Genomic DNA, 57,487 nt, shown 5'->3' with positions numbered 1-57,487 from the left:
TCGGCGCCGTAATAGCTGAGCGTCAGGATCGATCCGCCGTTCGGCATCATCGGCCGCGCCCGCTTGGTGACGGCGACGAGGCTGAAGGCCGATATGTTCATCGTCAGCAGGAAATTATCGAGGCTGGTGTCGACATATTTGCCGCGCAGCTCGTTCTTGTCCGAAAAGCCGATGGCATGGACGACGAAATCGATCGTCGGCCAGCGCGCCGCCAGCGTTTCGAATGCGGTGTCGAGCGCGGCCATGTCGCCCACATCGCAATCGATCAGGAAATCCGATCCCAATTCTTCCGCCAGCGGGCGCACGCGGCGCTCCAGCGCCTCGCCCTGATAGCTGAAGGCCAGCTCGGCGCCCTGCGCGCGCAGCGCCTTGGCGATGCCCCAGGCGAGCGACCGATCGTTGGCGAGGCCCATGATGAGCCCCCTCTTTCCTTCCATCAGGCCTGTCATTCTAACTCCATCAGCCTTGTGACGCAGGCCCCTTTACCGCCGGTTCGGGCGTTTCCGCCAGTGCCGCGTTGATGTTCGCGCCGATTACCAGCCCGAATCCCACCAGCCAGAAGAACAAGAGGGTGATGATCGTGCCCGCCAGGCCGCCATAAGTCAGGTCATATCCGCCCAGCAGGCCCAGCACGCGGGGCAGCGCCATCGTCACCCCGATCCACCAGAGCGTGACGAACAGCGCGCCCGGCCATTTGGGGCAGGGCGCGAAGCGATACTTCGACGGGGTGAGCGAATAGATCAGCCAGTAGAGCGCCAGCGCCATCAGCACGAGCGGGGCGATGCGCGAGATGCCGATCCACAGCATCGCCTTGTCCGCGAAGGGCAGCAGCCGGCCGACGAACTCCTCGGCCGCCGTCAGCAGCACCTGCATGGAAAAGGCGACCAGCGTGGCGATCACCGAAACGATGATGATCCCGATCGATCCCAGCCGGTAATGCCAGAAGGCCTTGGAATAAGGCGTGCCATAGGCCCGGCGCAGGATATCGCGAATCGTCTCGATGAAGCTGCCCACCGTCCACAGGCCGACGATCGCGCCCAGCCAGAGGAGCGATCCGGTGCCGCGCGCCACCAGCACGTCGGTGATCGGCTTGCGCAGCAGATTTTCCACCGTGGGCGGCAGCGTGCTCAGGAAGGTGGCGACGGCCGCCTGCACGTCGGGCTCGCGCCCCAACATCTGGGCCAGCGCGGCGAGGATGATGAAGAAGGGGAACAGCGCCAGCAGCGACAGATAGGCCAGGTTGCCGGCGTGGATGAACCCGTCCGAATAGACGCCCACGATCACCCGGCGGGCGATCTCGAAAGGGCGGGTGCCGGGTCGGACGCGATCGAGCTGCCTTTCCCATGCCGGCCGCAGCGCGCGGGCTTCCGGCGATTCTGGAGAGGCATCCTGCAAGTTTCCGCCCTTTCGCTATTCGGCTTTATCGGGGGTCAAACCCCCAAGGCCAGTCGCGGGTTGCGTCCCTTCCCCTTCCAACCCTCGATAAAGGCTTCCAGATCCGGATCGCCCAGCGGCAGATCGACCAGCAGGGTGACGAGCTGGTTGCCGCGCGATCCATCCTTGCGGGTGAAGCCCTTGCCGCCCAGCCGCAGCACCTTGCCCGATGTCGATCCCTTGGGGATGTTCATCATCACCGGCCCGTCGACGGTGGGCACGCGCACCTTGCCACCCAGCACCGCCTCGTCGATGGTGATCGGCAGGTCCAGCCGCACGTCGTCGCCCTCGCGGGTGAAGAAGCGGTGGGGCTTGATCTCCACGGTCACGATCGCGTCGCCCGCGCCGCCGGGGCCGGCCTCGCCCTTGCCGGCCAGCCGCATCTGCGTGCCGTTCTCCACGCCCGCCGGCAGCTTGACGTCGATCGTCTTGCCGTCCGCCAGCGTCACCCGCTGGGGCTTCAGCGCGGCCGCGTCCTCGAACGGCACGGCCAGGCGATAGGCGATGTTGGCGCCCTTGGCCGGCTGGCGCCGCGCGCCGCCGAAACCGCCGAAGCCACCGCCGCCCCTGCCCCGCTGGCCGCCGAACAGGCCTTCGAAGATATCGCCGAAATCCGCGCCCTCGCCGGCAAAGCCGCCAAAGCCGCCGCCATGGCCGCCGCCCGTGCCGGCGCCGCCGAAACCGCCGCCGTAGAAGCCGCGCGGATTGCCCTGCTCGTCTATCTCGCCGCGATCATATTGGGCGCGCTTGTCCTTGTCGGAAAGCAGGTCGTAGGCGGCCGTCACCTCCGCGAACCTGTCGGCCGCGTCGGGCTTGTCCTTGTTGCGGTCGGGATGCAGTTCCTTGGCCAGCTTGCGATAGGCCTTCTTGATCTCGGCCTCGCTTGCACCACGGGCCACGCCCAGCTTCGAATATAGGTCCGCCATGTCCACTCGTTACGCCGGCCGCGCGCCGGCACCAACTGTTGCTGAAATGCAACATAGGAGATGTGCGCTGTGTCCGGTTCCCGCAAGGGAAAAATATTCGCCGCGAATTGCGCGGATAAGCCGCGGTCCCCGGCGCATCGGCATCCTCCCCTGATGCCCGCCGGCCGCGCTTGCGGATTGCCGCGCCATCCCGCCTTCATTCCTCCAGTGGCTCGACATCCACCGAAACATCGATCTGCTGCGCGCCCTGCCCCAGGAAGATGCCGTCGATCGGCGATACGTCCCCATAATCGCGGCCGATGGCGGTGACGATATGGTCGCTGCCCATGCCGCAGGCGTTGGTGGGATCGAAGCCCAGCCAGCCGCGCCCCGGCCCGCACCAGATCAGCACCCAGGCATGGGTGGCGTCCGCCCCCACCAGCCGGGGCTGCCCCGGCGGCGGGATGGTGCGGATATAGCCGCTGACATAGGCCGCCGGCAGGCCATGGCCGCGCAGCGCAGCGATCATGATCTGGGCGAAATCCTGGCACACGCCATGCCGCGCGCGGAAGGCGTCGATCGGCGGGGTATCGGCCAGGGTCGCGCTGCCGTCATATCGGAACTCGTCATGGATGCGCTGCGCGAGCGCATAGCCCGCCTCCACCACGCCCCGGCCCGGCGCCAGATCGGCGGCCGCCCAATCGGCGATCTCGCGTTCCAGCCCGATCATCGGCGAGGCGGAAAGATAATTGGCCGGCCCCACGGCCGAAAGATCGCCCGAATTGCGCGCCACCGCCGTCACCGTCACCAGATCGGGATCGTCGGCGCGCGGCTCCGGGGCGATCCGGTCCACCCGCATGCGGAACCGGCTTTCGATCACCAGCTCGTTCGCGGCATGATCCACCACCATCCGCATCGCATTGACCGGATAGCCCCCCGATCGCGCGGACGACAGACGGGGGCGCGGCGTGATCTCCAGCCTGTGCGTCTCGAGCTGCTGGCCGTCCCAGGCGATCGGCTCCAGCCGCAAATTGCAGCGCGCGAAGCGGACCGGGCTGTCATAGCCGAACCGCGTGCGGTGCGTGACGGCATAGCGCATCACGCCAGGATCATGCCCGATGCGCGCAGCGTCTCGCTGCCCTGCAGGAAATAACGCCGCCCGATCGCGTCCGACAAGGTCAGCAGCCGGTTTTCCAGCGCCATCACCGCATTGGGGCCGAGCGCCTCGGCCTTGGCCAGCGCCACCAGCCCGCCCAGCTCGATCGCCAGCAACTGCTGCTCCTCCGCCATGCCGTCGTCGCGCAGCGCCGGCAGCGCCTTCAGATGCTCGCCGATCACCTCCACCTGGAAGGCCAGCGATCGCGGATTGAACGGATCGAGCGCCACCAGGTCGCGCACCGGCGCCAGCGACATGCCGGTCATGTAGCGCGCGCGATAGCTGATCTGGCTGTCCGTGAGGTCCAATAAAGTGGTGAGATCGTCGGAGGAGGCTTGGTCCGAGGCGAAGGTCCTGAGCAGCCGGCACACCGCCAGCCCCCGCTCGATCCGCCGGCCGACATCGTGGAACCGCCAGGCCGCCGTCCGCCCCATATTCTCCGCCGCCAGCCCGGCCAGCGCCGAGAAGCGCTCCTGCAACGCGGTGGCGCGGATCAGGATATCGGCCGCTCCGGCATCGCCGCCCGCCGGCACCGGCGTATCGATCAGCCGCCAGACATCGGCGGAAAGCCGGTCGCGCGTGCCCTCGCCGATCGACCGCACCGTGGCGAGCAGGGCGCGGACCGAGGCGAGGCCGCCGCCGTCGAGCGCCTCCAGGGCCAGCGCCCGCACATCCGCGGCCCCGTCGCCGCCGGCGGATACCGCGCCGGACGCGACGAGCAGCCCTCGCAGCCGGTCCATCGTGCCCTGCAGCAGCGCCGCGCCGCCATCCACGTCGATGCTGCCGCCCAGCATGGCGCGCACGAGGCGCAAGGTCGCCTCGCCGCGTTCCAGATAGCGGCCCAGCCAGAACAGATTGTCCGCCGCGCGGCTGGGCAAGGTGCCCGGATTGCGCCGGATCGCCACCTTTTGCGGCATCAGCGTCACCGCATCCACCGGCCGGTCCGCCACCACGCATACATCGGCGGAAAGCGTCCCCTCCCCGATCCCGGCGGCGCGTATGTCATGCTCCTGGCCCAGCCGCGCGAAGCCGCCGGGCATCACCGTCCATTCGCCATGCCCGTCGCGGGCGGCGAACAGGCGCAGGATGAAGGGGCGGGGCACCAGCATCGCATCGGCCAGCGCCGGCATGGTCGAAAGGTGGACCAGTTCCTGCCCCACATAATCCTGCGGACGCCGGGCGATGCCTTCCATCAGCACCGCCCGCGCCGCACCGCCCAGCTCGCCGCCGATCACCGGCCGCCCATCCGGCAGGCCCTGCGGCGCGCCCCCGAAGGCGGGTGCGATCAGCAGGTCGTCGAAATGGGCGAGCACATAGGCCCGCTCGCGATCCTGCCCGCACCACCAGGTCGCGATATTGGGCAGGCGCAGCGGCTCGCCGGTCAGCCGCCGCGCCAATGCCGGCAGGAAGGCCGAAAGCGCGGGCGATTCGATCACGCCGGCGCCCGGCGCGTTTAGCACCACGGTGTTGCCCGCCGTCATTGCATCCATCAGGCCGGGAACGCCGATCGCCGATTGCGCGTCGAAGGCCAGCGGATCGATGAAGCGCGTGTCCATCCGCCGCCACAGCGCGTCGATCCGCTTCAGCCCCTCGATGGTGCGGACGTAGAGCTGGTTCTCCCGCACGGCGAGGTCCTCGCCCTCCACCAGCAGGAAGCCCAGATAGCGCGCGAGGTGGGCCTGCTCGGGATAGCTCTGGGTGAAGCGCCCCGGCGTCAGCAGGCCGATGCGCGGATCGGCGCGGCGGCAGGCGGCCGCCAGCCCTTCGCGAAAATCGGAGAAGAAGGGCGCGAGCCGGACGATGTTGAGCCGGGTGTAGAGCGTCCCCATCACCCGCGATGCCGCCATGCGGTTTTCCAGCGCATAGCCGGCGCCGGCCGGCACCCGCGCATAATCGGCCAGGACGCGCCACTCGCCGTCCGGCCCGCGGCCGAGATCGACCGCCAGGGTATGCAGCCGCCGTCCGCCCGGTGGATCGACGCCGATCATCGTCCGCCAGAAATGTGGGCTGCCGGCGGCGAGAAGCGCGGGCAGCGCCTCGTCCCGGAACAGGGCCTGCGCGCCGAACATGTCGTCCAGTATCGCTTCCAGCAGCTCCGCCCGCTGGGCGATGCCGCGCGCGAGGCCGCGCCATTCGTCCTCGCCCATCAGCAACGGCATGGCGGAAAGCGGCCAGGGCCGCTCATGCGCCTCGCCGGGCAGGCGGAACGCCATGCCGATCTCGGCCACCTGCCGGGCCACGCGATCCTGCACCTGGTTCAGATTGCCGTCGGCAAGCTGGGCCATGCCTTCCAGCAGGCGATGCCACCAGCGCGCACCCCGGCCGGCATCGCCGCGCAGCACGTCGCCGCCGGTCGCGCGCGGCAGATAGGATGCCATCCATCCCTCGCCCCATGTCGGCAAGCCCGGCAATTGCGCCATCGTCCCCACGTCTCCGCATCCAGCCGAACGGCCGCCAGGCCCGTTGCCGCTTCACCGTCGTCGCAGGATCGTCGGATAACCGCCCGGTTTCAAGGCCGGTTTGCGGCAGCGCGGCAAAAAGCGGAGCCGCCCGCGCGAGAGGATTGGCGCGGGGTAATAATTGTGGTTAATGGAAGCCGAATATCGGGGGAATCGACTGATGCGCAAAGCGTTGTTATTGGTCGCCTTATGCTGTGCGGCGGCACCCGCGAACGCGGCACGCTATCTTCATTACGACCTCACTTTCGCGATTTCCGGCGAAAACTTCGATTATGATCTCAATGCCTTCGTGCCTTTTCGCGGATTGGCGACGCTGACGGCGGACATCGACACCGATTGGGTGCTTGATGATGGCGTGGGCGAAAGCTTTTCATCGATCGACTTCGGCTCGATCGGAATGATCTTCCATTCGGCCTATGCGCAGGCCGATCGCCTCGATTTCTCCTTCCAGGCGGGCGAAGGCGAAACGTTCGAAATCTTCGGCGCGTCCGCCTTGTTCGCCCCCGGCAGCTTCGACGGCCATTTCCCGGCGGCGGTGGATGCCGCCGGCCTCAAGGGCGGATCGTTCGCCATGTCCTATGGCGCGCATCACCAGGCGGGGCGCGCCACCGGGACGATCCGGTCGATCGGGGTCACGTCCGGCGATGCCGCGCCCGATATGCTCGGCGTCCGCTACAGCTACACCATCAGCGCCGTTCCCGAACCGGCAAGCTGGGCGATGATGGTGGCGGGCTTCGGCCTCGCCGGGGGATGGATCAGGCGCGCGCGGCCCCGTCCGCAGGCCGCCTGAACGCCGATCCGCGCAAACGCCTCGCCCGGACGGGCAGGATCATTCCGTTACGGCCCGATTCCGATTAAGGCGGGCGCATGATGCAGCCATCCCGCGATCCCTTCGCCCTGTTCGATGTCTGGTTCGCCGAAGCGCGCGCCAGCGAGCCCAACGATGCCAACGCCATGGCGGTCGCCACCGTCGGGCCGGACGGGCAGCCGTCGCTCCGCATGGTGCTGCTCAAGGGGCATGACGATCGCGGCTTCGTTTTCTACACCAACCTCGAAAGCCGCAAGGCGGGCGAGCTGATCGCCACCCCCAGGGCCGCGCTGCTGTTCCACTGGAAATCGCTGCGCCGCCAGATCCGCATCGAGGGCCATGTCTCCCGCGTCAGCGATGTCGAGGGGGACGCCTATTTCGCTACCCGCAGCCGCGATTCGCAGCTCGGCGCCTGGGCGTCGGACCAGTCCCGCCCGCTCGCCGATCGCGAGACGTTCGAGGCGCGCTACGAAGCGATGGCCGCCCGCTTCGAAGGGCAGGACGTCCCCCGCCCGCCGCATTGGTCCGGCTTCCGCGTCGCGGCCGAACGGATCGAATTCTGGCAGGACAGGCCCCACCGCCTGCACGAGCGCCTGGTCTATACCCGCACCGGCGACGGCTGGACCACGGGCATGCTCTATCCGTGAAGGCGATCCCGCTCGCCCAGCGGGCGGCGATCGCCAGCGTCGCCACCGCCTGCTTCCTGCTCGCCCTCAAGGGCTATGCCGCCGCGCGCACCGATTCGGTGGCGATGCTGGGCTCGCTCGCGGATACCGGGCTCGATCTCTTCGCCTCGCTCGTCACCTTGTGGGGCGTGCGCGTCGCCGCCGTCCCGGCCGATGACGATCATCGCTTCGGCCACGGCAAGGCGGAAGCGCTGGCGGCCCTGTTCCAGGTCGCGCTCATCACCGTTTCCGCCACCGCGATCGGCTGGCAGGCCGTCACCCGGCTGATCGACGGGCGGCACGGCGCCCATGCCGAATATGGCATCGGCGTATCGCTGCTGGCGCTGGCCGTGACGGGCCTCCTCATCAGCTACCAGCGGCGCGTGCTGGCGCAGACCGGCAGCATCGCGATCCGGGCGGACAATGTTCACTACCAGTCCGATCTGCTGCTGAACGGATCGGTGATCGTCGCCCTCGTGCTGGATCAATATCTCGGCATCGCCGGCGCCGATCCCGCCTTCGGCGTGCTGATCGCCGCGTGGCTGGCATGGGGCGCCTGGGGATCGGCTGTCGCCGCGATCGACCAGCTCATGGACAAGGAATGGCCGGAGGAGCGGCGCGCGCAATTCCTGGCGATTGCCGCCCGCCACCCGGAGCTGCGCGGCATCCACGATCTGCGCACCCGCACCAGCGGCGCGCGCGATTTCGTGCAGTTCCACGCCGATGTCGCCCCGGACATGACGATCGCCGAGGCCCATCGCGTGATGGAGGAGGTGGAGGATCGCCTCCGCGCGGAATTTCCGGGCGTGGAAATCCTGATCCACCCGGACCCGGAAGGCTGGGTGCCGCACCGCCGGAGGAAACCGGACGACCGCCAGGCGGGCTGACCCGCGCCGGCGGCCGTCCGGTCAGCCGAGGCTCTTGGACGCCTGCTCGAACACGTCCTTCGACAGCCCCGGTGTCGCCACGATCCGTTCCAGTTCCTTGCGCATCAGCGCGGCGCGGCCCTCGTCGAACCGCCGCCAGCGGCCCAGCGGCGGCACCAGCTTCGCCGCCGTCTGCGGGTTCAGCTTGTCCACCGCCAGCACCATATCGGCCAGGAAGCGGTATCCACGCCCGGATGCGTCGTTGAACGCCTTCTGGTTCACCGAGAAGGCCCCCACCAGCGCGCGGATGCGATTGGGGTTGGCCAGGGTGAAATCGGGGTGCTTCGCCAGCTTCTCCACCGCGTCGACCGTATCGTCGCGGGTGGACAGTGCCTGCGTCGTGAACCATTTGTCGATGACGAGGCCGTTGTCGCGATAGCGATCGTAAAAGGCCGCCAGCGCCTCGTCCCGCTCGGGCCAGGGGCTGTTGGCCAGCGTCGCCAGCGCGCCCTGCCGGTCGGTCATGTTGTCGGCATCGCGGAACTGGCGATGGGCGATGATCGCCGCATCCTCCGCGCCGCTCGCCGCCAGATAGCCCAGCGCCACCGTCTTCAGCCGCCGCAGCCCCTTGGCCGCCGGCGTATATTCGTAACGGTTGGCGTGGGTCTTGGCGTAGGAGGCGCGCCATTCGTCCTCCAGTTCCTGCCCCAGGTCGCGGCGCAGCGCCTCGCGCGCGGCATGGATGGCGACGGGATCGACCTTCGCCATCTGGTCGCCGATGAAGGATTCGCTCGGCAGCAGCACCGCCTCGGCGATGAAGGCCGCGTCCAGCGCCGAATTGCGCAGCGTATCCTGCACGGCATCGATCACCGGCCGGTGATCCGCCGATCCCCTGGCGACGGCGCCCACCAGCGTATCCACCATCAGCTGCTGCATCGCCTCATATCGGGCGAAGGGATCGTCGTCGCGCGCGGAAAGGAAGGCGAGGTCGGCGGCCGATCGTTCGGAAACCACCGTCACCGGCGCGGAAAAGCCGCGATTGATCGACAGGATGGGCCGCTCGCCGATGCCCTCGAACAATATCTCCTGATGCTGGTCCTCCAGCATCACCAGCCGCTCGCCGCCGAAGACCTCGCCGGTCATCTCGCCGTAAAGCGCCACGCGCAGCGGGATCGGCATCGGCTGCTTGGCGGGCTGCCCCGGCGTCGGCGGCACTTCCTGCTCCAGGGTCAGCCGCGCCTGTCCGCCGGCCGGCTCGTGCGTCAGCGTCGCCCGCACGCGGGGCGTGCCGGCCTGCGAATACCACAGGCGGAACCGGGTGAGGTCGACGCCGGATGCGTCCTCCATCGCGGTCACGAAATCCTCGCAGGTCGCCGCCTGCCCGTCATGCCGCTCGAAATAGAGGTCCGAACCCGCGCGGAACTTCTCCGGCCCCAATATGGTGTGGAGCATGCGGATCACCTCGGCGCCCTTGTTGTAGACGGTCGCCGTGTAGAAGTTCGAAATCTCGATATAGCTTTCGGGCCGGATCGGATGGGCCAGCGGGCCGGCATCCTCGGGGAATTGCGCGGCACGGAGCGCGCGGACGTCCTCGATCCGCTTCACCGCGGCCGATCCCTGATCGGCGGAGAAGCTCTGGTCGCGGAAGACGGTGAAGCCTTCCTTCAGCGAAAGCTGGAACCAGTCCCGGCAGGTGACGCGGTTGCCGGACCAGTTGTGGAAATATTCGTGCGCCACCACGCCCGCGACATTGTCGTAATCCACGTCCGTCGCCGTATCGGGATCGGCCAGGATGTAGCGCGAATTGAAGATGTTGAGGCTTTTGTTCTCCATCGCACCGAAGTTGAAGTCGGCGACCGCGACGATGTTGAATTCGCCAAGGTCATATTCGCGGCCATAGACCTTCTCGTCCCAGGCCATCGATGCCTTCAGCGCGGCCATGGCATGTTCGGTGCGCGGCAGATCGTCCGGCTTCACCCAGATGGCAAGCTCCACCTGCTTGCCCGATCGGGTGGCGAAGCTGTCGCGGTTGGCGACGAGGTCGGCCGCCACCAGCGCGAAGAGATAGGTCGGCTTGAAGAAGGGATCGCGCCATTCCGCCCAGTGCCGCCCGCCGGGCAGATCGCCGCCGCCGGTGCGGTCGCCATTGGAAAGCAGCACCGGATAGCGCGCCTTGTCCGCCTCCATCCGCACGACATAGCGGCTCAGCACGTCCGGCCGGTCGGGGAAGAAGGTGATGCGGCGGAAGCCCTCCGGCTCGCACTGGGTGCACAGGTTCCCACCCGAGGCATAAAGCCCCATCAGCTGGGAATTGGCCTCGGGCGCGATCTCCACCTCGGTCTCGATCTCATGCGCGTCGCCGGGCAGGTCGATCAGCAGCGCCGGGCCGTCCATCCGCCAGGCATCGGCCTGCGGCTCGCCATCGATGCGCACCGCGACCGGCGTCAGCCCGTCGCCGTCCAGCCTGAGCGGCCGCTGATGCACGCCGTTGCGGGTCACGCTCAACCGCGCCTTCACCCGCGTGGCAGCGGGATCGAGCGTGAAATCCAGCGCGATATCGGGCACCAGCCAATCGGGCGGCCGGTAATCCTCGCGGTGGATGACGGGCGGCGGCGCCGCGGCGGCGTTCTGGGCATCGAGCATGTCCATAGGTTTACGCCGTGCCGCCCGCCGATGCCAGCCTTCACCGGCACCGAAACGCCCGCTTGCCTGCCGGCCGGGAAACGGGCCAAGGACCATCCATGTCCCGCCTGCTGATCTTCGGCCCCGGCTATACCGCCCGCCATGTCGCAGCCGCCCTCGCGCCGCGCGGCTGGTCCATCACGATGGTCGGCCGCGACGGGATCGGCGATGCCGGCGCCGCGATCGCGGCGGCCACCCACATCCTCTCCACCGTCCCGCCGGACGGGGATGCCGATCCGGTGCTCGCCCGCCACGGCGATGCGCTGGCCCAGGCCCCGGCGGGCTGGATCGGCTATCTTTCCTCCACCGGCGTCTATGGCGACAGCGGCGGCGCCTGGGTGGATGAAAGCGCGCCCACCGGCGGCGGACGGCGAACGGCGCGGTCGGCGGCGGATGCGGCATGGCGCGCGCTCCATGCCGAAACCCGCATCTTCCGCCTGCCCGGCATCTACGGCCCCGGCCGCTCCGCGCTCGATCGCGTGGCCGCCGGCCAGGCCCATCGCATCGCGCTTCCCGGCCAGATCTTCAGCCGCATCCATGTCGCCGATATCGCGTCGGCCCTCGTCGCCAGCATGGATCGCGGCCCGGCCGGCATCTACAATATCGCGGACGACCTGCCCGTCCCCCAGAACGCCGTCGTCGAATATGCGTGCGCTCTGCTGGGCCGCCCGCTGCCGCCGCTCCTGACTTTGGATCAGGCCGGCCTGTCGCCGGCCGCGCGCGCTTTCTATGCCGAAAGCCGCCGGGTGGCGAACGGCAAGGCGAAGCGGCTGCTCGGCTGGCGGCCGGCCTTCCCCGATTATCGGGCCGGGCTGCGCGCCTTGAGCGCGATCACCAGCCCCGCCAGCGTCAGCAGCCCGCCGGCCGCGGGCAGCGCGCTCCAGCGATAGCCTTCGAAGATGGTGGAAAGCCCCATGGCCAGCACCGGGATCACCACGCTGGAATAAGCCGCCCGCGCCGGCCCGATCGCGCGGACCACCCCGAAATAGAGCGGGAAGGTGAGCGCCGATCCGATCACCCCCAGATAGAGCGTGCCCAGCGCATAAGCCGGCCGGGGATCGAACGTGGGCGGGCCGACGGTGGCCAGCGCGATCAGCATGTTCAGGCCCGATCCGATCGCCATCGCCCAGGCCAGCACCGCCACCATCGGCTGCCGCTTGGCCGTCTCTGTGGCCTGCAGGACGTTGGCGGTGGACGCGCTCATGATCGCCATCAGGGTGAAGCCGATGCCTGCCGCCACCGCCGCCTGGCCGGCGCCGCCGGCCGCAAGCTCGTGGATGAACAGCATGGCGATGCCCAACCCCGCCACCACCGATCCGGCGACGAACCGCCCGCTCAACCCCTGCCCCAGGAATATCCGGCCCAATATGGCGTTGGGGACGACCAGCAGGGCGAACACCACCGCCACCAGCCCCGACGTCACATAATGTTCGGCGCGGTAGACGAAGTTGAAGTTGAGGACGAACTGGGTGATCCCCACCGCGATGGCCATCCGCCAGCCCTCGCGCGTCAGCCGCAATGTCTGCTTCGTGACGGCGGCATAGGCCATCATCGCCATGGCCCCCACCGCGAAGCGATAGGCGACGGACCATGTGGGCGGCACCAGCGCGATCTGGTCGCGGATCACCAGCCAGGTGGAGCTCCACACCAGCGTCACCACCGCCAGCGGCAGGAACACCCGGGCCTGGGTGGCGGGGCTGAGCGGCGCCTCGCTCACAGCGCGGCGAGCGCGGCGGCGAGCGCGTCCACCTCGCCTTCCGCCTGGTTCCAGCTCGTCACGAACCGCGCCTCGCCCGGCGCCCAGTCATGAAAGCCGAAGCCCTGCGCCCTCAAGGCCGCGGCCTCCGCCTCGCTCAGCCGCACGAATATCTCGTTGGCCTGCACCGGGTGAACCAGCCGCGCCGCGCCCGCGCCCCTGGCGATACGCGCGGCGGCATCATTGGCCGCCCGTCCGTGCGCCAGCCACAGATCGTCCGCCAGCAGGGCGTGGATCTGCGCCGCCAGATAGCGCCCCTTGGAAAGAAGATGCCCTGCCCGCTTGCGCCGTATCGCGACCTCGGCCGCCAGTTCCGGCCCGAAGAAGACGAGCGCCTCGGCGGACATGCCGCCATTCTTGACGAAGCCGAAGCTCAGCACGTCCACGCCCGCCCGCCACGTCACGTCGGCCGGCGCGCAGCCGACGGAGGCGACGGCATTGGCGAAGCGCGCGCCGTCCATGTGCAGGCCCAGCCCCCGCGCACGGGCGAGCGCGCCGATCGCGGCCACCTCGTCCGGCGTATAGACCAGCCCATATTCGGTGGCGTTGGTGATCGATATCGCCGCCGGCTGCACCCGGTGCACATCGTCGGCGATCAGATCGATCACCGCAGCTATCGCCTCCGGCGTCAGTTTCGCGCCGTCGCCCTCCGCCGGCATCAGCTTGGCGCCGTGGGTGAAGAATTCCGGCGCGCCCGCCTCGTCATTGTTGATATGCGCGTCGCGATGGCAGACGACGCCGCGCCACGGCGGGCAGAGCGCGCCCAGCGCCAGCGAATTCGCCGCCGTCCCCGTCGCCACCCAGAGCGCCGCGACCCGCGTTTCGAAAAGATCGCTGAACGCATCGTCCAGCCGGCGGCTCAGCGCATCGCCGTCATAGGCGGCGTCCGCCGCGTTGGCCGCCGCCATCGCGGCCAGCACGGCATCGGAAACAGGGGCGGCATTGTCGGAGAAGAAACGCATGCCGCGTCTTTCGGCCGGGCCGGGCCGCCGGTCAATCCGCTAAGTGGCGGTCCGGGAATGCGCTTTCGATGCGGCGTGGCGGCGGCGCCCGGATGCCGGTTCCATAATTTTCGGTCGGTTAGCGCCCTGTTGACGATTTTGCGTCTAGAAAGTCTCGTTCGGCATGTGCCCTGGCAGGGCGCGGGCTTGGTCACGGGCAGGAACTGATGCACGCATTATCGCAGGAAAGCCCGCCAGGAACGGGGCAGGCGGCGAATGACGGCTCCGATGAGGCGCCCGCCGGCGGCACCCTTTTCGCGCGGATCGGCGCGCTGCTGGAAGCCAATGGGCTGGACCCTTCGCCCGCCCATTATGAGCTGTTCCACCGCTATCTCACCTCCGGGGACAAGCGGCTCGTCACCGCCGTGGACGAGGCGATCGCACGCTATGGCCGGCTCAATCCCGCCATGGCCGCCAGCATCGCCGCGCAGCGGCAGACGGCGGTCTCCGCCGCCCAGCTCCGCCGGCTGGCGGACGAGGCCCAGCGCCGGCTGCAGGCAATCGCGGCGCTCGCCGATCGTTCGGGCCGCGACGCGCTCGATTATGGCGATGCCCTCGCCCGCAACGTCTCCATGCTCGAAGGCGGCCTGCGCGGCGACGTGCTGGTGGCGCTGCTGGACCTCACGCGCGGCATGATCGACAAGACGCGGAGCGTCGGCGTGGAATTGCGCCGCACCTCCGAACAGGTATCGATCCTGCGCCGCAGCCTGGACGAGGCGCGCCAGACGGCCGAGACCGACGCGCTCACCGGCCTGCCCAACCGGCGCGCGCTGGAAAACCGCATGCGGCAGGCGTTCGACACCGCCCGCAAGCGCGGCACGCCGCTCGCCCTCGCCATCTGCGATATCGATGCGTTCAAGGCGGTGAACGATCACCACGGCCACCAGCTTGGCGACAAGGTGATCAAATATATGGCCGGGGCGTTGGCGCGCGGCGCATCGGAACAGCTTTTCGTCGCACGCTATGGCGGCGAGGAATTCGTGATCCTGTTCGAGAACATGACCGCCGCCGAAGCCGCCCGCCATGTCGATGCCGTGCGGCGGGAAATCGCGGCGCGCGAATTCAAGGTCGCGGAAACGGGCCGCCCGATCGGCCGGCTCACCTTTTCGGCGGGCGTCGCCGCGATGGAAAGCCGGAAAGGCCCCTCCTCCACGCTCAAGAGCGCGGACGCCGCCCTCTATCGGGCGAAACGCGACGGCCGCAATTGCGTGCGCGTCGCGGATTGAGGACATGTTTCGAAATATGCCCTCCAAGAACCTGGCTGGAACACAGTGGCGAACGCACGGTTAATCCACCTTTAGCTTCCTTCCTCTATAATAAGGCGTAGAATAGAACCGCCATGGCCAGTCTTTGGGGGGACGGAGCAGCGATGGATACGGCAGCGGCCGCTATGGATAAGCAATCTTTCGCGAAATATGATCGCCGGCACGGCCGCTATCGCGTGCTGCTCTCGGCGCATCTCGATACGCCGTTCGGCGCGTCGAGCGGCGTGCTGCTGGACATTTCGGAAGGCGGCGCCCTCGTCTCCTGCCCCACTCCTATCGAAACCGGCACCTCCATCGTCATCACGCGCGGCAGCCTGCGCACGCGCGGCACCGTCGTTCGCGCCGAAGGCCGCCGGCTGGGCGTCGCCTTCGATGCGCCCATCCCCGCCGATCTCGTCGCCGCCGTGGTCACGCCGCTCGCCCGCTGGTCGGACTGACGGCGCACCGATCTTCGACATAGCCCCTTCCGTCACAGGCCGCCGCACCATGGTTGCGATGCGGCCGGCCGCGCATTAGGCGGACCGGATAGAGCTTCATTCGGAGATTGCGCGTGAAACATGCCATGCTGGGCGCGGCCGCTTTTCTGTTCGCGACGGGTGCTATGCCGGCCGGCGCGGCGGAGCCGATCTCTCCCGAAAGGCTCGCCGAAACCGTCAAGGTCCTCGCTTCCGATGCGTTCGAAGGCCGCGCGCCCGGCACCGCCGGGGAAACCAAGACGGTCGATTATCTCGTCGCCCGGCTGAAGGCCCTCGGCCTCGAGCCCGGCGGTCGCGACGGAAGCTGGATCCAGCCCGTGCCGCTCGTCCGCACCCAGATCGGCGCCGGCGGCACCATGCAGGCCACCGTCGCGGGCCAGGCCGTGCCGTTCGTGCAGGGCAGCAGCATCTATGTCAGCACGGTTCGCCCGGTCGATCGCGTCGCCATCGCCGATGCGCCGATGGTGTTCGTCGGCTACGGCGTCTCCGCGCCCGAACAGGGCTGGGACGATTTCAAGGGCGTGGACCTCAAGGGCAAGGTCGCCGTCTTCCTCATCAACGATCCCGATTTCGAGGCGAAGCCCGGCGAAGCCGTGGCCGGCAGGTTCGGCGGCACGCGGATGACCTATTATGGCCGCTGGACCTACAAGTTCGAGGAGGCGGCCCGACGGGGCGCGATCGCGGCCCTGATCGTCCACGACACCCCCGGCGCCGGCTATGGCTGGAACACGGTGGTGGCGCCGGGCGGGGAGAATTACGACATCCAGCGCGCGAACCCGGAGGAGCGTGTTCTCCTGCAGGGCTGGATCGAAGGCGATGCCGCCACCGATCTGTTCCGCCGCGCGGGCCTCGATCTCGCCGATCTCCGCCTCCGCGCCCGCCGCGCCGATTTCGCGCCCGTCGAGCTGAAGGGCGTCCGCTACAGCGCCAGCCTGCCGGTGACGTTCAGCAGGATGCAGAGCCGCAACGTCCTCGCCCGCCTGCCTGGCAAGACGCGGCCGGACGAGGTCGTCATGTTCGGCGCGCACTGGGATGCCTATGGCGTCGGCGCGCCCGATGCCGAAGGGCGCACCGTCCGCCCCGGCGCCAATGACGACGCGCTCGGCGTTGCCGGCCTCATCGAACTCGCGCGCGGATTCGCGCAGGGCCCCCGGCCCTATCGCAGCCTCGTCTTCGGCTTCTGGACGGCGGAGGAACGCGGGTTGCTGGGATCGGAAGCCTATGCCGTCGATCCGGTCTATCCGGCGGAAAAGACAGTGGCGAACTTCACCCTCGATATCCTCCAGACGGCCGGCCTCTCGCGCGATGTGCTGCTCGTCGGCCAGGGCCAGAACGATCTCGAGGCCGATCTGGCGCGGGCCGCCACCGCCCAGGGCCGCAGCGTGACGCCCGAGGCGCTGCCCGAACGCGGCCTCTTCTACCGCGCCGATCATTTCCCGCTCGCCCGGCGCGGCGTGCCGACCCTGTTGCTGATGGCGATCAGCGGCGCCCCCGATCTGGTGGAAGGCGGCCGCACCGCCGGCGAGGCATGGCTCAAGGCCTATATGGCCTGCTACCACCAGACCTGCGACCGCTGGACACCGGAATGGAACCTCAGCGGCGCCGCGCAGGATATCGCGCTGGTCCGCGACGTCGCCGGCAGCCTCGCCAATTCGACCCGCTGGCCGCATTGGTCCCCGACATCCGAATTCCGCGCCGTCCGCGAACGGACGAACGGAAGATGATCCGTCTGATCTTTCGCCGTTAGGGATAGTAAACCCACTTCAAAATATCTTCGCTCTCCCTTAGTCCTCCTTCCGTCAGGGGGGACATGATGGGGATATACGCGAAGCTGGGCCGGCTGTTGCTGGCGGTCGTGGCGATGGCGGGCGCCGATCGCGGATGGGCGGCGGGCGCCGCCCCGCCGCCGCTTTCGCTCTACGGCAAGCTGCCCGGTTTCGAGCGCGCGGCCATCTCCCCGTCCGGCGACCGGATCGCCATGGTCGCCCTTCATGACAATGAACGGCGGCTCATCGTCGTCGACAGGAACAACAAGCTCCTTTCGATCCAGAATGTCGGGAACATCAAGGTTCGGGGCCTTTATTGGGCGGGGGAGGATCGGGTGTTGCTGCGCCGATCGGAAACCCAGTCGCTCGGCATCGGCTTCACGGCGGACAAGGCCGAATTCTCCGCCATGATCGTGATTCCGCTGAACGGCGAAAAGCACAACCCGCCCGATCCCGCCCCCTGACGGCGGGGGAGGGAAAGCCCGCCGGCCGCCATGCGGACGGCCGGGGGCCGCACGTGCGGAGGGACGGAAAGCGGCGCCCGGCCCCAAGGCCATCGCTCCAAGGCAGGCGCCGGCCAACCGCCGGACGCCGGATAGTGAAGTTTTGCCCTTTTATTTCTGAATTGTAGCGAAAGCGTCATCAACGCATGAAATAGGCGCGCTCCAGAAACCAGCCAGCGCCGCGGCCACAAGTTGACGCGGCGCTTTTCGGTACAAAGGGGGCGCGAATGTTGCAAAAGTCCGTTGTCACGTTGGCGGTTGCCGCCAGTTTTTCGGTGCTCGCGCCGGCGGAGGCGCAGGCCGCCGCGCCCGGTGAGGCGGACAGCAGCGAAGCCGGGGATATCGTCGTCGTCGGCAGCGGGCAGACCCGTTCGGTTTCAACCCTGGTGCCGTCGAACCTCGAGGTGCTGCCGCCCGGCACCAGCGTGCAGAAGGCGCTGAACTTCCTGCCGGGCGTGATGGCGCAGTCGATCGACGCACTGGGCGTCAACGAACAGTCGCTGTCGCTCCAGGTGCGCGGTTTCAACACCACGCACCTCGGCTACACGCTCGACGGCATGCCGCTCGGCGACGGCGCCTATAACAACTATAACGGCCTCACCATCAGCCGCGCGCTGATCTCCGAAAATCTCGGCCGCGCCGATCTCGCGACCGGCATCGCCGGCCTCGGCATCGCTTCGACCAGCAACCTCGGCGGCGCGCTGACCTACATCAGCAGCGATCCGCATCAGGACATGGGGCTGGCGGTCAGCCAGACATTCGGCAGCGAGGATGCGTTGCGCACCTTCGTGCGCTTCGACACGGGCGAGCACGGCGGTTTCTCGGCCTATCTCTCCGGCCAATATAGCGAACAGGACCTGTTCGTGAACCAGCGCGCCTGGAACAAGTCCACGGGCAAGCAATTCAACGGCAAGCTGAAATACGAATTCACCGGCGGCACGATCACCGCCTTCGCGGACTTTTCGCGCACCAACCAGGCCGACGATGCCTATCTGTCGAAGGAGATGCTCGGCCGTCTCGGCTGGGATTGGGGCGGCTATGCGCCCGATTGGCAATCCTATCTCGGCGTGGCCTATTGCGGCGTGACCGGGCCGACCGCGCCGGACAAGTGCGTCCCCGCGCCGTCGCCGCAGAAGAATTCCGACGTCACCTTCACCAACGGCCAGATCCTGCGCAACGACGACCTGTTCTACGTCGCCGGGGATTTCGACATCACCAAATCCATCACCGCGCGGGTGCAGGTATATCATCATGAGGACAAGGGAGCCGGCAACAACTGGATCGTCGGCTGGTCCAAGCAGGGCACGCCGGCCACCGATGACGACGTGCCGGTCCAGATCCGCGACACGCGCTACACCATCGACCGCACCGGCGCGCTTGCAAGCCTGAATTGGGACGTCGGCTTCAATCATTTCCAGGCCGGCTTCTGGCTGGAGGACAATACCAGCAGCGCCGCGCGCTATATCTGGACCAACGTCACGGGCCCCTTCAGCCTGGCGCATTTCCTGAAAGGCCAGCCGGATACCGCCCAGTGGGTGCAGGAAACCAAGTGGAAGACGCGGCAGTTCTACGTCCAGGATACGGTGAAGCTGTTCGATGAGGCGCTGAGCATCGATTTCGGGTTCAAGGGCACCTACTCGAAATCGGATGCCGAGGCCCAGAACGGCATCGCCAAGACGCCGCCGCCGGCATCCAGCCAGTTCGCGACAGGATCTCTGACGGCCAAGGATTATTTCCTGCCGCAGGTAGGCGTGCACTGGCAGGTCGCGCCCCAGCACGAGCTGTTCGCAAGCTATGCCGAGAATATGGCGATGTATCAGGGCGGCTTCAAACTCGGTCCGCAGTCGGTTTCGCAAGCCGTCTGGGATGTGCAGGGCAAGACCCTGAAGCCCGAGACGTCGAGAAGCTTCGAGGGCGGCTATCGCTTTGTCACCGGCCCACTGCAGGTTGCGTTGAGCGGCTATTGGGTGGATTTCGACAACCGCCTGCTGCAATATAATCCCTGCCCGACGAACCAGCAGCAAAATCCGGGTTGCGGCAACTCCTTCCACAATGCCGGCAGCGTCACCAGCAAGGGCGTGGAACTCGGCGTGCTCTGGAAGCCGCTGCCCTGGCTGAACTGGTACAATTCGGCCTCCTACAACAAGTCCACCTACGATGACGACCTCAACTGGTGCACGGCCACCTGCGTGGTGAAGGCCACGGCGGGCAAGCAGCAGGTGGATACGCCGAAGGAGATGTTCGCCAGCGTGCTGACCGTAAAGCAGGGCGGCTTCTCCGCCTCGCTGCAGGGCAAATATACCGGCCGGCGCTACTACACCTACACCAACGACCAGAGCTTTGGCGGCTACACCACGTTCGACCTCGGCCTCGGTTACGACTTCGGCACGCTCGGCGCGCTGAAGGGCGCGAAGCTGTCGCTGAACATCACCAATCTGACCAACAAGCGCTATGCCTCGAACTTCGACAGCAGCGTGTTCGCGCCCGACGATGCGGCCGGCACCATCCTGGTGTTCCACTCGTCGGCGCCGCGGCAGGCCTTCGGGACGCTCAGCATTGGGTTCTAAACCGCTGCGCGTCGCGCTGGCCCTCTATTGGCTCGTCACGGCCTTCCCCGCCTTCGCCGGCGGGGAAGAGCCCGTTACCCGCCCCCATCTGGATCATGCCGCCGCCGCGCGGAGCGTTTCGCTGAACGGCCGGACCTTCATCAACCGGGGACTGGTTGGCGCCGGCCGGCTGCCGGCGGGAACGGTCGATTTTCTCGGCGACACGCTCGGCTCCTTCTCCTCGCTGCAGATCGCGCCCGGCAGCTGGAAGCGCGTCGGCGATCATTATGAAGGCATCCTCTGGACGCTGCCGGACCGGGGGCGCAACGATCCCGGCGCCAATCTCTTCTTCGACTATCCGGCCCGGCTCGAGCGTTTTCGCATCCGCTTCACGCCGGGCGATGGCCGGCTCGACATCGCGCCCGATGGCGGGCTCGAGCTGCGCGACTTTCGCGGGCGGCGCTTCACCGGAGCCGATCCGGGCACGGGCATGCTGACAGAGCGCGGCCTGCTCCTGCCGGCGCCGGCCAGCGGGATCGGCAGCGGCAAGGTGTCGCTGGACGCGGAGTCGCTGCAATTCACGCGCGACGGCGGCTTCTACATCGGCGACGAATATACCGCCAACATCTACTATTTCGACCGGCGCGGCCAATTGCGGGGCTTGATCCAGCCGCCCCCGGCGGTGGCGCCGAGCCGCGACGGACGCCCTTATTTCGGCTCGCTACAGGCCCCGGATACGGGGCGCCGCAACAACCAGGGCCCGGAAGGCATGTCCCTGTCGCCCGATGGCCGGACGCTGTTCGTGGCGCTGCAGAGCGCGCTGATGCAGGACAGCGCCACCGGCAATGCCGCCGGCCGCACCGGCATACGCGTGCTCGCCTACGACGTCACCGGCACGCCGACACCGGCGCAGCCCGTCGCCCACTATGTGATGCAGCTGCCGGCCTATAATGACGCCGGCGATGGCCGCGCCCCCAATCGCACCGCCGCGCAGAGCGAAATCCGCGCGATCGACGCCCACAGCTTCCTGATGCTCGCGCGCGATGGCGCCGGGCTGGGCGCGGCAGGCTCGGCGCCCATCGTCTACAAGAGCATCCTGCTGGTGGACGTGACGGGCGCGACCAATCTCGCCGGCACCGAATATGAAACCGGCACGGCATCGGTGCTGCAGGACCCGGCCGGCACCGCGCTGCGGCCCGACATCGTCCCGGCCGAGCGGATCGAGCTGGTGAACATGCTCAATCCCGCACAGCTCGCGCGCTTCGGGTTGAGCGTCGAGGCGCTGTCCGAGAAATGGGAGGCGATGGACCTTGTTCCGACATTGGAGCCCGATCGTCCGGACGACTATTTCCTGCTCGTCGGCAACGACAACGACTTCATCGCGCGGCGCTGCCGCATGTCCGGCCAGTCCTGCGACTCGAGCCTCGACAATGACAGCCGGATACTGGTCTATCGCCTGAGCCTGCCGGCCCCGCTCCCGCAGGCGCGATCCCGGTAGCCGGGGTAACGCTCTATCTCAGCGCCCTGAGGAGACTGATCGTCCGGCGCAACAAAAAGCCGCTCCTCACATCGTCTCCACCGAGGCAGCCAGCGGCAGCTCGCGGTTCAGGGTGGCGTGAATGCTGAGCTCATAGGCCGGGCTCCAGTCGCGGCCCTCGCCCGGCACGCGCTCCACCACCGGATCGCCGCAGCGGCCCCGCAGGAGCCCGGACCAGAAGCGCGGCCATTCTATCGCATTGACGTGGGAGAGGTCTCGCGACCGGAGCGCCTGCGCCGCCACGGCGGGCACCAGCAATATTCGTCCGTCGGACGTGTAGATCAGCACGAAGCTCTCCGGCGTATAGCGCAGCATGTTCCGAAGCTGGCGCTGGAGCCTCGCATGGTCGCCACCCGACATCGGCCGGCCCGCATCGTGCCGTTTGGCCTGGAGCAGCAGGAAGGTCTGGAGCTGCCATTCCTCCGCGTCGCAGGAAAAGCGGATGAGCGCATCCGTCCCGTTTTCATGTTCGTCGGTGCGCTTCGTGAGCTTGACGGTGAGGGACAGCCCGAAGCCCGGTTGCGTCGCGGCGAAATTCTCCGCCTCATATTCGACGAGGGCGAGCAGCGAACCGGTCACATGCTCTTCCTCGCGCCAGTCGGTGCCGAATTTTCGGGCGTAGACCGCCTGCGTCCGTTCGCCGAACGTGACGCCCAGCTGGTCCAGCATGATCTGGAATTCGGTCTCCATCCCCATCTCCTCAGGGCGTCATGGACGACGGCCGCCAGCCGGGCTTGTCGGAGGTCGGCGCGGGCTCAAAGAGCTTTTCGCCGATCAGTTCGCCAAGCCTGCGATAGGCCTCCCATTGCGCCTCGTCGAAAAACTGGTCGGCGGTCGTCTGCTGGGGGAAATCGCGATGCCCCGCCCCTGCCTGATAGGCCAGGATTTCAGGCGGCTCAGCCATGGTCAGCCGCGGCTTGACCAGGAGCAGCGTGCCGGTGCTGCCGTCGTCATAATCGATGTGCGCGATGGCGGCCACGGACTTGGCTTCAGCGGTCTTCGACAGGTCGGCAAACTCCCCGATCATGTCTGCAAGATCCGTATCCTGGCCAAGCTTCTCCTTGATCTGCGCCGAGGTGAGAAAGCGTATCCTGGCACCGAGGTCGGTCCGCGCGCGGCCCATCAGCCGGACCATGTCCGCCATTTCATACCGGGGGTCCGCGCCATTGTCGCAGATGATGATGAAGGCGACACGGCGCTGCAGAAGCGCATAGGCGCCCGTATTCTCGAAATGTCCGCCATCCGTCAGATACCAGCGCCTGCGTCTGGTCCCGGCGAAGGCGCCGCGCAGTTCGAGCAGCAGATAATTCTGGACGAAGTCGCGCAGACTATTGGGAAGGCTTTGGCCCCACGTCGCCAGAGACGCGCGCGCGGCGTCCCGGTTCGCCAGCAGGCTTCGCATCCCGACCGAAGCGTCGCGAAGGCGCTGCCAAGGGGACGGCCGCTTGCGCGCGCGCCTGGCCTTCCACCAATAGCCAAGCCGCACATTGCCGAGCGTCGCCAGAATCGAGGTCCCGAGCGAGGTTCCCGAACCGATCGCCGCGGATACCGCCGCACCGGAAATGGCCACCCAGTTGGCAAGCGGCAGCTCCTCGCCAAACTGCAAGGGGAAGGCGCCCGTGCGGCCGACCATGGCCGTGCCGGGGTGGGAGCCTTCATAGACGATGCCCTTGGGCGACAAGTGCATCGGCTTGCCCTTGCGGTCCCGCGCCACGAGATTGGAATCCCCGGTCATCGTCTCGGCGATGGTGACGTTGATCAGGTGGAGCGGCACCAGATTTGTAGCGCCCCCGGAATAATAGCGTTCGAGCCGGATGGTATCCTGGGGATTGTCGCTCCGCACCGATCCGGCTTCGCGCCCTGCGCTTGAGGCGCCCACATAGGCACGACGGAGGCGCGCGGCGTAGAATGTCGAAAGCGACGAGAGGTTGATGAAGGAAAACGACATCCCCAGCACGATGTTGGCGACGACGAGGAGCAGCGCCACGACGCAAGCGGGGCTCCATTCGCGCCCGAACAGCGTGACAGGCTCGACCCCGGAGGCTTTCAGGGCGCCAAAGCCCCACGCCGCGGCCGCGCTCCAGATCACCAGCCACAGCATGAGCAGGCTGAGGCCGGCGATCGCCACGATCGTCGGCAATCGCTGCTCGAGCCAATTGTTGCCGACCTGCCCGGACCCGGATTTGAGCCGCGTGCTCGCAAGATAGCTCATGATCGGCGGAACGATGGCGGTAAGGAGCGGCCATAGCTGCGCAAGGTCGGGAAGGCTGGGCCCACCACTTTCCCAATTCTCGAATGCCTTGAGCAGGCGGGCGATCACCAGATCGCCGAAGCGAACGATCAAAAGAAGCGCGGCGATCGCGACAAGGGCCATCAACGCCTTCGTCATGACATTGCTGAGCGCCGTGCGAACCCGATCTTCGGCTGCAATCAGATATTGCGGATTTCTGAGGTCGTTGGCGCGCTTCGCCTTTCGGGTCGCGGCATCGGCATCGCGCGCGATCGGCCTGTGCTCGACGCCGCCATGAAGGGCCTCCATCACCATGTAGAGGACGAGGGCCGCAACGAGCACGCAGGCGGCGAACCCCGGCAGGAACGTCGCGGGGAGCATCCAGCTGCCCAGGCCACGGAGGCTTGCGGCAAGCCATTCCCCGCCGGGCAGCCGCGGAAGGATGCCGATGACGCACGGCTGCCACCACGCCGCGCTGAAATAGGCCGCCGCGACCACCATCGCCCAGAAGAAGCCGTTGCTGGCCGCGCGCTTGAAGCGATTGCCGGGGATCCATTCGCGCCGGGTCAACCAGTAGGACGTGCCCGCCGCCAGGACGGTGCCGGCGGCGGCGATGGTGAGCCGGACGAGCGTCGGGCTCCACCCATGCGTGTCGGTTGCGATCCACTGATCGGCGAGGCGCACCAGCCAGAAGAGCAGTAAGGCGACCATACCGAACACGAAATGGACGGCCGCCCAGTTGCGGAGCACGAGCGCGGCACCGAAGAAGGCGTCGCTCGTGCCGCCCGGCGTCAGATAGCGGCCTGCTTCCCGCAGGCGCCGGACGGCTTCGCGGCCGGCGGGGCTCTGCAGGGGCCTTGCGGGATCGAAGGCCAGCGCCTTGCCGGATCGCTCCCCATTGCCGCGATGGGTCTCGGGCACGAACAGCGCCCCGAAGAAGCTGCCGATATAGCTGCCGCCCGAGACCGTCGAGATATAGTCGATCCGGGGAATGAGCCCGTAGGCGCTCAAGGCCTGGAGGAAGCCGAGGCTGAATGTCGCACTTCGGATTCCGCCGCCCGACAGGGCGAGGCCGGTGACGGGCGCATCCAGATCGATCGGCGTTTTGAAGCCCTTGCGCCGGTCGTCGATCCGCTTGCGCTCCGCCGCGCGCAAGATGTTGAAGGGCTGATCGTCGACCGGCCCCTGCACCGGTTCCGCCGGCTCAGCCGCGATGTTTCCCTGATCGGGGGCCGGATCGACGGCGCCCGATGCTCCGCGTGGGCGCCGCGTGCGTTTCGGTTCAGGCGAAGCCGGCGCGCCATTGGCCAATGCCTCGGCGGCTTGCGGGTCGTTCTCCAATGCGTCCTCCCCCACGGAATCCCGGGATCGGATCATGCCGCGCCGGCTTCCGGATTCCGGTGGACGATTGCATGATCGATCCGCATCGCACTCGCCTGGCCGGCACGTCGCCCAGAAAATGCGCCTGCCGCCCGGTCTCTTTTGTGACGCCGCTTGAGGCGCAATTGAGCCAGCGATCCGCAACCGGAGTCAAATATAATCAGCGACGGCGCCGGATTCGGGGCCGGGTTGGGGATCGTCATCCCCAGTCGGCCCCCTCCCCGGTTCCGGCCGCCAGACGGCGCATCAGCCCGGTGGGCATCGGCCATCCCCAGTCGCGATACAGTTCCGCCACCACGCGCATCATCGTCGCCAGATGCGGCGACGGATCGTCCCTGCGATGGCTGATGATGATCGGGGAAACCGCGCGCTGCACCAGTTCGCGGAATATCACGTCGCGCCGGCCCATCATGTGCACCGCCGCTGGCACGATGCACACGCCGTCCTCCGCCGCCACCAGCCCCAGCGCGGTCTGAAGCTCGCGCACCTCGTGCACCGCCTGCGGCACCACGCCATGATCGTTGAGCAGCGACAGCACCTGATCGGCATAACTCGGCCGCGGTTCGCGCGGATAGACGATCACCGCCTCGTCGGCGAGATCGGCGATATCGATCGGCCGCTCGCCCGCCAGCAGGCGGTGGCCGATCGGCAGGGCAACCACCATCGGCTCCTCGCGCAGCACCTCGCGCTCCAGCGCCGGATCGTCGAAGCGGACGCGGCCGAAGCCCACGTCGATGCGGCCTTCCTTCAGCGCGGCGATCTGCTCGATGCTCATCATCTCGATCAGCCGCAGGTCGACATCGGGCGCGGCCCGCCGAAAGCTGCGGATGATGTCCGGCAGGCGGGCGTAGAGCACCGACGGCACGAACCCCACCAGGAAGCGCGGCCGGTTGGAGGTGACGAAGGCGCGCATCGCCTCCTTCATCTCGTCCATGCGGCGCGTCACCTGGATCGCCTGCTCATAGAAGAGGCGACCGGCATCGGTGAGCGCCATCGGCCGGCTTTCCCGATCGAACAGTTGCGCGCCCACTTCCTGCTCGATCTGCTGGATCTGCCGGCTGAGCGGCGGCTGCGCCATGTTGAGCCGTTCGGCCGCGCGGCTGAAATTGCGTTCGGCCGCCACCGCCAGGAAATAACGAAGCTGCCGGATATCCACGGCTATACTCCCAGGGTATAGGGTCGGACCCACTTAATCTTTCCCAGCGCCAGCCACAAGGCATATCCCCGACGCAAGCGGATCGAGCCGCGCTGATCGGATGAGAGATGCCTGCAATCGAGTCCATAGATACCTTTCTGGTAGACTTGCCGACCATCCGGCCGCACATCCTTTCGATGGCGACGATGATGCGCCAGACCGCCGTCTTCGTCCGCATCCACTGCGCGGACGGCGTGATCGGCACCGGCGAGGCGACCACCATCGGCGGCCTCAGCTACGGCCCGGAAAGCCCCGAAGGCATCAAGCTCGCCATCGATACCTATTTCGCGCCGCTGCTGCTAAAGGCCGATGCCGCGCGCCCCGCGCTGATCATGGACATGCTGGGCAAGGCGATCGTCGGCAATCATTTCGCCAAATGCGCGGTGGAAACGGCGCTGCTCGATGCGATGGGCCAGCGGCTGGGCGTGCCGGTATCGGAACTGCTGGGCGGCCGCCGGCGCGACAGCCTGCCCGTCGCCTGGACGCTCGCCAGCGGCAATACCCGGCAGGATATCGCCGAGGCCGAGCAGATGCTCGAGCTTCGCCGCCACAACATCTTCAAGCTCAAGATCGGCAAGCGCAGCGTCGAGGACGACGTCGCCCACGTCGCCACGATCAAGAAGGCGCTGGGCGATCGCGCCAGCGTGCGGGTGGACGTGAACCAGGCATGGGATGAGGCCAGCGCATCGCGTGGCATCGCCCTGCTGCAGGATGCCGGCTGCGATCTCGTCGAACAGCCCGTCGCCGCCCATGCCCGCTACGCCATGGCCCGCCTCGCCCAGGCCCATATCATCCCGATCATGGCCGATGAGGCGCTGATCGGCCCCAGCAGCGCCTTCGATTATGCGGCATCCGCCGCCGCCGACGTGTTCGCGGTGAAGATCCAGCAATCCGGCGGGCTCCATGCCGCGTGCAAGGTCGGCGCCATCGCCGACGCGGCGGGGATCGCGCTCTATGGCGGCACGATGCTGGAAGTCGGCATCGCCACCGCCGCCTCCGCCCATGTGTTCGCGACCTTCCCCAGGCTCGCCTTCCAGACCGAGCTGTTCGGCCCCCTTCTCGTCACCGAGGAAATCCTGGCCGAGCCGCTTCGCTATGCCGATTTCGCACTCCAGGTGCCGGACGGCCCCGGCCTCGGCGTCTCGCTCGACATGGATCGCGTCGCCTTCTTCCGGCGCGACGCGGACCGCAAATCCTTCCACGGCGGCACCGCCCCCCAGGCTGCAAGAGGCTGATCATGCTTTTCCACGTCCGCATGGATGTAAACATTCCCCACGATCTCGATCCGATCCGCGCCGATGAGCTGAAGCGCGTGGAACGGGAACGGGCGCAGGCCCTGCAGAAGCAGGGCAAGTGGCGCCACCTGTGGCGCATCGCCGGCCAATATTCCAACGTCAGCATCTTCGACGTGGCCGACGCCCAGGAACTGCATGATCTGGTGAGCACCCTGCCGCTGTTCCCGTTCATGGACATCGCCGTCACGCCGCTGTGCCGGCACCCTTCCTCCATCCATCAGGACGATCGCTGAGCCCTGATCCACACGCAGAAGAGGCGCGCCAAGAACCGAGCCCAAAGCGCCAGGAGAGCAAGACATGACCGAACGTTTCGTTGATACCCCTGCCGTCCAGGACCTGCTCGAAAAGCTGAGCGGCGGGGATCAGGCCACGGGCGATCCGCGCATCAAGGCCATCGTCCGCCGCATCGTCGGCGATCTTTTCGCCACCATCGACGAATTTTCCGTCAGCGATGACGAATTCTGGGCGGCGCTGAACTTCGCGATCGCCGGCGCGCCGGAATTCGGGCTGTGGGCGGCGGGCCTCGGGCTGGAACGCTATCTCGATCTCCGCGCCGACGCCGCCGATGCCGCCACCGGCGGCACGCCCCGCACGATCGAAGGCCCGCTCTATGTGGCGGGCGCCCCGGAATCGACCGGCTTCGCCCGCATGGACGACGGCAGCGAGGACGACAAGGCCGAGGTGCTGATCCTCCACGGCCAGGTCCGCGACGTGAACGGCCGGCCGCTCGTCGGCGCGAAGGTGGAAATCTGGCACGCCAACACGCTCGGCAACTACAGCTATTTCGACAAGAGCCAGAGCGACTACAACCTCCGCCGCACCGTCATCACCGATGCCGAGGGCCGCTATGCGGTGCGCTCGATCGTGCCGGTCGGCTATGCCTGCCCCGCCGGCGGATCGACCGAGGCGATCCTGAGCGCCATCGGCCGCCACGGCAACCGGCCGGCCCATATCCACTTCTTCGTCTCGTCCGATCACCATCGCCACCTGACGACGCAGATCAACATCGACGGCGATCCCTATCTGCACGACGACTTCGCCTATGCGACCCGCGACGAGCTCATCCCGCCGGTCCACCGCGCGACCAGCAGCAACCTCGGCGCGAAATACGGCGTCGAAGGCCCCTTTGCCGAGATCGAGTTCGATTTCGAACTGCACGCCGCCACGGCCACCGGGGAAGAGGACGCCTCTACCCGCGCCCGCGCGCTGGCGGCCTGAACCGGGAGCAGGGACGATGGCTGCCGATATCATTGGCCGCATCAACAGCGCGGTCGTCGACGACAAGGAAAACGGCGTCTTCCGCTGCCGCCGCGACATCTTCACCGACGAAGCCCTGTTCGATCTGGAGATGAAGCACATCTTCGAGGGGAATTGGGTGTATCTGGCGCATGAAGCCAGATCCCCGAGCCCAACGATTATTTCACGACCTGGATCGGCCGTAAGCCCGTCGTCATCACGCGGGACAAGGGCGGCGATCTCAACGCCTTCATCAACGCCTGCGCGCATCGCGGCGCGATGCTGTGCCGGCGCAAGCATGGCAACAAGGGCAGCTTCACCTGCCCCTTCCATGGCTGGACGTTCAGCAACGCCGGCAAGCTGCTGAAGGTGAAGGACGGCAAGACCGGCGAATATCCGCCGTCGTTCAACCGCGATGGCTCGCACGATCTCACGCCCGTCGCCCGCTTCGCCAATTATCGCGGCTTCCTGTTCGGCAGCCTCAACGCCGATGTCGCCCGGCTGGAGGAATTTCTGGGCGGCGCGCGCGCGGTGGTCGACCAGATCGTCGATCAGGCGCCCGATGGGCTGGAGGTGCTGCGCGGCAACTCCTCCTACATCTACGACGCCAACTGGAAGCTCCAGATCGAAAACGGGGCGGACGGCTATCACGTCTCCTCGGTTCACTGGAACTATTCGGCCACCATGGGCCGCCGCAATTACGAGGCCGAAGGCACCCGCACCGTCGACGCCAACGGCTGGTCGAAGAGCGTGGGCGGCGTCTACGCCTTCGAGAACGGCCACATCCTGCTCTGGACGGAGCTCCTCAATCCCGAGGTCCGCCCCGTCCATGCGCATCGCGCGGAGCTGGAGGCACGGCTGGGCAAGGATCGCGCCGATCACATCATCGGCCAGACCCGCAATCTCTGCGTCTATCCGAACGTCTATCTGATGGATCAATTCTCCACCCAGATCCGCGTCGTCCGCCCGCTCGGCGTCGACCAGACGGAAGTGACCATCTACTGCTTCGCGCCCAAGGGCGAGAGCGCCGCCGATCGCACGCTGCGCATCCGGCAATATGAGGATTTCTTCAACGTCAGCGGCATGGGCACGCCGGACGATCTCGAGGAATTCCGCGCCTGCCAGACCGGCTATGCCGGCGCGGCGACCCAGTGGAACGATCTGAGCCGCGGCGCGATGCGCTGGATCGACGGCCCGGACGACAATGCCCGCGCCGTGGGCCTCGCCCCGCTGCTCAGCGGCGAACGCAGCGAGGATGAGGGCCTGTTCGTCCGCCAGCATGAATATTGGGCGGAAGCGCTGACGACCGCGATCGCGCGCGAGGAAGGGCGGGAACCCGCCCGCGCGCCGGAAGGAGCCGCTGCATGAGCGCCACCCTCGAAACGATCACGGCCTTCCTCCATCGCGAGGCGCGCCTGCTCGACGATCGCGAATGGGACGAATGGCTGACCTGCTATTCGCCCACGGCCAGCTTCTGGATGCCCGCCTGGGACGATGACGACCAGCTGGTCGACGATCCCCAGAGCCAGGTGTCGCTGATCTATTACTGCAACCGCGACGGGCTGGAGGATCGCGTCTTCCGCATCAAGACGGAACGGTCCGGCGCCAGCACGCCGGAACCGCGCACCTGCCACTTCATCGCCAATGTCGAGATCGTGGACGAACGCGACGGCGAGGTGGACGTGCGCTTCAACTGGCACACGCTCAGCCACCGCTACAAGGAAACCAGCAGCTTCTTCGGCACCTCCTTCTACACCGTCGACACCCGCGGCGATCGGCCGCTGATCACCGCCAAGAAGGTCGTGCTCAAGAACGACTACATTCACCAGGTCATCGACATCTACCACATCTGAAGATGACCTGACGGAGAGAGATCATGACGTTCCGCATCGCCCTCAACTTCGAAGACGGCGCCACGCGCTTCATCGACTGCAATGCCGGCGAAAAGGTGCTGGATGCCGCCTATCGCAACAAGATCAACCTGCCGATGGACTGTTCGGACGGCGTGTGCGGCACCTGCAAGTGCCGCGCCGAACAGGGCGATTATGATCTGGGCGACGATTATATCGACGATGCGCTCACCGCCGAGGAGGCGGAGGAAGGCCTGGTCCTCACCTGCCAGATGGTGCCTTCGTCGGATTGCGTGATCGCCGTGCCGGTGCCGTCGTCCGCCTGCAAGGTCAAGCCGGCGGATATCGCGGTGGAACTGGTCGCGATCGAACGGCTTTCGCCCCACCGGGTGCGCGTGTCGATCAAGGCGACGGATGCCGGCCTGCCCGCCTTCCTGCCCGGCCAATATGTGAACTTCGCCGTTCCCGGCAGCGGCGGGGCGCAGCGCTCCTATTCGTTCAGCTCCGCCCCCGGCGCGGAGGTCGCGACCTTCCTCATCCGCAACATCCAAGGCGGCAGGATGGGGGATTATCTGGGCAAGCGCGCCGCGACCGGCGACCGGCTGATCCTCAACGGCCCGCTTGGCAGTTTCTATCTGCGCGAACCCAGGCGGCCGATGCTGATGCTGGCCGGCGGCACCGGCATCGCGCCGATCCTGTCGATGCTGGAGGATCTTGCCGCGAAGGGCGCCAACGGCCACGCCGTGCGGCTGCTCTACGGCGCGCACGACGCCGCCGATCTTGTCGAGATGGAACGGATCGAGGCGCTGGCCGCCCGCATCCCCGGCTTCACCTTCGCCACCACCTGCTCGGGCGCCGGCAGCGATCACCCGCTCACCGGCCACGTCACCGATCATTTCGGCGCGGCGGACCTGAACGGCGGCGATGCCGACATCTATCTCTGCGGTCCGCCGGAAATGGTGGAGGCCGTGCGCGCCCATGTCGCGTCGTGCGGCGTCACCGTCGCCAACCTCTATTATGAGAAGTTCGTCCCCGCGCAGGCCGAGGCGCTGGCGGCATGACCTTCCGGGGGCGCTTCGCGGGCAAGGTGATGGTCGTCACCGGAGCGGCCCAGGGCATCGGCGCGGAAGTCGCGATCCGCGCGGCCGCCGAAGGCGCGCGGCCCGTGCTGGTCGATCGCGCCGAACTGGTCGACGAGGTGGCGCGCACGATCCTCGCCAGCGGCGGCGAAGCGCTTGCGGTCCGTGCGGACCTCGAGACGTTCGACGGCGCCGCCACCGCCATGGCGGCCGCCGTCGAACGCTTCGGCCGGATCGACATCCTCGTCAACAATGTCGGCGGGGCCATCCGCATGCGCCCCTTCGCCGCCTTCGAGCCGGAACAGATCGAGGCGGAGATCCGGCGTTCGCTGATGCCGACGCTCTGGTGCTGCCGTGCCGCGCTGCCGGCGATGCTGGAAGCCGGGCGCGGCACGATCGTCAACGTTTCGTCCAATGCCACGCGCGGCATCCACCGCGTGCCCTATTCGGCGGCCAAGGGCGGCATCAACGCCGTCACCCAGAGCCTGGCGATGGAATATGCCGATCGCGGCATCCGCGTCGTCGCCACCGCCCCCGGCGGCACGCAGGCCCCGCCCCGCCGCATCCCCCGCAACGCCGAAGGCGATACGCCCGAAGAGCAGGCCTGGATGGCCGATGTCGTCCGGCAGGTGACGGAATCCGCTTTCCTCAAGCGCTATGCCACGCTGGCCGAACAGGTGGCGCCCATCCTTTTCCTCGCGTCCGACGAAGCATCGTACATTACCGGCAGCACCCTGCCCGTGGCCGGCGGCGACCTCGGCTAGGCGGACGAGCCCGATCGATCCGAAGGAGAGAAATCCATGCCCGACAAAATCTATCCGTCACCCCGGGCGGCCCTGGAAGGCGTGCTGTTCGACGGGATGACGATCATGTCCGGCGGCTTCGGGCTTTCCGGCAATCCCGAAAGCCTGATCCCGGAAATCCGCGCCAGCGGCGTGAAGGATCTGACGGTCGTCTCCAACAATGCGGGCGCCGACGGCTTCGGCCTGTGGATGCTGCTGGAAAGCCGCCAGATCGGCAAGATGATCTCATCCTATGTCGGCGAGAACAAGCTGTTCGAAAGCCAGTATCTGTCGGGCGAGCTGAAGCTGGAACTGAACCCGCAGGGCACGCTGGCCGAACGCATCCGCGCGGGCGGCGCGGGCATCCCGGCCTTCTACACCAAGACCGGCGTCGGCACCGTGGTGGCGGAAGGCAAGCCCACGGAAATGTTCGAGGGCGAGGAATATGTCCGCGAAACCTGGCTGCGCGCGGATCTTTCCATCATCAAGGCCTGGCGCGCGGACCCCGCCGGCAACCTGATGTTCCGCAAGACGGCGCGCAACTTCAACCCCAACATGGCCACCGCCGGCAGGATCACGGTGGTGGAGGTGGAGGAGATCGTGCCCGCCGGCACCTTCGACCCGGACTGCATCCACACACCCGGCATCTATGTCGACCGCATCGTCCTTTCGACGATCAACGAAAAGCGGGTCGAGAAGCTGACGACACGGCCGCGCGCGCGCCTTGAAGAGAACGCCTGATGGCCGGCTGGACCCGCGACGATATGGCCGCGCGCGCCGCGAAGGAGCTGCGCAACGGCTATTATGTGAACCTCGGCATCGGCATTCCGACGCTGGTGGCCAATCATGTGCCGGCCGGCGTGGAGGTGACGCTCCAGTCCGAAAACGGCATGCTCGGCATCGGCCCCTTTCCCTATGAGGGCAAGGCGGACCCGGACCTGATCAACGCCGGCAAGCAGACGATCACAGCACTTCCCACCTCCAGCTTCTTCTCCTCGGCGGACAGCTTCGCGATGATCCGGGGCGGCCATATCGACATGGCGATCCTCGGCGCGATGGAAGTCGCCACCAATGGCGATCTCGCCAACTGGACGATCCCGGGGAAGATGGTGAAGGGCATGGGCGGCGCCATGGATCTGGTGGCCGGCGTGAAGCGCGTCGTCGTCGTCATGGATCATGTGTCCAGGAACGGCAGCCCCAAGATCCTGGACCGCTGCTCGCTGCCGCTGACGGGCAGGGCGGTGGTGGACCTGATCGTCACCGATCTCGCCGTCATCGCCGTCGATCGGAAGGCCGGCGGCCTCACCCTCCTGGAAACCGCGCCCGGCGTCGGCGTCGAGGAAATCGTGGCGAAGACCGGCGCGCCGATCCGCGTGGAGGCGCTAGCGGCATGACCGAAGCCTTCATCTGCGATGCCGTCCGCACGCCGATCGGCCGCTATGGCGGCGCGCTGGCAGCCGTCCGGGCCGACGATCTCGCCGCCATCCCGATCCGCGCTCATCGAACGCACCGGCATCGATCCGGCGGCGATCGACGACGTGATCCTCGGCGCCGCCAATCAGGCGGGCGAGGATAATCGCAACGTCGCCCGCATGGCCGCCCTGCTCGCCGGCCTGCCGGAAAGCGTCGGCGGATCGACCGTCAACCGGCTCTGCGCCTCCGGCCTCGATGCGATCGGCACGGCCGCCCGCGCGATCCGTTCGGGCGATGCCGATCTGATGATCGCGGGCGGCGCCGAAAGCATGAGCCGCGCGCCCTTCGTCATGCCCAAGGCGGAAAGCGCCTTTTCGCGCAGCAACGCGATCCATGACACCACGATCGGCTGGCGCTTCGTCAATCCGAAAATGAAGGCCGCCTATGGCGTCGATTCCATGCCGGAAACGGGCGAGAATGTCGCGACCGACCATGCCGTGTCGCGCGCGGATCAGGATGCCTTCGCATTGCGCAGCCAGCAGCGGGCGGCGGCCGCCCAGGCGCGCGGCTGGTTCGCGGAGGAAATCGTCCCCGTCATAATCGCCGATCGCAAGGGCCGCGAAACCATCGTCGATACGGACGAGCATCCCCGCCCGGAAACCACCGCCGATGGTCTGGCGAGGCTGAAACCCATCGTCCGACCCGACGGCACGGTGACGGCCGGCAACGCCTCCGGCGTCAATGACGGGGCGGCGGCGATGATCCTCGCCAATCGGGCGGCGGCGCAGCGCCACGGCCTCAAGCCCCGTGCCCGCATCCTCGGCATGGCGAGCGCCGGCGTCGCGCCGCGCGTGATGGGCATCGGCCCGGTGCCCGCCACCCGGAAGCTGCTCGCGCGGCTGGGCCTAGCGATCGACGATCTCGACGCGATCGAACTCAACGAAGCCTTCGCCAGCCAGGGTCTTGCCGTGCTGCGCGGCCTCGGCATCGCCGATGACGATGCCCGCGTGAATCCCAATGGCGGGGCGATCGCGCTCGGCCATCCGCTCGGCATGTCGGGCGCGCGCATCCTGCAGGCGCTGGTTCACCAGCTCGAAGCCACCGGCGGCCGCTACGGCCTTGCCACCCTGTGCATCGGCGTCGGCCAGGGCCTGGCCCTCGCCGTGGAAAGGATCTGATGGAAAAATCCTTCTTCATCGCCGGCGACGGCTGCCGCATCGCCTATCGCCTCGATGGCCCGGCGGAGGCGCCGGTGCTGCTGCTCTCCAACTCGCTCGGCACCGATATGGGCATGTGGGCGCCGCAGATGGATGCGTGGACACGGGATTTCCGCGTGCTGCGCTATGACAGCCGCGGCCACGGCGCCTCGGCCTGCCCCGCCGGCGCTTATTCCATCGATCGGCTCGGCCGGGATGCGGTGGAGCTGCTCGATGCGCTCGGCCTTGCCGCCGTTCATTTCTGCGGATTGTCCAAGGGCGGCATGGTCGGCCAATGGCTTGCCCACCGCGCGCCCGAACGACTGCGCGGCCTCGTCCTCGCCAACACCTCGGCTTATATGGGGCCGCCTTCGGGCTGGCAGGCGCGGATCGAAGGCGTGCTGGCCGATGGCATGGCGCCGCTTGCCGATGCCTCGCTGGGCCGCTGGTTCACGCCGGGCTTTCCAGCCACCAATCCCGGTGCCGTGGCCCCGATCCGCGCCATGCTGCTGGCCAATGATCCGGCGGGCTATGCCGGCTGCTGCGCCGCCATCCGCGACATGGACCAGCGGCCGACGGCCGGCCTCAACCATAGCCGCACCCTGATCATCGCGGGAAGCGAGGACCCGTCCACCACGATCGCGGACGCCGAATTCCTGCTGAACCGGGCCCGCGACGCCCGCCTTCACATCCTGCCCGCCGCCCACCTTTCCAACGTGGAATGTCCGGCCGATTTCGCGGCGGCCGTCGCCGGCTTCCTGGCCTAGCCGGCGTCGGCCTCGTCCGGCCTCAGCCGGATGAGGCCACGGCGATAACCGCATCGGCAAAGGCACGCGGCGCTTCCTGCGGCAGATTGTGGCCGATGCCGCCCGTGATCAGCCGGTGCGCATAGCGCCCCGAAAATTTGCGGGCATAGGCCGATGGTTCGGGATGAGGCGCGCCGTTGGCATCCCCTTCCATCGTGATCGTCGGCACGGTGATGACGGGCGCGTCCGCCAGCCGCGCCTCCAGCGCATCATATTGCGGCTGCCCGGCGGCAAGGCCCAGGCGCCAGCGATAATTGTGGATCACAATCGCGACATGATCGGGGTTGTCGAACGCCTGTGCCGATCGATCGAAGGTGGCATCGTCGAACTTCCATTCCGGTGAGGCCGTCTGCCAGATCAGCCGTGCGAAATCGCGGCGGTTGCGTTCATATCCGATGCGGCCGCGTTCGGTGGCGAAGTAGAATTGATACCACCAGGCCAGTTCCGCCCTGGGCGGGAGCGGCGCCTGATTGGCCTGCTGGCTGCCGATCAGGTAGCCGCTGACCGACACCATCGCCTCGCAGCGTTCCGGCCAGAGCGCGGCAACGATATTCGCCGTCCGCGCCCCCCAGTCGCAACCGCCCAGGATCGCCTTGGGAATGCGAAGCGCATCCATCAGCGCGATCACATCCTTCGCCAGCACCGATTGCTGCGCGTTGCGCGGGGCTGCGTCCGAAAGGAAACGCGTGCCCCCGAAACCGCGCAGATAGGGGACGATCACCCGATAACCGGCCGCGGCGAGCAGGGGTGCGGCATCGGCATAGCTGTGAATGTCATAGGGCCAGCCGTGGAGCAGGATGACCGGGCGGCCGGAGGCCGGGCCGGTTTCGACATAAGCGATGGAAAGTTCGCCAGCGGCAACCTGCCGGAGCGGGCCGAAGCTGGCGGCCGGCCCGGCCGCCGCGGCCGCCGGCCGGGTCAGGCCGAAAGCCATGGCCGCCGGAGCGATCGCCGCGAGCCCGAGGAAGTGGCGGCGGCGCGGATCAACGGGTGCGGCGGTCATCAGCGATCTCCCTCGGATTCAACCAGCGATTGCAGGTGTCCCGCAATGGCAGCTGATGCCCCGCCGACCACCGCCGCGCCTGCCAGCAGGGTGAAGCTCGCAACCTCGGGCGGCAAGCCCGAATAGAAGAAGCTGGTGAGACCGAGGAAATAGGCCAGCGGATTGTTGACCGGGGCGAAGGTCCGCAAGCTCATCACCAGCAGGACGACGCCCACCACGGCAACCGGCGTGGCGGCCGTTCCCAACGCCGGCGCCAGCCAGGCGATGACTATCGCGGTGCCGATGCCGAAGACCAGGCCGATCAGGAAGGAAAGCAGGTTGCCGGCACTTTCCCGCAAGCCCTGCCCGCCTACGCTGTAGGCGATCCAGCCAAGGAACATGGCCGGCGCCGGCAGGTGCATCGCAAGCGTGCCGAAGGTGGCCAGGCCCGCGACGATGGCGGTCGTGGCCGTCACGGCATGGAAGCGCGGCTGGGCGGCAAAGACAAGCGCGGGCGGGGCCGGCGTCGCTATGGCGTCGGAATATATGCTCATGGCAAGCTCCATCGATTTTGGGAACCGGGGCACGGATCGGGGCTTCAGAGCGATGAAGAACCCCGATCCGTGCCGGAGGATTCAGAGGATATTGGTCGCAACGTCGATGTTGCCGTGGACCGCCTTCGAATAAGGGCAGATCCCGTGCGCGGCATCGGCAAGCTCGCGCGCCACGGCGCGGTCGATGCCCGGCAAGCTCACGTCGAGCCGGGCGCGCAGGAAGAAGCCGCCGCCGTTGCGGGCCAGCTCGATCTGGGCATCCACCGCCAGGTCGGCCGGCAGCGCGATCTTCCGTTCGGCGGCGGCAAGCCCGATCGCCCCGATATAGCAGGCCGACCAGGCGGCCCCGAAGAGCTGCTCGGCCGCCGGATGCGGTTCGGGCAGCCGGATGTCCAGAAAGCCGTCGCTGCTGCGGGCGATACCGTCATGGCCGCCGCTAGTGTGGGTGCGGCCGGTGAAAAGCACCTTCTCAATCATGATCCACGTCCTTCGATTTGAATGATCGGTTCCGATTAGATCGGATACGATTGAAATGAACCTGCCCGTCAAACATGTCAACCCTTCCGATTTCATCGGATGCGATATATATGAGCCTGACAGGCAACAAACCCGCTGGATCCCATCATGAACAAGAAATCGGCTGCCCCCGCCAATCAGCCAAAACTGGCTGATTTCCTTTGCTTTTCCATATATTCGGCCAACCTCGCTTATGGCCGTGCATACAAACCGATACTGGAGGAGCTGGGCGTCACCTACACCCAGTGGATCATCATCGTCGCCCTGTGGGAGGAGGACGAACAGACCGTCAAAAGCCTTGGCGAGAAGCTGTTCCTCGAATCGAACACCCTCACGCCGATCCTCAAGAAGCTGGAGGAGCTGGGCTATGTGCGCCGGCAGCGCGATCCCGCCGACGAGCGGCAGGTCGTCATCAGCCTTACCGATGCCGGCCGCGCCCTGCGGGAAAAAGGCGCCCAGCGCACGCTGGTCGCGGCATCAGGCCTGGAAGCGGAGGAATTCAGCCAGGTGCAGAAGGCCGTCGCGCGGCTCCGGGACAATCTGCTCGAACATGCGCGCAAGAACGGCTGAAGCGCGATCTCAGAGAATTTCGAAGATGTTGTAGATCGGGCCATGGGCCAGCCGATGGCCCACCCCGATCGTGACGATGCGGTTGAGCCATTCATAGCGCGGCGCGGATGTCGCGAAGACGGGCGCGATCCGGAAATAATAGGTCGTCGGGTCGATATCCTCGCCCCGGCCAAGCCGCGCCATCACCTCGGCCGGGCCATGGCGGATGCCGGTATAGCTCATCGCGATCGAGGCGCCGTCATCGGTGCGCAGCACGACGCGGGCATCCAGCAGGACGGCGCCGTCGCTGCGCAGCGTCTGCCAATCCGTCCCGCCGGGAAGCACCGTGCCGGACAGTCGCTCGCCCCGGAAGTCGCCCCCGGAAATGTCGCCGATGCGGCGCTCCGCGCCGGCCGGGCCGCCGGGCGCATGGACCGTCGGAACCGTGACCGTCATCGCGAAGAGCGGCCGCAGACCGACGTCCCGCAGCGCGGCCGGAAGCTCATCGGGAATTGCCATCGCTACCTCCCCTGTCGGCCGATGCTCGCACATCGGCGGGGCCGGCGCGCAGCATGCCGCACGCTTCCGCCGCCATCTACCCGAAATCGGCCACGTCCGCCGGGTGCATCGCCATGAAGCGGGCCGGGTCGATCGCGCGTGCGGCGAGGCCGGCGGCCAGGCGGAGCGCCGGATCGTCGCGAGGCTCGTCGGTCAGCTTGAACGTGCCCCAGTGCATGCCGAGGGCGGCACGGGCATCGAGATCGAGCATGATCTGGATCGCTTCCTCGGGGTCGCAATGCTGCGCTGCCATGAACCAGCGCGGATCATAGGCGCCGATGGGAAGCAGGGCGAGATCGACCGGGCCGAAGCGCTCGCGCAGCGCCCGGAAGATGTTGCCGGTGCCGTAGCCGGTGTCGCCCGCGAAATAGATCAGCCGGCCCGCCGCGCGCAGCATGAAGCCGCCCCAGAGCGCCATGCGGCGATCGCTAAGGCCGCGGGACGACCAGTGCAGCGCCGGCACGACATGCGCCTCGGCATCGCCGATCGCGACACGGTCGCCCCAGTCGCCGGCCCAGATGCGGGCATCGGGGATATGGCGGAGGACGATGCTGTCATTGCCCAGCGGCGTGGCGATCAGCGGGGTGTGCCGGGCGTGGAGAGTCCGCAGGGTCGCGATGTCGAGATGATCATAATGGTTGTGCGACAACAGGATGGCATCGATCGGCGGCAGGGAATCCAGGGCCACGCCGGGCGCCGTCGCGCGGCGGGGGCCGGCGAAGGACAAGGGGCTGGCGCGATCCGACCAGACCGGATCGGTGAGGATGTTGAGCCCGCCGGCCTGGATCAGCAGCGTCGCGTGGCCCACCATGGTGACGCGCAGCCCCGCCACCCGCGCATCGGGAATGACGGGCGCCACCGGGACCGACTTCGGCCATGACGTGCGCGGCGCGGTGCGGCGCCAGCGGAGGAGATCGCCGAGCGAGCGGTCCGTCTCCGGCTCGCCCGCGGGGTTCAGGAAACGGGTGCCGTCATAATGATCGGTAACGGGGCCGTCATGATAGCGATTGCGCCCGGACATTCAGGAACGGCCTTGGGCGGCGATGCGGGCGACATCCGCGGAGGTGACGATATGGGTGCCGTCCCCGCCCGAAATCGCCGCCTCGAGGAGCAGCGCGGCGACGGTGGCGGCGGGGCTGATCCGCGCGGCGGGCGGCAGGATCGGCCCCGCGACCCGCAGGACCGTATCCATGAACCGTTCCATCGGGCGATGCTCGCCCCGGTCGCCGCCGAGCAGGCCCGGACGGAGGATGGTGAGCGAGGGGAAAGCCAGCCGGCGGACGGCATCCTCCACCTCCCCCTTCGTGCGGGTATAGAGGAAGCGCGACCGGGCATCCGCGCCCATCGAGGATGTCAGGGCGAAGCGCCGGGCGCCGGCCTTGCGGACCCGCGCGGCCACCGCCAGGACATAATCATGATCGACGGCGCGGAAGCCGGCAGCCGATCCGGCCTTGGCCCGCGTGGTGCCCAGCGCGCAGACGGCGCCGTCCACCGCCCACCATGGCGCATCGGCGGGAAGGCTGGCGCCATCCCCGATCGGGTTCAGCAGCCTGGGGTGCGGGGGCAGCGGCCGGCGGGTCGGGGCCACCACCTGCGTGACGCGATCGTCCGCCAGCGCAAGGGCGAGGACGCCGCCGCCGACGAGGCCGGTGGCGCCCGCAAGGAATATTCTGGTCATCCCATTGGATCTAGGATGAAGCCGCCGGGAATTTAAGGGGTCCGCGACACCCGGCCGCCGCGGGCAAGCACCCAAGCCGCGCCGCCCGAAACATTTTGCCCCGAAACGTTTTGCCTCCTCGGATGTTGGAGGGAAGCGCGCCAGTTCGCCGCCGATCGTTCCCCTTCATGGAGACGCCCCGATGACCGAGGAAGCCGCCAAAGCCAGCCCATTCCAGATCGAGGCGGACGCCACGGCCGGCTATTGGCGCAAGCGGGCCGATACCACCCTGCCGCCCCCCGACATGATGGGCGCCTATCTGCGCAACCGCCCGGTGCCGCGCGAGCCGGTGGAAGGGCGCAAGGCGTGGATCATCGGCAGCGGCATCGCCGGGCTCGCCGCCGCCTTCTACCTGATCCGCGACGGCGGCATGGCCGGCGAGGACATCACCATCCTGGATACGATGCGGATCGAGGGCGGATCGCTGGACGGCGCCGGCAACCCGGAGGAGGGATATATCGTCCGCGGCGGCCGCGAGATGAATTGGAACTACGACAATCTGTGGGACATGTTCCAGGACGTCCAGGCGCTGGAGCTGCCCGAGGGCTACAGCGTGCTGGACGAATATCGCCTCGTCAACGACGCCGACCCCAATTATTCCAAGTCCCGCCTCATGCACAAATGCGGGCAGATCCGCGATTTCTCCACGCTGGGCCTTTCCCGATCCCAGCAATGGGAGCTGATCCGCCTGATGCTGAAGCGCAAGGAGGATCTCGACGACGTCACCATCGAGCAATATTTCAGCCCCGGCTTCTTCGAGACCAATTTCTGGTTCCTCTGGCGATCGATGTTCGCGTTCGAGAACTGGCAGAGCCTGCTCGAAATGAAGCTCTACATGCACCGCTTCCTCGATGCGATCGACGGGCTGACCGACATGTCGGCGCTGGTCTTCCCCAAATATAACCAGTTCGACACCTTCGTCCGCCCGCTCGTCACCCATTTGCAGGAACGCGGCGTGAAGGTGCGGTTCGATACGCGCGGCTATGATCTCGACATGGCGGTGGCGGGCGATGCGCGCACCGTCACCGCGATCAAGATCAAGGAAGGCGGCAAGGACGCGGCCATTCCCGTCGGCCCGAAGGACCTGGTGTTCGCGATCACCGGATCGATGACCGAGGGCACGGCTTATGGCGACATGGACACCGCCCCCGTGCTCGAACGCGGCCGGCACGATCCCGGCGACGAGAGCGACTGGGCGCTGTGGAAGAACCTTGCGAAGAAATCGCCCGTCTTCGGGAAGCCGGAGAAATTCTACGGCGATATCGATCGGTCGATGTGGGAATCGGTCACGCTCACCTGCTGGCCCTCCCCCTTCGTCGACAAGCTGAAGGAGCTTTCCGTCAACGATCCCTATTCGGGCAAGACGGTGACGGGCGGCGTCATCACCTTCACCGATTCCAACTGGGTGCTGAGCTTCACCTGCAACCGCCAGCCCCATTTTCCCACCCAGCCCAAGGATGTGCTGGTGGTCTGGGTCTATGCGCTGCTGATGGACAAGGAAGGCAACCACGTCAAAAAGCCGATGCCCGCCTGCACCGGCCGCGAGATCCTGGCCGAATTGTGCCATCATCTCGGCATCGGGGAGCATCTGGACGCGGTGGTGGCGAACACCAAGGCGCGGCTCGCGCTGATGCCCTACATCACCGCCCAGTTCATGCCCCGCGCCGCGGGCGACCGGCCGCACGTGGTGCCGGCGGGCTGCACCAATCTCGGCCTGATGGGCCAGTTCGTCGAGACGTCGAACGACATCATCTTCACCATGGACAGCTCGATCCGCACCGCGCGCATCGCCGTCTACACCCTGCTCGGCCTGCCCAAGCAGGTGCCGGATATCAGCCCGACCCAATATGACATCCGTTCCCTGCTGAAGGCCGCGCGGGCGCTCAACAACAACGAGCCCTTCCCGGGCGAGCGCCTGCTCCACCGGCTGCTGGGCAAGACCTATTACGCCCACATCCTGCCGCCGCTGCCCGAACCCGAGGCCAGCCAGCGCAAGGCGGCGGAGGAGGAGCTGAACGGCTTGCTCGGCAAGGGCAACCAGGCGCTCGGCACCCTGATCGGCTGGCTGGAGAGGGTGCGCGAAAACCTTGCGGCGCGGGGGCGGTAGCTCGGGCCTCGAACAGCCCAGCCGCGCGCCGATGCCGGCGCCGATATAAGGGACGGGACGATCCACCTCCTTCGCCTGTGCCCTCCCTTGAAAGAAGGATGACGGCCCGGGCTGGGCGGATCGCTTGATCCCGATTCCGTCGGCTGCGCCGCATCGAGGCCCGACCTCCTTTCACCCAAAAATTCAGGGCATTGATAGATTTTCTATCTTTCACTACCGAAATGGTAGACTATCCCCGGCGGCAGGCAACAATGGGGGTCGTTCATGCGCCTGAAACCTGCACTTTTCCTCACCGTATCGCTGCTGTCCCTCGAGGCGCACGCACAGGGCATCGATGGCGCGGCGGCCGAAAGCGCGGCTGTCCGCGACGACATCGTCGTCACCGGCACCCGCTTCGGCGATCGCACCGTCACCACCTCGCCGGTGCCGATCGATTCCCTGCGCGGCGAGGATCTGCGCGCTTCGGGCTATCAGGAAACCACCGAGGTGCTGCGCCAGCTCGCGCCATCCTTCGCCTTCGCCACGCCGACCACGCCGGACGGCAACACCCAGATCCATTCGGCCTCGCTGCGCGGCCTTTCGCCGGATGAGACGCTGGTGCTGGTGAACGGCAAGCGCCTGCACAGCGCCGCCTGGGTGAATACCGGCGGCACGATCGGCAAGGGATCGACGCCCACCGATCTCAACCAGATCCCCGCCGCCGCGATCGGCCGGATCGAAATCCTGCGCGACGGCGCGTCCGCGCAATATGGATCGGATGCGATCGCCGGCGTCGTCAACATCCTGCTGCGCGAGGATACCGCCATCCACGGCACGGCCAGCGCCGGCACCACCTATGACGGCGGCGGCGACACCTATGAATTCTCGCTGGGCGGCGGCGTGAAGCTGGGCGATGACGGCTTCATCAACCTGACGGGCTATTATCGCGACCACAAGGGCGCCAACCGCGCGCTGCCCGATACCCGCCAATTCTATTTCGGCATCTCGCCCACAGGCACGCCGCAGCCGCTTTCGGCGCGCTATGGCGCGGGGATCGGCCTCAACCCGCCGGGCGGCGTGGCCGGCACGACGCTCGATCCGCGCGAGGCGACGGTCGATCGCAATGTCTGGCGCTTCGCCGACGAAGGCGATCTCAAGGATGCCAGCCTGGTCGTGAACCTGAGGAAGCCGCTGGGCGATTCCATCGAGCTTTACGGCTTCGGCGGCTATCGCGAGAGCAAGGCCCATTCCAACGCCTCCTTCCGCCGCCCCGGCCAGGACGAGAATGTCCGCGCCATCTATCCGGACGGGTTCCTGCCCTTCATCGATACCAAGAGCATCGATTATTCGGCCGCCCTCGGCCTGCGTGGCGATCTTTCGGGCTGGGACTGGGATCTGTCTTCCGTCTATGGCGGCAACAGCATCGAATATCGGCCCAACAACACGCTGAACGCGACGCTGGGCACGGACAGTCCCACCAGCTTCTACGCCGGCAAGTTCAGCAACTGGCAATCGACCACGGACCTCACTTTCTCCCGCGATTTCGAGGTCGGCCTCGCCGCCCCCCTGGGCTTGGCCTTCGGCGCGGAGCTGCGATATGACGGCTACAAGATCTCGCCGGGCGAGCCGGCGAGCTATGCCTTCGGCCCGGCCCGCATCCTCGACGGCCCCAATGCCGGGGCGGTGCCGACCATCGGGTCGCAGGGCTTCGCCGGCATCCAGCCGGGCGATGCGGTGGATACGGATCGCCATGCGGTGGGCGCCTTCGTCGAATTGAACAGCGAGCCGGTGAAGGGCTGGCAGGTGAACCTGGCCGGCCGGTATGAGGATTACAGCGATTTCGGCGACACCTGGAACGGCCAGGCCGCGACCCGCATCGAGCTGCCGGCCGGCTTCGCGCTGCGCGGATCGGTGAGCACGGGCTTCCACGCCCCCTCGCTCGCCCAGCAATATTTCAGCTCCACCAGCTCGCGCACCATCGTCAACAACAGCACGGGCTTTCCGGAATTCGTGCTGGTCCGCACCGCGCCGGTCGGCTCGGCGCTGGCCCAGGCGCTCGGCGCGCAGGACCTGAAGCCCGAAAAGTCCACCAGCTTCGGCGGCGGCCTTACCTTCGCGGGCGGCGGGCTCACCGCCTCAGTCGATTATTATCATATCGATATCGACGACCAGATCGCCCTTTCCTCCAATTATGTGGATGCGGCCGGCAGCAGCCGCCTGCGCGACTATCTCGCCTCGATCGGCATTCCCGGCGTGACGAGCGTGCGCTACTTCACCAACGCCATCGATACGCGCACGCAGGGCGTGGACATCACCGCCGCTTATACCGCCAACCTCGATCAATGGGGCTCTCTGCGGCTGACCGGCGCCTATAATTACAACCATGTCCGCCTGCGCCGCGTGGGCGAAACGCCCGGTCAGATCACCGCGCTCGGCATCACCACGCCCTTGTTCGACATCAACGAGCGGGTTCGCATCGAACATGGCCAGCCGCGCGACAAGATCGCGCTCGGCGCGAACTGGTCGATCGGTCCGATCAGCTTTGATGCCCGCACCACCCGCTACGGCCGGGTGGAACAGGTGGCGCTGACCAACCAGTCCCCCGCCAATGTCGCGCTGATCGCGCAGGGCTCCACGCCCTTCCGCACCGTGCCCACCCAGTCGGGCGCGGCCGGCAATGTCGACGTGATCCAGCAGCTCAAGGCCAAATGGGTGACGGATTTCAGCTTCACCGGCCGGGTGACGGAAAATATCAGCGCCACGCTGGGCGCGAACAATATCTTCAACGTCTATCCGACCCGAAACATCGCCTCGACCCCGCAGCTTACCGGGGCCGACACCTTCGGCGTCTTCCCCTATAGCGAATTCTCGCCCTTCGGGTTCAGCGGCGCCTTCTATTATGTCCGGCTGGGGTTCAAATTCTGATGGCTGATATATCCGCACCGAAGATGAGCCGCCGGGGCTGGCTCGCGGCCGGGGGCACCGCTTTGCTGGCCGGCGCGATCGGGCCGGGCGTGGCCGCCGCCGCCCGCCCGGCCGGCGAGCCCATCCGCCTCAACCTCAACGAGAACGCCTACGGCCCCTCGCCGCGCGTGGGCCAGGCGATCGCCGCCCATGCGCAGGGCATCCACCGTTATGTGGACCAAGGCGAGGTGGATGCGCTCACCGCGCAGATCGCGGCGCTGGAACAGGTCCGCCCCGATCAGGTGGTGATCGGCGAGGTGCTGGAGCCGCTCGGCCTCTACCTCGCCCGCCAGCGCGCCAGCGGCGCGGGGGGGAGCGGCGGTATCGTCTATTCCACGCCCGGCTATACGGCGTTGGTGGACGCCGCCGCCCCGCTCGGCGGCGTGGCCGTGGGCGTGCCGCTCAACGCGCGGCTGGAAAACGATCTGCCGGCGCTGGCGCGCGCGGTGGACGATCGCACGCTGGCGGTGAACCTCGTCAATCCGCACAACCCGTCGGGCACCGTCAACGATCGCGATCAGCTGGATCGCTTCATCCGCGAAACCGCGCGGCGGACGCTGGTAGTCATCGACGAAGCCTATCTCGAATATGATGATTTCGCGGCGCAGAGCGCGATCCGCCATGTGCGCGAAGGCGCCAACGTGCTGGTGTTCCGGACGCTCGCCAAGATTTACGGGCTGGCGGGCCTCTCTATCGGCTATGCCGTGGCCCCGGCGCCGCTGGCGGAAGGATTGCGCAAGGCCGGCATCGGCGCGCCGCATTCGCTCAACCGCCTCGCCCTCGCGGCGGCCGGCGCCGCGCTCGAGGATCAGCGCCACATCCAGGACGTCCGCGCCCGCACGCTCGCCGAGCGCGCCCGCCTCACCCGCGCGCTCGACGAGCTGGGCCTGGAACATAGCGACAGCCGCGCCAATTTCGTCTTCTTCAAATCCCCCCGCGCGGCGGCCCTGCGGCAGCATCTCGCCGCCGCCGGCATCGCCATCGCCCGCCCCTTCCCTCCGCTGGACGACTGGATCCGCATCGCCATCGGCCTGCCCCACGAAAACGCCGCCGTCATCGCCGCTCTCCGGGGAGGGTGAGGAGCGGCGTCCTCCTATCGACGCGCCCGAACTCCACGCCGTCTCCGAACCATTTCCGGCGCTCCCGCACAATGAGCCGGCGCCCCGCAGATGCGGTCGCGGCCTATACCCCGGACAGGGCATCCTGAACCTTCGCATAGGGCGCCTCATTCTCGACAGGCGCCAGCCGCGTTCATTATGAATGGGGCATCGAGAGGATTTTCCGATCGATCGAGGTGAAGAGAGAGTGAGGCGGCCAAGCCGGCGCTGGCTCGACACCCTGAGCGGATGAACGCCTGAAGGATCTGCGGGCGGCATCCGGCAACAGACATCATCGCTGCTTTCCGACTGGCTCGCCGGTCCGCTCCGCATGTTCGCCTGTGGACCCGGATATTCGCGCCAATGGAAATGCTCGACCGGTCTCATTGCTCAACAGCCAGGCCAGGAGGTTATCATGTCCAGGAATATCGTGATTATCGGTTCGGGCTTCGCGGGAATGATGGCGGCGCTGGGCGCTTCCCGCCTGCGCCACGAAAAAGGCGTCTCGCCGGACGAACTGGCGATCACCGTCGTGTCGCCGGCGCCGGAAATGGTCATCCGTCCGCGTCTCTACGAGCGCAATCCCGAACAGATGGTCGCCCCTCTCGCCGAATTATTCGCGGCGACCGATATCGACCATCGTCAGGGCAGCGTAGAGACGATCGACAGCGCCGCATCGACGATCACGGTCGTTGGGGCGGACGGTGCCTCGGCCACCCTTCCCTATGACCGGCTGGTTCTCGCGGCGGGCAGCGACGGCTTTGCGCCGCCCATCCCCGGCCTCGCCGAATTCGGCTTCGCCGCCACGCAACTGGACGAGGCGGTCGCGCTCGATCGCCACCTGCACGCACTGGCGGAGAAGCCGGCATCGGCGGCGCGCAATACGGTGGTGGTCGGCGGCGCCGGCTTCACCGGGCTGGAATTCGCGACCGAGATGCCCGGCCGCCTCAGCGAGATACTGGGCGAAGACGCCGATATCCGCGTCATCATCGTCGATCGATCGGAACATGTCGCGCCGGCAATGGGCGCCGAACCTCGGCCCTTCATCGAGGAGCGGCTGCGCGCGCTGGGCGTGGAGACCCGCCTGAACGTCGGCATCGCGGCGCTCGACGAAGGCGGCGTCACGCTGGGCGACGGCGAACGGATCGAAACCTCCACCGTGATCTGGTCCGGCGGCATGCGCGCTTCCCCGCTGACCGCGCAATTGCCCGCCGAACGAGACAATCTGGGCCGCATCGTCGTGGAGCCCGACCTGCGCGTGCCGGAAGCGCCCCATATCTTCGCGACCGGCGATACGGCCAGGGCACGGACCGATGCCGCGGGAAATTATGCGGCCATGTCGTGCCAGCATGCCCGCCGCCTGGGCGCCTTTGCCGGGCATAATGCCGCGGCGGATCTGCTTGGGGAGCCGACGCTCCCTTATGACCAGCCGGTCTATGTGACCTGTCTGGACCTTGGCCCCGACGCGGCGATCTTCACGCGCGGCTGGGACTCCCAGGTCCAGATCACCGGGGCGCAGGCCAAGGCCGTCAAGAAAGAGATCAACGAGGTCTGGATCTACCCCCCGGCCGCCGAACGCACGGCCGCTTATGAGAATGTGCTTGCCGCCCGGACCATCGATTTCTGACGGAGGTGGCTCCGCGGTGAACCGGGCGACGGCGGAGGGAAGCCACTCCGTCGGCCCGGCCTCGGAAGGAGAGTCCGATGTTTCTGGAAAATCAGGATTGGTCGAACAGCGATTGTCTCGCAACCCTATCGACCTACGATTCACGGCTCGACACCAAGGGCTTCGCAGGCATGGCGAAGCCGGTGCAGGCTTCGCTGACCGCGCTGGAACAGGGGGCGGTTGCCCTATCCCTGTTCGATCACCCGTCCAGCATCCGGCCGCCCCGTGCGCTAGCGCGGCTCCTGGGCTGGCTATGCGGCGCCTCTCCCCCGAACCAACTGGCGGACGGGCGGCTGGAGGCGCTGCGGCGCTATTGCATCCTGCTCCGCGAAACGAACGGGGCGCCGGCCATCGAGGAAACCGGCAAGGCCCTGGCGGCGGGATTTTCGGAAAAGGCCCTGAGGGAGGCAGACGAGCTGGTTCAACTCGGCCGAAGGCGCTGATCGCAGGGCATGCGCGTCGCTGGCGTCATGCCCTGCCCTGACGGAGAATGCCGGGAACCGCCTTGCCCCGCATAACGCGGACCAATATAGTCCGCGTTATGGCTCACCTGACTGCCAGCGTGGAATATGGGATTCATTGCCTGCTATGGCTGGCCGGCACTGACGATCAGCCCCGCAGCGGGCGCGACCTTGCCGAATTTCAGGGCATATCCCCCAGCTTCGTGACCAAGATCTTCGGCAAGCTGGGAAAGGCCGGCATCGTTCGGGCCGTCGAGGGGGTGCGCGGCGGTTATCTGCTCGCGCGGGCGCCCGAACAGATCAGCATCCTGCAGATCGTCGATGCGATCGAAGGGGCCAACCCACTGTTCGCCTGCCAGGACATTCGGGGGCGCTGCGCGATTTTCGGCGCCCGGCCGCCGGGATGGGCCACGAACGGCACATGCTCGATCCATGCGGTGATGCTGAAGGCGGAAAAGGCGATGCGGGATATGCTGGCCGCTTATTCGCTCGCCGATATCGGGCAGGCCGTGACCCGCAAGGCGCCCGCCGGCTTTTCCGAAGAGGTGAACGGCTGGTTCGGCGACAGGCTCGACGCGCGCACCCGCAAGGCCGGAGAGGTGACGATATCAGGGGAATGAAGATGACCAGCACCGCCACGGCCGACGAGGCCCCCCTTGTTCTGATCGTCGATGATGACGAGGAGGTGCGGACGGCAATCGAGGAACTGATGCTGTCCGTGGGAATGGAAGCCCACGGCTTCGGATCGACGCGGGATCTGCTCGAATCGTCCCTGCTCCAGCAGGCGTCCTGCCTCGTCCTGGATGTACGGATGCCGGGATCGAGCGGCCTCGACCTCCAGCAGCGGCTGAGCGCCGCCGGAATATCGAGGCCCATCGTCTTCCTCACCGGATATGGTGATATCCCGATGTCGGTGCAGGCGATGAAGGCCGGCGCGATCGATTTCCTGACCAAGCCCGTCAGGGACCAGACCCTGATCGATGCGGTCATCACGGGTGTCGAATGCTACGCAAAGCAGCGGGCGCATGCGCAGGTCATCCAGCAGCATGTCGATCGCTTCGCCACGCTGACGCCGCGCGAAAGCCAGGTGATGAGGGAAGTGGCACGCGGCCGCCTCAACAAGCAGATCGCCTTTGATCTCGGCATCACGGAAATCACGGTCAAGCTCCATCGCAGTAATGTGATGAAGAAGATGCAGGCCTCATCGGTCGGGGAGCTCATCCGCGCGTGGGAAATCCTGCCCGAGGAGCTGCGCCAGAGCCAGCGGGCCTAGGACCAATCGACATTCAGATGATGGCGCGACGAAAATGGTGGTTTTCTGTGACCCGGAGCGCAGCCTACTCAAAGTAGGTGAGCACCGGAAGCGCAGGAAACCGCCATTTGCAGGCCGCCAGGGCTGAATGTCGATTGGCCCTAGACCTTGGTATGGTTACAAAATCCTCCCGATTGAGCGAGACCGGCCTAATCGGCCGAAGGCCGCCCCCTGTGAGGACTGAGCCGCTTGTCCAGAATTCCCATCGTTGCGATCGTGGACGATGACGAAGCTATCCGTGACGCGCTGTCGGACCTGCTGATGCTGGAAGGCTTCGCCTGTCACCCCTTCGAACGGGCATCGGCCTTTCTGGCCGAGGTCGGGCGCGCACCGTTCGATTGCCTGATTACCGACATGCGGATGCCGGGCATGAGCGGCCTCGAGCTTCTGGAGCATCTGCGCGATCTCGGCTCGGATCTGCCCGCCATTGTCCTTACCTCGGTGGTGGACGAACGCACCCGAGCGCGATCGCTGGCGCTCGGCGCGCGCGCGTGGCTCGGCAAGCCGGTCGCCGACGAGGTGCTGCTCGGTCAACTGAGGCTGGCGCTTCGAGACAGGGGCGCCGCCATTCCCCGGGGACCGGCGGAATGATACCCGCCGTGCCGGATGCAGGCGCCGCGAAAGCCGACCTCCATATCGCCGATCTGGCGTCGGAAAGCATCATCGTCTTCGATGCCGTGGACAGGATCCGATATTGGAACCCCGCGTCCGAGGCGCTTTACGGCTGGCCCTCGCTCGGCATGGTCGGCCGGAGCATCGACCATCTGTCCTGGCGATCCGCCGACGAGCGGGATCACTGGCAGCTCCTGCTGCGGGAGGGGGCCTGGCAGGGCAAGGTCAGCCGCCGCACCTTTTCCGGCGATCATGTCGCGGTCGACATCCGCCAATATGCCCGTTTCCACAGTGACGGCACGCTGCGGGACGTCGTGGAATATGGGCAGCGCGCGCCCACGGATGGCGAGCCGGCGAGGCCGGACTGGCATATTCCCGACCGCCTGATGGCGGCAAGCTGGGAAATCGACATAACCGGCGCGCAACCTTCGATTGCCGCGATTGCGGCGGGCGTCGAGGAGGGGCCGGCCGCACGCGAGGCGCGACTGCTATCGCTGGTGGAGGCCAGCCGCGTGATCGAGGTGAATGATCGCGCCGCGCGCCTGGTCGGCGGCAATCGCGGCCCGGCCGTGATGATCGGCCAGTCGGTAGCGGCCTTCTGGCCGATCGAGAGCCGCGCCATATTGGGCGATCTGATCGCCGAGGCCGTCATTGCCGGCGCGACGGGGGCCCCCCACAGGCGGCAGCTCGCCTCCGACGGGATATTGCGCGATCCGGTGGTGACATTGTGGCTGGCGGACACGCCCGGCCGGATATTCGTAGCCGTGAACGGCACGGCCGACGACGACCGGTCCTATCTCTATCTGCGGGCCAGCGAGGCGCGCTATCGCAAGCTCGTCCACTATATGCCGACCGCCCTTTTGCAGGTGGACGCCAGCCATATGGGGAAGATCTACAAGAGGCTCGGGTCCGAAGGCGTCGAGGATTTCGGCAGCTATCTGGACGACCACCCCGAGCTGGTCGAGCATGCGGCCGAAACCGTGGTGGTGACGGACGTCAACCGCAGGGCCGTCGAAATGTTCGGGGGGAACAGCGCGCTCGATCTCATCCGGCCCGTGGGCAATCTGCTCCTCGCCAATCGCACCACGTTGCGCAACGTGATGATCGGCCGTTTCAACAACCAGCCCAGCTATAGCGAGCTCACGAAGGTGCAAACCCTCGACGGAAGGGTCCGGGACGTGCAGCTATCCGTCACCTATCCCATATCGTCGGCAGAGCTGGACGTTACCATCTTCAGCGTGGAGGACGTGACGGCCCGGCTGGAGATGGAAGCCCAGCTACGCCAGTTGCAGGCGGATTTCACGCATGCGGCCCGCATATCCACGCTGGGCGAATTGACGACATCCATCGCGCATGAGGTCAACCAGCCGCTCGCCGCGATCCTCACCAACGCGGAAACCAGCCTGCGCTGGCTTGCGCGTGAGGAACCCAATATCGCCAAGGTCAAGGAATTGACCGCCCGCATCGCCGCCGGCGCCCATCGCGCCAACGATATCGTCCAGCGCATCCGGGGCATGGCGGCCAAGCACCAGCCCGAGCGGGCGGCGCTGGACCTCAACCAGGCCGCGCAGGAATCCATGCTGTTCCTGCGCCATGAGATCGAATCCCGTTCCATCCGGATAACGACCGCCTTTGCCGGGGGATTGCCGATGGTGATCGGCGATCGCATCCAGCTGCAGCAGGTGATCGTCAACCTGCTCATGAACAGCATCCAGGCGCTTGAAGCGGGCAGCGGCGCCGAATGCGCGATCATTCTGGAGACCGGGCTGGACGATGACGGCATCGTGTTTCTCTCCGTCCGCGATACCGGTCCGGGCATAGACTCCGTCAATCTCGAACATGTGTTCGAGGGGTTCTTTACGACGAAGGAAAGCGGGCTGGGGATCGGCCTCGTCATATGCCAGTCGATCATCGTCGCCCATGGCGGCCATATTGCCGCCGCCAACCACCCCGAAGGCGGGGCCGAGTTCCGCTTCACCGTTCCGGGGGCACCGCCTCGCGCCTGAGGGCGGCGAGCCTCGCGCCTCGTCTGCTACCGGCCGGCGGAACCGTTACCGCCTTATGCCTTCCGTCATTCGCCCCGGGTATTCCGGCGCCCCGCACTCCGCATGGGGCGACCTATACCGTGGTAGGGCAGGCCCGATCCTTCGATCCAATCGACCGTGGCCCCACCTGGACCTAGCCTCCTCAATGTCGCGCTCAGGGCGGCGTTCAGGAGGATAGAATCATGAAACTGGACAATATTTCGTCCCTCGGCGGATCGGCATCCGAGGAGCTGGTTCCGTCGCGCTATGCACTGCAGGTCGGCGAAATCGATGTGCTGGTGGTCAGCGACGGCGTGCTGCCCCTGCCGACCGCAACGATGTCCACCAACGTCGATCCGGACGTGCGGGCGGCGTGGTTCAGGGACATGTTCCTGGGGCCGGACGCATTCGACTGGGCATTGAACGTCCTCGTCGTGCGCAGCGGCGATCAGACCATACTCGTCGACGCCGGGCTGGGCGGCCAGTTTTCCGGCTTCCCGCGGGCCGGGCAGTTTCCCAGGCGGCTGGCGGCCGCCGGTATCGATCTCGCCTCGATAACCGACGTGGTGATCACCCACATGCACATGGACCATATCGGCGGGCTGCTCGTCGATGAGGTGAAGAACCGGCTGCGTCCGGACGTGCGGATCCACGTATCGGCCACCGAGGTCGATTTCTGGGGATCTCCCGATTTCGCCCTCACCGCCATGCCGACGCCGGTGCCGGATGTGCTCCGGTCGACCGCGCAGCAGTTCATGAAGGAATATGGCGGCAAACTGCGGATCTTCGAGGAGGAATATGAGGTCGCGCCGGGCGTGCTCGCCTGGCGCACCGGCGGCCATACGCCGGGACACAGCGTCGTCCGCGTGACATCGGGGGGCGAGCGGCTGACCTTCGCCGGGGATGCCATATTCCCCGTCGGCTTCGACCATCCCGACTGGCACAACGGTTTCGAGCATGACCCGGAGGAATCGGTCCGCGTCCGCCTCCGACTTCTGCAGGAAGCGGCCGCGACCGGCGAGCTGCTGGTGGCGACGCATCTGTCGTTCCCGTCCGTGGGACGGGTGGCCATTGACGGCGATGCCTTCCGGTGGGTGCCGGCCATCTGGGACTATTGATCCCGCACCGATCGGGCGGGGACTCGCTGCCCTGCGCGAGTCCCNCCCCCCGCCCGGATCAGCAGATCAATATCCGCATCGCATTCTTCAGCATCTGCTTCTGCGAGGCGGGCGACAGCAGGTTGGGGGAGACGATTTCCGAAATAGCGATGCCCGCCACCGTCGCGATGATGCCGCGATAGAATTGGGTGAGGTTGATGCCCTTGCGCACCTCGTTCTTCCCGAACATCTGTCGCGACGATCCGCCGCAAGGGGACGCTTCGCCCGGAACGCCCATGCGACGGCGGAAGCCCCCGGCCTTGCTGGCAGCGCCGGGCCGGGGGCTTCCATCGCCAGTTGCGCGCGCCGACTGCCCCCGGTCCCCGCCATAGGATCGGGGGCTTCTTTTCCGCCTTGCCGGAAGATCAATCGGAACCGTCGCTTCGGTAAGCCTCATTCCCGATGAAGCCAAAGAATACGCCGCGCTCTTCAAGGTTGCTCACGGACGCCGCGTTCATTACGCACAAGAACTTATCTTCGGGCAATCGCCGTTTCATAAGGGACTTCGCATCCACGGTTAGGAACGTATCGCTGGCAGCGACCAATACCGAACCGGCTTTCACGCCGCAAAACGTCTCAATAGAGCGAGCGAACGAAGCCAATGCTTGCCCCGCTTCGAAGCGAGGAACCGTATCAAGCAAGCCTTTTTCTGAAAGCCAGTTCCGGGCGAATGCTTCACCGGCCTTGCGGGACGATTCGCCGTATATTGGGCCATAGCGGGCTTGCGTTTCGTCGTCATGGAAACCCACGAAATTGCCCGTCTTGGTCGCGTAGGCTGCAACGCATTCTAGCTGTTCATCGCTAACGCTCGCTTCGCCGCGATCAATGGTGATTGCATTGTCTTGAAGCGTATCGTCGTATTCGATGCGGACTTGCCGCGCTTCGAAGCCGCATCGCGAGTTCAGCTTGAACCGCCCGGCGATAGGCGTCTTCCGATGGAACGTCGTTTCCGCCCATGCCCGAAGCCCCTTGCGCTAAAAGTAGGATCGCTAACCCGAAGGAAATCAAAACGCCGTCCCTTTGATTGCGAACACCATAACGCAATCATCGGATACGACGAAGCGACGGATTTTGCCCGTTCAAGCGCCTGCCCGTTGTGGTGATTTTCGTGGTAAGCTGCGGCTGATTGCCACTAAGTTGTTGATTTTATTTATGTAATGGCGGAGCGGGAGTCCGCCAAGACGCTCACATTTAATTCATAAAATCAATAGTTTATGAAATTTGAGTTGGATTTTAACCCACGCCGTAACCCACACATTCCGGCTGGTAGGGGATCAAAATCGAACCTTGCGCACGCCATGTACGCCGCCGTGGCGCACAATATTGACCCGTACGCCACAACGGCGTACAATGATCTTCTTAAAGGAGGTCGCCATGCTGGCACACCACGACGCCACGAGTTCAATAGACGAACGCAGCACCGAACGCATGTCGTTTCGCACCAAGCCGCGCATCAAGGACGCCATCCAGAAAGCCGCTGCGCTTTCAGGCGTGGATGATTCCGTCTTCACGATGAACGCCGCGTATCGTGCCGCGATGGAGACGATCTCGACCCATGAGCACACCACGCTTGCGGTCGTTGATCATGCTGCCTTCTTCGCTGCGCTAGATCGTCCGGCAGCGCCAACCGACAAGCTCCGCGCAGCCTTTGCACGCCACCGAGAGACGATTGAAAGCAAGTGACAGATAGCAAGGCGAATGCTCAATGCATCATTGAGCCGCTCGATCCGTCAAAACACGATCGGGCGGCCTTTTCATGCGCCATCGATCAGGTCGATAATTTCTTCAAACGCACGGCCAACAAACTCGCGCGCGCGGGCAATCTCCGAGTCCACGTCCTTACGGAGCCCGACGGATCGATCATCGGCTTTTACGCTCTCAACGCCCATTCGATCCACTATGCGGACCTACCTGAGAAGTTCAAACGTGACCGACCAGGCCATGGCACGATCCCGGCCGCCTACATTTCCATGATTGGTGTAGACCGCCGCTACCAAGGTCGGGGCTATGGCGGCGACCTTCTCGTTGACTGCCTGCGCCGGATCGCCAGCGCGGCCCAAACCATCGGCATTCGCGTCGTTCTTCTCGACGTTCTCGATTGCGGCGCAGCGGACATAGTAGAACGTCGCACCCAGCTTTACAGCTCCTACGGCTTCACGCCGCTGCCGGGGCACAAGCTCCGAATGTTTCTCCCGCTATCGGATGTGGAAGCCCTAATCACTGAGGAATCATAGAAAGCCGCAGTCGCCGACAAAGCAGTCGATCGTCGTGCCAAGTGCGATTCCCAAAACCCACCGTTCGTTCACGCGGAGTGCCAGGAGGCAGCACTGCGCCCAATTTCAGTCGTTCAGGCGACTTGCCAAGGATCCGGAAAGCGGCCGTTCGTTCAGTCGAGGCTCGGACGGTAGCTATTGGATGGCTAGCGGACGGTAGACCGATCGGGGGCCTTGGGCAAGGAGCGGTCTCCAGAGGAGCTGCAGCGCTGCTACCGCCGAGCGATGGATCGATCAGTCGCCAGCAAGCCATGCCCGCGGAATGAGGTAATCCTGATCTCCGCGCCAGTTCGCAACTTGCTTGATGTTCGCATGCTCTTCCCAGGCAAGGTGGTCAGCATGATCCACCACAATAATCTGCAGCTTGCCTTCGAAGCTGCTATGTGCACGCGCGAGAGCTGCGAAAATGCGCTTGGTACGCGCAAGATCGTCCACAACCCCGTCCGCTTGCTCCGCCGTGTGGGCCCCGGTTTCCGATGCGACTGCCTCGTCAAAGCTATCGCTCGGAAAATACACCTGGGTAGGCTGATCGATGACCAGAAAGGTGGGAACCGGACTTGAGGGTTCGCGCTGCAAAAACACACCATGCAATGCTAGGGTCGGGACCCATAAACAGGATTCCCTTGGCGTCGGGAATGTGATTCATATGTGGACGCCCCCTTGGCAAGGGCA

52 protein-coding genes and 2 pseudogenes (1 of these 54 cut by a window edge) are annotated in these 57,487 nt (G+C 66.7%); 34 read left to right on the top strand and 20 right to left on the bottom strand.

From position 1 onward, the window contains the following. The 5 genes from fabI to CV103_RS05465 form a co-directional block, all read right to left on the bottom strand. Window positions 1-449, bottom strand: partial view of an enoyl-ACP reductase FabI gene (fabI, locus tag CV103_RS05485; RefSeq protein WP_015459730.1) — the 5' portion only. The gene continues 355 nt to the left of window position 1, outside the view; 449 of the gene's 804 nt are visible here — the first part of the coding sequence; the start codon lies at window positions 447-449; the stop codon falls past the left edge of the window. 10 nt (window positions 450-459) lie between these two features. Next, window positions 460-1,395 (bottom strand): YihY/virulence factor BrkB family protein, encoded by a 936-nt coding sequence (locus CV103_RS05480; RefSeq protein WP_015459729.1) that lies wholly within the window; start codon window positions 1,393-1,395, stop codon window positions 460-462. 35 nt (window positions 1,396-1,430) lie between these two features. Beyond that, window positions 1,431-2,360, bottom strand: a complete 930-nt coding sequence (locus tag CV103_RS05475; protein WP_015459728.1) for a DnaJ C-terminal domain-containing protein — start codon at window positions 2,358-2,360, stop codon at window positions 1,431-1,433. Between the two features lie 196 nt (window positions 2,361-2,556). Continuing rightward, window positions 2,557-3,438 (bottom strand): transglutaminase family protein, encoded by an 882-nt coding sequence (locus tag CV103_RS05470; RefSeq protein ID WP_015459727.1) that lies wholly within the window; start codon window positions 3,436-3,438, stop codon window positions 2,557-2,559. Then, window positions 3,438-5,873: a circularly permuted type 2 ATP-grasp protein gene (locus CV103_RS05465; RefSeq protein WP_245896658.1), complete on the bottom strand. Its 2,436-nt coding sequence runs from the start codon at window positions 5,871-5,873 to the stop codon at window positions 3,438-3,440. Before CV103_RS05465 ends, CV103_RS05470 begins: the two co-directional genes overlap by 1 nt. Before the next feature lie 241 nt (window positions 5,874-6,114). On the opposite strand from CV103_RS05465, the gene CV103_RS22790 reads away from it, so the two are divergent. The 3 genes from CV103_RS22790 to CV103_RS05450 all read left to right on the top strand — a co-directional run bounded on the left by CV103_RS22790 (window position 6,115) and on the right by CV103_RS05450 (window position 8,314). After that, window positions 6,115-6,744: a PEPxxWA-CTERM sorting domain-containing protein gene (locus CV103_RS22790; protein ID WP_236626793.1), complete on the top strand. Its 630-nt coding sequence runs from the start codon at window positions 6,115-6,117 to the stop codon at window positions 6,742-6,744. A gap of 77 nt (window positions 6,745-6,821) precedes the next feature. Further along, window positions 6,822-7,409 (top strand): pyridoxamine 5'-phosphate oxidase, encoded by a 588-nt coding sequence (pdxH, locus tag CV103_RS05455; protein ID WP_107394222.1) that lies wholly within the window; start codon window positions 6,822-6,824, stop codon window positions 7,407-7,409. Then, window positions 7,406-8,314, top strand: a complete 909-nt coding sequence (locus CV103_RS05450; protein WP_015459723.1) for a cation diffusion facilitator family transporter — start codon at window positions 7,406-7,408, stop codon at window positions 8,312-8,314. Before pdxH ends, CV103_RS05450 begins: the two co-directional genes overlap by 4 nt. A 21-nt stretch (window positions 8,315-8,335) precedes the next feature. Here the strand turns inward: CV103_RS05450 and pepN are convergent, their stop codons facing one another. After that, window positions 8,336-10,936 (bottom strand): aminopeptidase N, encoded by a 2,601-nt coding sequence (gene pepN / locus CV103_RS05445; protein ID WP_070935534.1) that lies wholly within the window; start codon window positions 10,934-10,936, stop codon window positions 8,336-8,338. Between the two features lie 98 nt (window positions 10,937-11,034). Between pepN and CV103_RS05440 the strand changes: the two genes are divergently transcribed. Beyond that, window positions 11,035-11,865 (top strand): Rossmann-fold NAD(P)-binding domain-containing protein, encoded by an 831-nt coding sequence (locus CV103_RS05440; RefSeq protein ID WP_107394221.1) that lies wholly within the window; start codon window positions 11,035-11,037, stop codon window positions 11,863-11,865. On the opposite strand, the gene CV103_RS05435 is transcribed toward CV103_RS05440, so the two are convergent. After that, window positions 11,775-12,692 carry a DMT family transporter gene (locus tag CV103_RS05435; RefSeq protein ID WP_107394220.1) on the bottom strand — a complete coding sequence of 306 codons (918 nt, stop codon included), beginning with the start codon at window positions 12,690-12,692 and terminating at the stop codon, window positions 11,775-11,777. The genes CV103_RS05440 and CV103_RS05435 overlap by 91 nt on opposite strands. Continuing rightward, the gene (locus CV103_RS05430; RefSeq protein WP_107394219.1) at window positions 12,689-13,693 is read right to left on the bottom strand and encodes a threonine aldolase family protein; all 1,005 of its coding nucleotides are present in this window, start codon (window positions 13,691-13,693) and stop codon (window positions 12,689-12,691) included. The genes CV103_RS05435 and CV103_RS05430 overlap by 4 nt, the downstream gene beginning before the upstream one ends. Window positions 13,694-13,899: 206 nt before the next feature. Between CV103_RS05430 and CV103_RS05425 the strand changes: the two genes are divergently transcribed. The 6 genes from CV103_RS05425 (at window position 13,900) to CV103_RS05400 (ending at window position 21,786) form a co-directional block, all read left to right on the top strand. After that, window positions 13,900-14,958: a GGDEF domain-containing protein gene (locus CV103_RS05425; RefSeq protein ID WP_015459718.1), complete on the top strand. Its 1,059-nt coding sequence runs from the start codon at window positions 13,900-13,902 to the stop codon at window positions 14,956-14,958. Between the two features lie 164 nt (window positions 14,959-15,122). Next, window positions 15,123-15,434 carry a PilZ domain-containing protein gene (locus CV103_RS05420; protein WP_107394218.1) on the top strand — a complete coding sequence of 104 codons (312 nt, stop codon included), beginning with the start codon at window positions 15,123-15,125 and terminating at the stop codon, window positions 15,432-15,434. 125 nt (window positions 15,435-15,559) lie between these two features. Then, window positions 15,560-17,197 carry a M28 family metallopeptidase gene (locus CV103_RS05415; RefSeq protein ID WP_107394217.1) on the top strand — a complete coding sequence of 546 codons (1,638 nt, stop codon included), beginning with the start codon at window positions 15,560-15,562 and terminating at the stop codon, window positions 17,195-17,197. 86 nt (window positions 17,198-17,283) lie between these two features. Next, complete coding sequence (locus tag CV103_RS05410; protein ID WP_107394216.1) at window positions 17,284-17,703, top strand: hypothetical protein; 420 nt, start codon at window positions 17,284-17,286, stop codon at window positions 17,701-17,703. 266 nt (window positions 17,704-17,969) lie between these two features. Beyond that, a complete protein-coding gene (locus CV103_RS05405) occupies window positions 17,970-20,309 on the top strand; it encodes a TonB-dependent receptor (RefSeq protein ID WP_107394215.1) in 2,340 nt (779 codons plus the stop codon). Next, the gene (locus CV103_RS05400) at window positions 20,299-21,786 is read left to right on the top strand and encodes an esterase-like activity of phytase family protein (RefSeq protein WP_107394214.1); all 1,488 of its coding nucleotides are present in this window, start codon (window positions 20,299-20,301) and stop codon (window positions 21,784-21,786) included. The genes CV103_RS05405 and CV103_RS05400 overlap by 11 nt, the downstream gene beginning before the upstream one ends. Before the next feature lie 66 nt (window positions 21,787-21,852). Here the strand turns inward: CV103_RS05400 and CV103_RS05395 are convergent, their stop codons facing one another. The 3 genes from CV103_RS05395 to CV103_RS05385 form a co-directional block, all read right to left on the bottom strand. Beyond that, a complete protein-coding gene (locus CV103_RS05395) occupies window positions 21,853-22,515 on the bottom strand; it encodes a hypothetical protein (RefSeq protein WP_107394213.1) in 663 nt (220 codons plus the stop codon). A 10-nt stretch (window positions 22,516-22,525) separates the two neighbouring features. Then, on the bottom strand, window positions 22,526-25,396 hold the full coding sequence (locus CV103_RS22610) for a patatin-like phospholipase family protein (RefSeq protein ID WP_211314353.1): 2,871 nt from the start codon (window positions 25,394-25,396) through the stop codon (window positions 22,526-22,528). A 238-nt stretch (window positions 25,397-25,634) separates the two neighbouring features. Beyond that, window positions 25,635-26,591 (bottom strand): LysR family transcriptional regulator, encoded by a 957-nt coding sequence (locus CV103_RS05385; RefSeq protein ID WP_015459710.1) that lies wholly within the window; start codon window positions 26,589-26,591, stop codon window positions 25,635-25,637. Window positions 26,592-26,698: 107 nt separating this feature from the next. On the opposite strand from CV103_RS05385, the gene CV103_RS05380 reads away from it, so the two are divergent. The 11 genes and pseudogenes from CV103_RS05380 to pcaD all read left to right on the top strand — a co-directional run bounded on the left by CV103_RS05380 (window position 26,699) and on the right by pcaD (window position 36,248). Continuing rightward, on the top strand, window positions 26,699-27,865 hold the full coding sequence (locus CV103_RS05380; RefSeq protein WP_107394211.1) for a muconate/chloromuconate family cycloisomerase: 1,167 nt from the start codon (window positions 26,699-26,701) through the stop codon (window positions 27,863-27,865). Window positions 27,866-27,867: 2 nt separating this feature from the next. Continuing rightward, window positions 27,868-28,158 carry a muconolactone Delta-isomerase gene (gene catC / locus CV103_RS05375; RefSeq protein ID WP_015459708.1) on the top strand — a complete coding sequence of 97 codons (291 nt, stop codon included), beginning with the start codon at window positions 27,868-27,870 and terminating at the stop codon, window positions 28,156-28,158. A gap of 64 nt (window positions 28,159-28,222) precedes the next feature. Beyond that, window positions 28,223-29,143, top strand: a complete 921-nt coding sequence (gene catA / locus CV103_RS05370; protein WP_107394210.1) for a catechol 1,2-dioxygenase — start codon at window positions 28,223-28,225, stop codon at window positions 29,141-29,143. Window positions 29,144-29,159: 16 nt separating this feature from the next. Then, window positions 29,160-30,529, top strand: a pseudogene (locus CV103_RS05365) (Rieske 2Fe-2S domain-containing protein). Beyond that, the gene (benB, locus tag CV103_RS05360; RefSeq protein WP_070933002.1) at window positions 30,526-31,014 is read left to right on the top strand and encodes a benzoate 1,2-dioxygenase small subunit; all 489 of its coding nucleotides are present in this window, start codon (window positions 30,526-30,528) and stop codon (window positions 31,012-31,014) included. The pseudogene CV103_RS05365 and the gene benB overlap by 4 nt, the downstream one beginning before the upstream one ends. 23 nt (window positions 31,015-31,037) lie before the next feature. Continuing rightward, on the top strand, window positions 31,038-32,072 hold the full coding sequence (gene benC, locus CV103_RS05355) for a benzoate 1,2-dioxygenase electron transfer component BenC (protein WP_107394209.1): 1,035 nt from the start codon (window positions 31,038-31,040) through the stop codon (window positions 32,070-32,072). Then, entirely contained in the window at window positions 32,069-32,854 is a 786-nt protein-coding gene (gene benD, locus CV103_RS05350; protein ID WP_107394208.1) for a benzoate diol dehydrogenase BenD, read from the top strand. The genes benC and benD overlap by 4 nt, the downstream gene beginning before the upstream one ends. 36 nt (window positions 32,855-32,890) lie before the next feature. Then, window positions 32,891-33,613 carry a CoA transferase subunit A gene (locus CV103_RS05345; protein ID WP_107394207.1) on the top strand — a complete coding sequence of 241 codons (723 nt, stop codon included), beginning with the start codon at window positions 32,891-32,893 and terminating at the stop codon, window positions 33,611-33,613. Beyond that, window positions 33,613-34,266, top strand: coding sequence for a 3-oxoacid CoA-transferase subunit B (locus CV103_RS05340; protein ID WP_107394206.1), 654 nt, complete (start codon window positions 33,613-33,615; stop codon window positions 34,264-34,266). Before CV103_RS05345 ends, CV103_RS05340 begins: the two co-directional genes overlap by 1 nt. After that, window positions 34,263-35,463 (top strand): annotated as a pseudogene (pcaF, locus tag CV103_RS05335) (3-oxoadipyl-CoA thiolase). The gene CV103_RS05340 and the pseudogene pcaF overlap by 4 nt, the downstream one beginning before the upstream one ends. After that, window positions 35,463-36,248 (top strand): 3-oxoadipate enol-lactonase, encoded by a 786-nt coding sequence (gene pcaD / locus CV103_RS05330; protein WP_107394205.1) that lies wholly within the window; start codon window positions 35,463-35,465, stop codon window positions 36,246-36,248. The pseudogene pcaF and the gene pcaD overlap by 1 nt, the downstream one beginning before the upstream one ends. A gap of 22 nt (window positions 36,249-36,270) precedes the next feature. On the opposite strand, the gene CV103_RS05325 is transcribed toward pcaD, so the two are convergent. From CV103_RS05325 to CV103_RS05315, 3 genes are all read right to left on the bottom strand, one after another. Further along, window positions 36,271-37,290 (bottom strand): alpha/beta fold hydrolase, encoded by a 1,020-nt coding sequence (locus tag CV103_RS05325; protein ID WP_107394204.1) that lies wholly within the window; start codon window positions 37,288-37,290, stop codon window positions 36,271-36,273. Further along, window positions 37,290-37,823, bottom strand: coding sequence for a DUF1097 domain-containing protein (locus tag CV103_RS05320; protein WP_107394246.1), 534 nt, complete (start codon window positions 37,821-37,823; stop codon window positions 37,290-37,292). Before CV103_RS05320 ends, CV103_RS05325 begins: the two co-directional genes overlap by 1 nt. Window positions 37,824-37,904: 81 nt before the next feature. Next, on the bottom strand, window positions 37,905-38,300 hold the full coding sequence (locus CV103_RS05315) for an Ohr family peroxiredoxin (protein WP_015459696.1): 396 nt from the start codon (window positions 38,298-38,300) through the stop codon (window positions 37,905-37,907). 147 nt (window positions 38,301-38,447) lie between these two features. On the opposite strand from CV103_RS05315, the gene CV103_RS05310 reads away from it, so the two are divergent. Then, on the top strand, window positions 38,448-38,909 hold the full coding sequence (locus tag CV103_RS05310; RefSeq protein ID WP_015459695.1) for a MarR family winged helix-turn-helix transcriptional regulator: 462 nt from the start codon (window positions 38,448-38,450) through the stop codon (window positions 38,907-38,909). A gap of 9 nt (window positions 38,910-38,918) precedes the next feature. Here CV103_RS05310 and CV103_RS05305 read toward each other — a convergent pair whose 3' ends face one another. From CV103_RS05305 to CV103_RS05295, 3 genes are all read right to left on the bottom strand, one after another. Beyond that, complete coding sequence (locus CV103_RS05305) at window positions 38,919-39,407, bottom strand: DUF3237 domain-containing protein (RefSeq protein ID WP_107394203.1); 489 nt, start codon at window positions 39,405-39,407, stop codon at window positions 38,919-38,921. A gap of 76 nt (window positions 39,408-39,483) precedes the next feature. Next, the gene (locus CV103_RS05300) at window positions 39,484-40,467 is read right to left on the bottom strand and encodes an MBL fold metallo-hydrolase (protein WP_107394202.1); all 984 of its coding nucleotides are present in this window, start codon (window positions 40,465-40,467) and stop codon (window positions 39,484-39,486) included. Then, window positions 40,468-41,124 carry a Rossmann-fold NAD(P)-binding domain-containing protein gene (locus CV103_RS05295; RefSeq protein WP_107394201.1) on the bottom strand — a complete coding sequence of 219 codons (657 nt, stop codon included), beginning with the start codon at window positions 41,122-41,124 and terminating at the stop codon, window positions 40,468-40,470. Between the two features lie 181 nt (window positions 41,125-41,305). Between CV103_RS05295 and CV103_RS05290 the strand changes: the two genes are divergently transcribed. The 10 genes from CV103_RS05290 to CV103_RS05245 all read left to right on the top strand — a co-directional run bounded on the left by CV103_RS05290 (window position 41,306) and on the right by CV103_RS05245 (window position 54,503). Continuing rightward, window positions 41,306-43,270 (top strand): oleate hydratase, encoded by a 1,965-nt coding sequence (locus CV103_RS05290; protein ID WP_107394200.1) that lies wholly within the window; start codon window positions 41,306-41,308, stop codon window positions 43,268-43,270. Window positions 43,271-43,534: 264 nt separating this feature from the next. Next, a complete protein-coding gene (locus CV103_RS05285; protein ID WP_107394199.1) occupies window positions 43,535-46,174 on the top strand; it encodes a TonB-dependent receptor plug domain-containing protein in 2,640 nt (879 codons plus the stop codon). Further along, window positions 46,174-47,292: a pyridoxal phosphate-dependent aminotransferase gene (locus tag CV103_RS05280; RefSeq protein ID WP_245896657.1), complete on the top strand. Its 1,119-nt coding sequence runs from the start codon at window positions 46,174-46,176 to the stop codon at window positions 47,290-47,292. Before CV103_RS05285 ends, CV103_RS05280 begins: the two co-directional genes overlap by 1 nt. Before the next feature lie 433 nt (window positions 47,293-47,725). Beyond that, a complete protein-coding gene (locus CV103_RS05275) occupies window positions 47,726-48,937 on the top strand; it encodes an NAD(P)/FAD-dependent oxidoreductase (protein ID WP_107394198.1) in 1,212 nt (403 codons plus the stop codon). 77 nt (window positions 48,938-49,014) lie between these two features. Beyond that, entirely contained in the window at window positions 49,015-49,419 is a 405-nt protein-coding gene (locus CV103_RS05270) for a hypothetical protein (RefSeq protein WP_107394197.1), read from the top strand. Between the two features lie 98 nt (window positions 49,420-49,517). After that, window positions 49,518-50,057 carry an RrF2 family transcriptional regulator gene (locus CV103_RS05265; RefSeq protein ID WP_070932964.1) on the top strand — a complete coding sequence of 180 codons (540 nt, stop codon included), beginning with the start codon at window positions 49,518-49,520 and terminating at the stop codon, window positions 50,055-50,057. A gap of 2 nt (window positions 50,058-50,059) precedes the next feature. Beyond that, complete coding sequence (locus tag CV103_RS05260) at window positions 50,060-50,710, top strand: response regulator transcription factor (RefSeq protein ID WP_107394244.1); 651 nt, start codon at window positions 50,060-50,062, stop codon at window positions 50,708-50,710. A gap of 228 nt (window positions 50,711-50,938) precedes the next feature. Beyond that, window positions 50,939-51,340 (top strand): response regulator transcription factor, encoded by a 402-nt coding sequence (locus CV103_RS05255; protein WP_070932962.1) that lies wholly within the window; start codon window positions 50,939-50,941, stop codon window positions 51,338-51,340. 8 nt (window positions 51,341-51,348) lie between these two features. Next, a complete protein-coding gene (locus CV103_RS05250) occupies window positions 51,349-53,367 on the top strand; it encodes an ATP-binding protein (protein ID WP_245896656.1) in 2,019 nt (672 codons plus the stop codon). A gap of 221 nt (window positions 53,368-53,588) precedes the next feature. After that, window positions 53,589-54,503, top strand: a complete 915-nt coding sequence (locus CV103_RS05245) for an MBL fold metallo-hydrolase (protein WP_107394195.1) — start codon at window positions 53,589-53,591, stop codon at window positions 54,501-54,503. A 58-nt stretch (window positions 54,504-54,561) separates the two neighbouring features. Here the strand turns inward: CV103_RS05245 and CV103_RS22330 are convergent, their stop codons facing one another. Both CV103_RS22330 and CV103_RS22050 read right to left on the bottom strand, forming a co-directional pair. Continuing rightward, window positions 54,562-54,732 (bottom strand): hypothetical protein, encoded by a 171-nt coding sequence (locus CV103_RS22330; RefSeq protein WP_170112557.1) that lies wholly within the window; start codon window positions 54,730-54,732, stop codon window positions 54,562-54,564. A 175-nt stretch (window positions 54,733-54,907) separates the two neighbouring features. Continuing rightward, window positions 54,908-55,291 carry a hypothetical protein gene (locus CV103_RS22050; protein WP_146163378.1) on the bottom strand — a complete coding sequence of 128 codons (384 nt, stop codon included), beginning with the start codon at window positions 55,289-55,291 and terminating at the stop codon, window positions 54,908-54,910. A gap of 625 nt (window positions 55,292-55,916) precedes the next feature. Here CV103_RS22050 and CV103_RS05235 point away from each other — a divergent pair. Further along, window positions 55,917-56,225 carry a type II toxin-antitoxin system TacA family antitoxin gene (locus CV103_RS05235; RefSeq protein WP_107394243.1) on the top strand — a complete coding sequence of 103 codons (309 nt, stop codon included), beginning with the start codon at window positions 55,917-55,919 and terminating at the stop codon, window positions 56,223-56,225. Beyond that, window positions 56,222-56,776, top strand: a complete 555-nt coding sequence (locus tag CV103_RS05230; protein WP_107394193.1) for a GNAT family N-acetyltransferase — start codon at window positions 56,222-56,224, stop codon at window positions 56,774-56,776. The genes CV103_RS05235 and CV103_RS05230 overlap by 4 nt, the downstream gene beginning before the upstream one ends. A 273-nt stretch (window positions 56,777-57,049) precedes the next feature. Here CV103_RS05230 and CV103_RS05225 read toward each other — a convergent pair whose 3' ends face one another. Further along, a complete protein-coding gene (locus CV103_RS05225) occupies window positions 57,050-57,406 on the bottom strand; it encodes a DUF3732 domain-containing protein (protein ID WP_281258461.1) in 357 nt (118 codons plus the stop codon). Between the last annotated feature and the right edge of the window lie 81 nt (window positions 57,407-57,487).

It is taken from the genome of Edaphosphingomonas fennica (assembly GCF_003034225.1).
Taxonomy (GTDB): Bacteria; Pseudomonadota; Alphaproteobacteria; order Sphingomonadales; family Sphingomonadaceae; genus Sphingomonas_E; species Sphingomonas_E fennica.
This window is presented reverse-complemented; position numbering and strand designations above follow the sequence as displayed.

Coding starts and splice junctions, on each gene's coding strand:
- CV103_RS05475 (WP_015459728.1), bottom strand. CDS start 2,360: ATGGCGGACCTATATTCGAAGCTGGGCGTGGCCCGTGGTGCAAGCGAG.
- CV103_RS05470 (WP_015459727.1), bottom strand. CDS start 3,438: ATGCGCTATGCCGTCACGCACCGCACGCGGTTCGGCTATGACAGCCCG.
- CV103_RS05465 (WP_245896658.1), bottom strand. CDS start 5,873: ATGGCATCCTATCTGCCGCGCGCGACCGGCGGCGACGTGCTGCGCGGC.
- CV103_RS22790 (WP_236626793.1), top strand. CDS start 6,115: ATGCGCAAAGCGTTGTTATTGGTCGCCTTATGCTGTGCGGCGGCACCC.
- pdxH (WP_107394222.1), top strand. CDS start 6,822: ATGATGCAGCCATCCCGCGATCCCTTCGCCCTGTTCGATGTCTGGTTC.
- pepN (WP_070935534.1), bottom strand. CDS start 10,936: ATGCTCGATGCCCAGAACGCCGCCGCGGCGCCGCCGCCCGTCATCCAC.
- CV103_RS05440 (WP_107394221.1), top strand. CDS start 11,035: ATGTCCCGCCTGCTGATCTTCGGCCCCGGCTATACCGCCCGCCATGTC.
- CV103_RS05430 (WP_107394219.1), bottom strand. CDS start 13,693: ATGCGTTTCTTCTCCGACAATGCCGCCCCTGTTTCCGATGCCGTGCTG.
- CV103_RS05425 (WP_015459718.1), top strand. CDS start 13,900: ATGCACGCATTATCGCAGGAAAGCCCGCCAGGAACGGGGCAGGCGGCG.
- CV103_RS05420 (WP_107394218.1), top strand. CDS start 15,123: ATGGATAAGCAATCTTTCGCGAAATATGATCGCCGGCACGGCCGCTAT.
- CV103_RS05415 (WP_107394217.1), top strand. CDS start 15,560: ATGCTGGGCGCGGCCGCTTTTCTGTTCGCGACGGGTGCTATGCCGGCC.
- CV103_RS05410 (WP_107394216.1), top strand. CDS start 17,284: ATGATGGGGATATACGCGAAGCTGGGCCGGCTGTTGCTGGCGGTCGTG.
- CV103_RS05405 (WP_107394215.1), top strand. CDS start 17,970: ATGTTGCAAAAGTCCGTTGTCACGTTGGCGGTTGCCGCCAGTTTTTCG.
- CV103_RS05395 (WP_107394213.1), bottom strand. CDS start 22,515: ATGGAGACCGAATTCCAGATCATGCTGGACCAGCTGGGCGTCACGTTC.
- CV103_RS05380 (WP_107394211.1), top strand. CDS start 26,699: ATGCCTGCAATCGAGTCCATAGATACCTTTCTGGTAGACTTGCCGACC.
- catC (WP_015459708.1), top strand. CDS start 27,868: ATGCTTTTCCACGTCCGCATGGATGTAAACATTCCCCACGATCTCGAT.
- catA (WP_107394210.1), top strand. CDS start 28,223: ATGACCGAACGTTTCGTTGATACCCCTGCCGTCCAGGACCTGCTCGAA.
- benB (WP_070933002.1), top strand. CDS start 30,526: ATGAGCGCCACCCTCGAAACGATCACGGCCTTCCTCCATCGCGAGGCG.
- benC (WP_107394209.1), top strand. CDS start 31,038: ATGACGTTCCGCATCGCCCTCAACTTCGAAGACGGCGCCACGCGCTTC.
- benD (WP_107394208.1), top strand. CDS start 32,069: ATGACCTTCCGGGGGCGCTTCGCGGGCAAGGTGATGGTCGTCACCGGA.
- CV103_RS05345 (WP_107394207.1), top strand. CDS start 32,891: ATGCCCGACAAAATCTATCCGTCACCCCGGGCGGCCCTGGAAGGCGTG.
- CV103_RS05340 (WP_107394206.1), top strand. CDS start 33,613: ATGGCCGGCTGGACCCGCGACGATATGGCCGCGCGCGCCGCGAAGGAG.
- pcaD (WP_107394205.1), top strand. CDS start 35,463: ATGGAAAAATCCTTCTTCATCGCCGGCGACGGCTGCCGCATCGCCTAT.
- CV103_RS05325 (WP_107394204.1), bottom strand. CDS start 37,290: ATGACCGCCGCACCCGTTGATCCGCGCCGCCGCCACTTCCTCGGGCTC.
- CV103_RS05320 (WP_107394246.1), bottom strand. CDS start 37,823: ATGAGCATATATTCCGACGCCATAGCGACGCCGGCCCCGCCCGCGCTT.
- CV103_RS05315 (WP_015459696.1), bottom strand. CDS start 38,300: ATGATTGAGAAGGTGCTTTTCACCGGCCGCACCCACACTAGCGGCGGC.
- CV103_RS05310 (WP_015459695.1), top strand. CDS start 38,448: ATGAACAAGAAATCGGCTGCCCCCGCCAATCAGCCAAAACTGGCTGAT.
- CV103_RS05305 (WP_107394203.1), bottom strand. CDS start 39,407: ATGGCAATTCCCGATGAGCTTCCGGCCGCGCTGCGGGACGTCGGTCTG.
- CV103_RS05300 (WP_107394202.1), bottom strand. CDS start 40,467: ATGTCCGGGCGCAATCGCTATCATGACGGCCCCGTTACCGATCATTAT.
- CV103_RS05295 (WP_107394201.1), bottom strand. CDS start 41,124: ATGACCAGAATATTCCTTGCGGGCGCCACCGGCCTCGTCGGCGGCGGC.
- CV103_RS05290 (WP_107394200.1), top strand. CDS start 41,306: ATGACCGAGGAAGCCGCCAAAGCCAGCCCATTCCAGATCGAGGCGGAC.
- CV103_RS05285 (WP_107394199.1), top strand. CDS start 43,535: ATGCGCCTGAAACCTGCACTTTTCCTCACCGTATCGCTGCTGTCCCTC.
- CV103_RS05280 (WP_245896657.1), top strand. CDS start 46,174: ATGGCTGATATATCCGCACCGAAGATGAGCCGCCGGGGCTGGCTCGCG.
- CV103_RS05275 (WP_107394198.1), top strand. CDS start 47,726: ATGTCCAGGAATATCGTGATTATCGGTTCGGGCTTCGCGGGAATGATG.
- CV103_RS05270 (WP_107394197.1), top strand. CDS start 49,015: ATGTTTCTGGAAAATCAGGATTGGTCGAACAGCGATTGTCTCGCAACC.
- CV103_RS05265 (WP_070932964.1), top strand. CDS start 49,518: ATGGCTCACCTGACTGCCAGCGTGGAATATGGGATTCATTGCCTGCTA.
- CV103_RS05260 (WP_107394244.1), top strand. CDS start 50,060: ATGACCAGCACCGCCACGGCCGACGAGGCCCCCCTTGTTCTGATCGTC.
- CV103_RS05245 (WP_107394195.1), top strand. CDS start 53,589: ATGAAACTGGACAATATTTCGTCCCTCGGCGGATCGGCATCCGAGGAG.
- CV103_RS22330 (WP_170112557.1), bottom strand. CDS start 54,732: ATGTTCGGGAAGAACGAGGTGCGCAAGGGCATCAACCTCACCCAATTC.
- CV103_RS05235 (WP_107394243.1), top strand. CDS start 55,917: ATGCTGGCACACCACGACGCCACGAGTTCAATAGACGAACGCAGCACC.